The organism is Vibrio alfacsensis, from assembly GCF_019670485.1.
Lineage (GTDB): Bacteria > Pseudomonadota > Gammaproteobacteria > Enterobacterales > Vibrionaceae > Vibrio > Vibrio alfacsensis.
This window is the reverse complement of sequence record NZ_AP024165.1, coordinates 2,709,566-2,767,236: the sequence shown is the minus strand read 5'-3', so window position 1 is coordinate 2,767,236 and position 57,671 is coordinate 2,709,566. Positions and strand designations below refer to the sequence as shown.

Genomic DNA, 57,671 nt, shown 5'->3' with positions numbered 1-57,671 from the left:
TATTACTGAATTCATCATTGAGGATACTGAAGAGGCTCGTCTTAAAGCATCTAAGCCACTTGAAGTTATTGAGGGGCCATTGATGGATGGCATGAACGTTGTTGGTGACTTATTTGGTGAGGGTAAGATGTTCCTCCCTCAAGTTGTTAAATCCGCACGTGTCATGAAGCAGGCAGTCGGCCATTTAGAACCATTTATTAACAAAGAGAAGCAGGCTGGATCGTCGAATGGCAAAATTTTACTGGCGACGGTAAAAGGTGATGTACACGATATTGGTAAAAATATTGTTGGGGTAGTTTTACAGTGTAATAACTATGAAATCATCGATCTAGGAGTGATGGTTCCATGCGAAAAGATCCTCAAAGTTGCCAAAGAAGAAAACGTCGATATCATTGGTTTATCTGGCTTAATTACTCCGTCTCTTGATGAAATGGTTCATGTCGCAAAAGAGATGGAACGCCTTGATTTTGACCTCCCTTTACTGATTGGCGGTGCAACCACATCAAAAGCGCATACCGCTGTTAAGATTGAGCAAAACTATAAACACCCTGTGGTTTATGTAAACAACGCATCCCGAGCAGTTGGAGTGTGTACATCGCTGCTTTCAGATGAACTTCGCCCTAGTTTTGTTGAAAAGTTGGATGCGGACTATGATCGTGTTCGTGATCAACATAACCGTAAAAAGCCACGAACTAAGCCAGTAACTTTAGAAGAAGCACGAGCAAATAAAGTGGCCATAGATTGGTCCTCCTATACACCGCCAGCTCCTGTGAAACCGGGGATTCATATCTTCGATGATTTTGATATCTCGATGCTCCGCCGTTATATCGACTGGACACCTTTCTTCATGACGTGGTCGTTAGTAGGTAAGTACCCAACTATATTTGATCATGAAGAAGTAGGGGAAGAAGCACTGCGATTATACAAAGATGCCAATGAGTTACTGGATCGTGTGGAACGAGAGGGGTTACTTAAGGCGCGAGGGATGTGTGGTTTATTTCCTGCTGCAAGTGTGGGCGATGATATTGAAGTCTACACTGACGAATCACGTACTGAAGTTGCAAAAGTATTGCTTAATTTACGTCAACAAACTGAGAAACCGAAAGGCTTTAACTACTGTTTGTCTGATTACGTTGCCCCAAAAGAGTCAGGCAAGCAGGATTGGATTGGTGCTTTTGCTGTGACTGGTGGTATTGGTGAGCGAGAACTCGCTGATGAGTACAAGGCTCAAGGTGATGATTACAATGCAATCATGATTCAAGCGGTTGCTGATCGCCTTGCAGAAGCCTTTGCTGAATGTCTGCATGAGCGAGTACGTAAAGAAATCTGGGGTTACGCGGTGGATGAAGATCTATCAAATGAAGAACTGATCCGTGAAAAATACCAAGGTATTCGACCTGCGCCTGGTTATCCGGCTTGCCCTGAACACACGGAGAAAGGACCACTTTGGGAGCTCATGAATGTTGAAGAGAATATCGGAATGTCTCTAACATCGAGTTATGCAATGTATCCTGGTGCATCTGTATCAGGTTGGTACTTCTCGCATCCTGACTCTCGTTATTTTGCGATCGCTCAGATCCAAGAGGATCAACTACAGAGTTATGCTGATCGCAAAGGTTGGGAACGGATCGAAGCGGAGAAGTGGCTAGGTCCAAATATTAATGGTTAATCAAACCACCAATAATAAGGGCTGTCATGTGCAGCCCTTATTGTTTTTTTGCGAATAAAGTAAAAGCCGTTTTTACTGTTCAAATAGCTCTGTGTGTAGTTTCTGAATCGCTTGGCGTGATACTGATTCGTGGACGAGGAAACACAAGTTATGTGGACTAGCACCGTAGCAGATCATCCGTAGGTTGAAGTCTTCTAGCGTGCCAAATACTTGTTTTGCATAGCCTTTGCTTTCACTCATATTGTTTCCAATCAGAGCGACAAGACATAAGTCATGCTCCACCTCTACTTTGCACAACTCCTCAAGTTCTTCGCGCGCAGCTTGTGGCAATTGAGGAGCACCACCTGAGGTATCGGTTTGATCTAATGTTAATGACACACTGATTTCAGAAGTTGTGATCAAATCAACGGAGATTTTGTGCTTGGCGAGGATCTCAAAAACTTTTGCTAAGAAGCCATAGGCGTGGAACATGTTTGCACTACGTAATGTGACCATGGTTTGGTTGCAACGTAAAGCTAGAGCACGGAATAGCGGCGAACTTTCTACTTGATGACGAATCCATGTTCCGCCTTTTTCTGGTTCTTTAGAAGAGCCCACAAAGACAGGAATATCGTGACGAAGTGCTGGAACTAACGTCGATGGGTGAAGGATTTTAGCACCGAAATTTGCCATTTCAGACGCTTCGCTAAAGCTGATTTCTGGAATTGGTGCTGCTTTTGATGCAATGCGAGGATCGGTGGTATAAATTCCAGGCACATCTGTCCAGATCTCTAGACCAGAGGCTTTCACTCCCTCAGCGATGAGTGCTGCACTATAGTCACTACCACCTCGTCCTAGAGTGGTGGTGTTTCCATTTTCATCGGAGCCAATAAAGCCTTGAGTAATAACAACGTACTCTTTGCATAAGGGAATCAGCTTTTCTTGTGCAAGTTGCGAAATGTCCTTAAGGCTAGGCTCTGCTCGTCCAAAGTTTCCATCTGTTTTAAGTACGTCCCGGATATCAAATCGAGTTGCTTGAACGCCACGTTCACGCATGACCTGCGTAAGGATATGAGTCGACATCAGCTCGCCACAAGCGACAAGGTGATCGGTCAATTTGATGTTGGCTTGAATTGATGCGGCTTCGGCTAGGCTCGTTACCGTATCTAGAATTGCATAAACCTCACTTGCGGTTTTGGTGGCATCTTCTAATTGCGATAAGATTGATTCGTGAATATTGGCTAACTTTTGTAGTATTTCTGCACGATGTTCTTGATCTTGTACACCATTTGCTAGCTCTACTAAAAGATTTGTCACGCCTGAACATGCGCTACTGACAACAAGACGGGTATTTGGATTGTTTTCAATGATGGTAGCGCAACGGCTCATTGCCTCAAAGTTGGCTACACTGGTCCCACCGAATTTTGCTACGTTAAATGCGCTCACTGCGTTCTCCCACGACTTCCTAAAATAACAACAATAGTTGGTTGTCTAATACATCCAATGTTTAGTGAGGAAAGGAACAGAGCAAATAGAGAGGTAGTAAGAATGTCATTAAAAAATTTACCCTCAGAAGCTCTTCATCAGACGGTGCTGATGACAGTTGATGGGACTCAACCCAAGCCAACCGACAAGTCAAATCCTGCAACTTTGACTTACCTCGGCACTGCTCCCCCTGAGTGATGAGTATTGGAATTGCGGCTCCACAAATCACCTACCTGGGCAGTGCTCCTCTTCTGCATAAAGCTCAAACATTGAACGGTTTTGCTGTCACAATGTCAATCAATATCTCAACCAAAATGAAAGTTTTTATTAACGAATTTGTGACAGTGGTTTGACCTCTATACTTAGGGCTAATTGCTGTTAGACAAAAAATCTATTAGGGTGAAAAGTTCAATACCTGAGCAATCATTTTGAATAGAACTTTTATTTTGCTCAGGATGAATGACTGCAATCAAGGAGCTGACATGTCAATCCAAAGCTTTATTCCACCACATCGCATTTTGATGGGGCCTGGCCCATCAGATATTTCACCTCAAGTATTACAAGCGTTAAGTCGACCGACTGTTGGTCATCTAGATCCACTTTTTATCGCGATGATGGATGAATTAAAACAGTTACTAAAATATGCTTTCCAAACTGAAAATGAATTTACTATTGCGGTTTCTGCGCCAGGTAGCGCGGGAATGGAGGCTTGTTTTGTCAACTTAATCGAACGAGGCGACAAGGTGATTGTCTGTCGTAATGGCGTCTTTGGTGAACGTATGCGTGAAAACGTCGTGCGTGCTGGTGGTGAAGTCGTCGTCGTTGATGATGAATGGGGAGCTGCGGTCTCGGTGAATAAAGTTGAAGAGGCACTACAGCAACATCCAGATGCAAAGGTTTTGGCGTTTGTACACGCAGAAACGTCAACAGGTGCCGTGAGCGATGCACAAGCATTGGGTAAACTGGCGAAGCAATATGGATTGCTATCAATTGTTGATGCGGTGACATCACTGGGTGGCGTGCCACTTTTCGTTGATGAATGGCAATTAGATGCGGTGTATTCAGGAAGTCAAAAGTGTTTGTCATGTGTTCCTGGTTTATCACCTGTGACATTTTCTTCTGCTGCGATTGAGAAAATTCAATCGAGAACGACACCGGTGCAAAGTTGGTTCTTAGATCAAAGTTTAGTTTTGGGCTATTGGAGCGGTGATGGCAAACGCAGTTATCACCATACTGCGCCAGTCAATAGTTTATATGCATTACATGAAGCATTGCTGATTTTGAAAAATGAGGGTTTGGAAAATGCTTGGGCGCGTCATAGGCAGATGCATGAAAAACTAAAGGCAGGCTTGCAGAAACTCGGTTTTGAGTTTGTGGTGGAGGAGGCCGATCGCTTACCTCAACTTAACGCTATTTATGTACCTGAGGGTATTGATGAAGCTAAAGTTCGTAATCATCTATTGGAAACGTACAATTTAGAAATTGGTGCGGGCCTTGGCGCACTGGCTGGGAAAGCTTGGCGAATTGGTTTGATGGGGTATGGTGCACGAGCAGAAAATGTTGCTTTGTGTTTGCGTGCTTTAGAAGAATCGTTGAACGAATAAAATGATGGCGCACGGATAAAGAAAAGCGAAGGTTTCCCTTCGCTTTTTTGTGTTTATTTGCCAGCACCAGAGGTTTGTGAGGCAGAAACTGCTTGAGACGGTGGTTGGTAATTGACGTTACTAAAATCGATCTTAGGGAACAAGAATTGAGCTTCGGCACGGATTTGCTCTGCTTTACTTGAGTCATTCAAACCTTGATAAGCTAAGATCAGATTGTTGTAAAACGCTGGGCGTGGTTTATCTTTGATGATAGCCAAAGACCAATCGATATAAGGTTGAATTAAACTTGGGTCTTGCTTATAAAGTCCAATGTTCAAGAATGTGCTATAGACATCCCAATCGAAACGATCTTTCCAAACTACGGGGTTTGTCACACGATTCAATATCTCCGGATTGGTTGGGCGAGTTGTCTCAAATTTCATCAAGATATAGTTAGTATGTAATGCGCTGATCATATAAAAGCTAATGACAGCAGGAATGATGAGGCTGCATACACGAAGCAAACTCTTCGTCACTTTGCTAAATGGTGCTTGATGATAACGGGATACGCGCTGATCGACCCAGTACAGAAGAATGATAAAAATAATCCAGTGTACAAAGGAGTGATAAAACGGGTACTCCAACTGTGAATGTAAAATGATAGGGATAAAGAGCGCAAGTAATGCAAGACGAGTTCCTCGTTTCGCTTGTGAAATGCGATGAAGTACGATCGCCATGGCTAACATGATACCCAATATTGGCAATAAACCACCCTCAACTCCCCAATAGAGCAGTTCATTATGTGGATGGTCCATTGATGGCAATCCAGCTGGATAGTGTTCATTAAGCGCATGTTGGCGAGCGGTATATAGCATGTATTCAGACTCGAACTTACCATATCCATAACCCGTGAATGGTTTCTCTATCACCATGTCTAAGGCTTGTGGAAAGGTATAGGTTCTTGGTGATTCCATATTCACCTTCTCGCTCGCTAGCCCTCCGCCATCAGGAAAAGCCATATGCATAATGGTGACTGACAACAGAAGTCCTGTAGCTAAAGAAGCTACCCAACGCAGAAAGCGTCCTTTTGTCGCATAACGGTACATGTACGGAATGATCAGCAATACTGCAATGATAGAGGCAAGCCAACCAGTGCGAGAGGCGAGAGCGACAATTAGGGGAATGGTCAGAACTGGCACCGCATAAAGTAAGTAAACGTCACTTAGCTTGTGGGAATACTTGTAAGGTTGACGTGCGAGTAAATAACTTGCGATCACCAGTCCAGTGGCAAGAAAGCTCGCCATGACATTCGGCTGCTGGAATATACCATAAGGGCGATTAGCCTCTGTGTTATAGCCAAATACATTCCCAGGTTGCAGATATAAATATTGTACCAAACCAAAGGTAGCCTCAATGACCACTGCAAGGACAATAAACCACAGTAAGCGTTGACGGTGTTTATTACTAAAGTGAAATTGCTGCAGCACTACGAAAAATAGCATGCCACACCAAAGACCGATTAACTTGTTTGCCGCCAGTACCGTGTTGGCATTCGGATAGAAGATGGGGATCGTCATGATCACGCAACTGGCGAGTAAGGCGATGGTCAGCTTGGAATAGCGTAGAACTCGATTGGTCGCAAGTTGATAGCATCCAATACCTAACGCAAAGCTAAATGCGATCCAAGTACTTGCATTGAATGACAGGGCAAGGCCTGAGCCTCCAGGGTTTGGCATAAAAAAGTGCATCGCCAACAAAAATAATGCTGCCAATGCGATAAGAAACTTTCTATTGAGAGGAACGGTTACTTTGCTCTGTGAAAGTTTGGTTCCACTAACGTGTATAGTTGCCATAGATATTTTGTTGTTTTGAATGAAAAAAGACCAGCAATGGCTGGTCTTGTACTTTACCTGTTTTTTCTACTTCAACATAGGTTTAAGGAAGCGAGCAGTATGTGAACCTTTGATCTGAGACACATCTTCTGGTGTACCTTGAGCGATGATTTCACCACCACCTTGTCCACCTTCAGGTCCTAAGTCAATGACCCAGTCTGCTGTTTTAATCACATCAAGGTTGTGTTCAATGACAACGACCGTGTTGCCGTGATCGCGTAAACGATGCAATACGGTGAGTAACTGTTGAATATCATGGAAGTGCAGACCGGTCGTTGGCTCATCCAAGATATATAGGGTTTTACCGGTATCACGTTTAGAAAGCTCTCTTGCTAATTTTACACGCTGTGCCTCACCACCTGACAGTGTTGTTGCCGCTTGACCTAAGCGAATGTACGATAAGCCGACATCCATGAGCGTTTGCAACTTACGTGCAATCGCAGGTACAGGATCAAAGAAAGTGCGAGCGTCCTCAACGGTCATGCCTAATACTTCATCGATAGTCTTGCCTTTGTAGTGCACTTCTAGGGTTTCACGGTTGTAGCGTTTACCTTTACATACATCACAAGGAACATATACGTCGGGTAAGAAGTGCATTTCCACTTTGATTACACCATCCCCCTGACAGGCTTCACAACGACCACCGCGAACGTTAAAGCTAAAGCGGCCCGGTTTGTAACCGCGTGAACGAGACTCTTGTGTACCCGCAAACAGTTCACGAATTGGAGTAAAGATCCCAGTATAAGTCGCCGGATTTGAGCGTGGGGTTCGACCAATCGGGCTTTGGTCGATATCAATCACTTTATCAAAGTGCTCTAGGCCTTTGATGGATTTATAAGGTGATGGATGTGCTGTCGTTGCCCCATTGAGTTGGGTGTGCGCTATCTTAAAGAACGTATCGTTGATCAGTGTTGATTTTCCCGAGCCTGATACACCAGTAATACAGCTAAACAAGCCGACAGGGATAGATAGGTCAACATTCTTCAGGTTATTGCCTGTTGCCCCAAGCAATTCAACGGTTTTCTTTGGATCACGCGGTGTACGTTCTTTCGGTATGGCAATTTCTTTTGCACCGCTTAGGTACTGCCCTGTTAAAGAGTTCTGGTTCGCGATGATATCTTCCATCGTCCCCTCAGCAACCACGTTTCCGCCATGCACTCCCGCACCAGGGCCAATATCGATCACATGGTCAGCGCAGCGAATTGCATCCTCATCGTGCTCGACGACTAACACGGTATTACCTAAATCACGCAGATGAGTCAGTGTTTTTAGTAGACGTTCGTTGTCACGCTGGTGGAGGCCAATTGAGGGTTCATCGAGAACGTACATGACACCAACAAGTCCGGCACCGATTTGGCTAGCCAAACGAATTCGCTGAGCTTCGCCGCCTGATAGCGTTTCCGCACTGCGTGACAAGTTTAAGTAGTTCAAGCCAACGTTAACTAAAAACTGCAGGCGATCGTTGATCTCTTTCATCACTTTTTCAGCGATTTGCGCACGTTGCCCCTCTAGTTTCAGAGAGTGGAAGAAATCCAATGCATCGGCAATACTGAGTTCAACAATCTCTGGCAGCGTTGTCTCGGCAATAAAGACGTTACGCGCTTCAAGGCGTAAGCGAGTTCCACCACAACTTGAACAAGATTTGGTGGAGATATATTTGGCAAGCTCTTCACGTACTGAGTTTGATTCTGTATCGCGATAACGACGCTCAAGTGTATTCAGGATACCCTCGAAAGGATGACGCTTAACACGAATATCCCCGCGATCGTTGATGTATTTGAATTCGACTTCTGTACGACCAGAACCTTTCAAAATGATCTCTTGAGTTTTCTTTGGCAGAGAATTAAACGGTGCATGAAGATCGAATCCGTAATGATCTGCCAGTGAAGAAAGCATCTGGAAGTAGTAGTAGTTTTTCTGATCCCAGCCGCGAATCGCACCTTGTGCCAAACTTAAAGATTCATCTTGAATTACACGGCTTGGGTCGAAATACTGCTGCACACCTAGGCCATCACACGTGCCACAGGCTCCGGCAGGGTTGTTAAACGAGAACAAACGAGGCTCAAGTTCTTGCATGCTATAGCCACAAATAGGGCAAGCAAAGTTGGCAGAGAAGATCACTTCTTCACCGTCGCCATCCATCGGTGCGACAACAGCAATGCCACCAGAAAGTTCTAGTGTCGTTTCGAATGATTCAGCCAAGCGTTGTTGCAAATCTGGGCGCACTTTAAAACGGTCCACAACCACTTCAATGGTGTGCTTTTTGTGAAGTTCTAGAGTTGGTGGATCGGAAAGATCGCAGGTCTCACCATCAATACGGGCTCGGATAAAACCTTGAGCGGCAAGATTCTCTAGTGTTTTTACATGCTCACCTTTGCGTTCTTTCACGATCGGAGCAAGCAGCATCATTTTGCTGCCCTCGGGTAACTCGAGCACTTTATCAACCATTTGGCTGATGGTTTGCGCCGCTAAAGGTGTGTGGTGAGTTGGGCAACGAGGTTCACCTACGCGTGCATAAAGGAGACGCAAGTAATCGTATACTTCCGTAATGGTGCCTACGGTTGAACGTGGGTTGTGCGATGTCGATTTTTGTTCAATTGAAATTGCTGGTGATAAGCCCTCAATATGATCAACATCTGGTTTTTCCATTAGAGACAAAAACTGGCGAGCATACGCCGAAAGCGATTCCACATAACGCCTTTGGCCCTCTGCATATAAGGTGTCGAAAGCGAGAGAAGACTTACCTGAACCACTCAACCCGGTGATCACGGTGAGTTTGTCACGGGGAATCGTGAGGTTGATGTTTTTGAGGTTATGGGTGCGGGCACCACGAACTTCTATTTTATCCATCGTTTTTGCTCTATGTATAACCAAGTGAGGCAAGTATTACATAGTGTGAGAAATGTGCAAAGAGAATACTGGACAAAAAAACAGTAAACAAAAAGCCCGGCACAAGACCGAGCTTTTAACATGAAAGCGATGTCCCGTCCTGAAATATGTTCACATATTGAGGACGATACAGGTGCTATTACGCTTCGCGTTTTGTTGCGTGCTTACCCAATTCTGATTTTTTCTCATCTTTTAGGTATAGGTTTTCAAAGCAGTAGTTTGTTGCTTCGATGTAGCCTTCTACGCTACCACAGTCAAAACGTTGGCCTTTAAATTTATATGCGAGTACACAGCCTGCTTTTGCTTGTTTAAGCAGCGCATCTGTAATTTGGATTTCACCACCTTTACCTGGCTCAGTATTTTCGATCAGCTCAAAAATATCTGGGGTTAAGATGTAGCGACCAATGATAGCTAGGTTGCTTGGTGCAGTGCCAGGCTCAGGTTTTTCAACCATGTCGTCAACGCGGTAAATATCGTCTTTGATCATTTCACCAGAAATCACACCGTACTTGTGCGTCTCTTCTGCAGGCACTTCTTGAACGGCAACAATAGAGCAACGGAATTGCTTAAATAGCGTAACCATTTGAGCAAGAACGCCTTCCTCTTCATTCACGCAAAGGTCATCCGCTAGAACTACCGCGAATGGTTCATCACCAACCAACTCACGACCAGTCAAAATTGCATGACCTAGGCCTTTCATTTCGCGTTGACGAATGTAAGTGAAGTTTGCAGAGTCAATGATTTCACGAATGTCTACCAGTAGATCTTCTTTGTTGGTCCCACTGATTTGGTGCTCAAGTTCGTAGTTCTTATCGAAGTGATCCATGATCGAATGCTTACCACGACCAGTAACGATACACATGCCGTTCATACCAGCTTGAATCGCTTCTTCTACGCCATATTCAATCAGAGGTTTGTTTACCACTGGCATCATCTCTTTTGGCATAGACTTGGTCGCTGGTAGGAAGCGAGTACCGTAGCCTGCCGCAGGAAATAGACATTTTTTAATCATTGGGGGAATATCCTTTCTCATTTTTAGTCAAGAATTTGGGCGATACTTTAACACGATAGATGCATATGAATCATGAATAAAGTAAGAAAAACTGTGAAACCAGAGGCAGAATGACACATAGTCCAGATGTCACAACATTAGTTATACGGCATGGTTTGATTAAGACATTAGGTTTTGATCTGCCCAAGCTATTGCTTGAACTCGATTTTTTACCGAAAGCTTTTTAAAAATCTGATACAAGTGTGACTTGATGGTGAATTCACTGACGAAAAGATCTTCCGCCATTTGAATGTTTGAAGAGCCTGCTTGCAAACAGCGAAGCACTTGGAGCTCACGGATAGTTAAATCAACGGTTGCTGGCGCCGTATGTGTATTGATCACATTGCGATAGTAATGGAGCAGTTGGCTTGTGACATTTCTTGGTAACCAGTTTTGCCCATTGATAATACCCATGAGTCCCTCTCCAACTTGTTCTGTGGATTGGTACTGGTAGAAAATACCTTTTAGCTGTCCGAGTGTCAGCAAGTCATCAGTGGTGAGACGTTTTGGGACGTTGAACACGACGGTCTCAAAGTTCTTCCAAATCAGCGGTAGGTTCTTTATAGATTGAATCAGGTATTTGTGTTCAGCATAGTCAATCACTAATATCTTGTTGCGGTGTGTAGGATTCGCCTCCATCAAGGCATCCGTAGTAATGACCGGGATCTCGATATCCATGTATTTCTCTATCGCTTCTACTTTTCTTTCAGCATGTTTTTCTACGCTGACAAGAAACAGTTTTCTCGCGTAAGCTGATTTTTTCACGTGTTGAGTTCTCCCTATGCAATATCGCCCATACGTTGTCATTATTGATTGCTAAGGACCACATGCTTGATGAAGAAATGCGTTGAGATTCAAAGGTTCACGAAACGATGTTTGCAAAGCGAATCAAAAATGCAACACATTGAAGTTTCATTGGTGTATCTGCTGACAGTGTGCTGTCTAAGTAACACAATCGGATTGGACTTTAATCAAAACATTAAAGCGTGTTATTCTAATGCGCTAAAATTTTATATATATCCAGAGTGAGACGGAGCACATCATGGCCAGCCGTGGAATTAACAAAGTTATCTTAGTGGGAAATCTTGGCAATGACCCAGAAATTCGTTACATGCCTAATGGCGGTGCAGTAGCAAACATTACTATTGCTACCTCTGACTCATGGCGCGATAAAGCGACTGGTGAACAGCGCGAAAAAACGGAATGGCACCGTGTAGTGCTATTCGGTAAGCTAGCTGAAGTAGCAGGTGAATACCTACGTAAAGGCTCACAAGTTTACATTGAAGGTCAATTGCAAACACGTAAGTGGCAAAACCAACAAGGCCAAGATCAGTACACAACAGAAGTTGTAGTACAAGGTTTTAATGGCGTTATGCAAATGCTTGGTGGCCGTGCTCAAGGTGGCGCTCCAATGGGTGGTCAACAACAGCAGCAGCAACAAGGTAGTTGGGGTCAGCCACAACAACCTGCACAGCAGCAGTACAATGCACCACAACAGCAGCAACAGGCTCCGCAGCAACCACAGCAGCAATACAATGAGCCACCAATGGATTTCGATGACGACATTCCGTTCTAGATTGTTCTTATTATAAATCCCATGAGCCGCGTAATCACGCGGCTTTTTTATTGCCATTCGGGCTAACGATTCTGCGCTCCTGGTTTAGTACTAAAGTCTGGTATTTGTTAGTCTTAGCCTCTCACTATTGTACGAATCCGATTGTTTACTGAACACTTATCAAGTATAAGTAATTCAACAAGGTATATGATGAATAGAAAAGGAATTTGGTATTCATGAGGTATACCCCAACTCTAAAGTTAAGCACGCGTTTGGTGGCCTTTGTCACCATGATCGTTATTTGCGCGATGTTTATTTTGTTTGTCGGTGGCACCCTCTCTTTTAAACGGCTTGGACAAGAATATCTCACTCATTATTTGGAGGGGATTGTTGAAGTTGTTGATAAAGAGATGGAAGACCCTGACGCTGCGTACTCGATGCAGCGTTGGATGCCTAAGATGCTACAAGCAAGTAACATCGTTGAAATGACGCTATCGACCAATAATGCCGTTGTTTATCGTTTCAAAGACACCTCTCATAAGATAGATAAATCGATACTGATTGAGCAAGAGTTTCAACTCGCTCACAATCAAGACTACGTTATCTATTTCAAGGCACTTCCTCCTTATCTCGGTTATGGCTACTCGATGCAGGCTCTGTGGTCGATCACGCTAGCCGTCGTATTGATCATTTTTTGCTTAATGCGCGGTGTTGCTTGGTTAAAAGAGCAACTAGAGGGCTCCGAGATGCTTGAAGAGCGCGGTCGAATGATATTGGCTGGCCGGGTAGAGCAGTATGCAAAAGGGGACGAGAGGGAGTGGCCTTATACAGCGAGTGAAGCGCTCGATGTCTTGATTGAAGAGCTCCAAGATGCACGTCAAGAACGAAGTCGTTTTGATACATTTATTCGAACACAGACGTTCCTCGATAAGCTGACAGGTACGGCAAACCGTGTCTTATTTGATAGTAAATTGGAATCCGCCCTTTTGGAAAGTGGCGCTCGTGGCGCCGTGCTCTTAATACGAATTCAAGACTGGAAGCTCGTAGAAGAAGAGCAAGACAAGCAAACCTGTGATGAATTTATCGTCGAGGTGGGTAGCTTATTATCAAATTTAGTGCAGCGTTTTCCCGATGTCGTCTTCTCCCGATACTATGATGCGGACTTTGCTCTATTTCTTCCTCATCACTCCGGTAAAGACGTGGCAAACTTGGCTTCGCAATGCATTCGTCAGCTCGAAAAATTGCACCCACCATACCCATTAAATGAAGAAAACTGGTGTCACATCGGAATGACGATGTACAAAGAAGGTGAGCGCCATAGTCAAATTATCGATGAGGCGGAAACGGCGTTAAGGAGTGCTCAGCTACAAAATAGCAATAACTGGAGTCGCTTCAAAAAATGGAATCATGATGAAAATGTGCGCGGCAGTGTGAGATGGCGTACGCTATTTGATTCAGCACTCACCTCTGAAAATGTGATACTCTACGCACAATCTGCCTATTCAATAGGTGATATGAAGCATAAAAAATCATTGCATAATGAGTTAACCTGTCGAATCCTCGATCCAGAGAATGGCATGGTAAAAGCATCTCGCTTTATCTCAGCAGTGCGGCAAGTGGGCTATGAAGCACAGATGGATCGTGCGGTTTTGAATAAGTTCTTAAAAGACTTTAAAGATAACTTTGATAGCTCTAGACACTACGTCCTCAATCTCAATGTCGTACCATTTGGTCATCGAGAGTATTTTAAGTGGTTTCGAGATGAGCTTTTGCAATTGTCTCGAGAGCAGAGAAAATGCCTAACGTTTGAGTTTGTTGAAGCGCAATTTGTCCGATATTTCGATTTTATGCGACCTGTTGCAAAAATGCTGGCCGGTTTAGAGTGCCAGATCATGATTGGGCAGGCAGGGCGAACGATAGTCAGTACTCATTATTTAAAAGAAGTGGACATTCGTTACCTTAAGCTTCATCGAAGTTTGGTCGCAAAGATCGATCAAAGGCATGAAAATCAGTTGTTTGTCCGAAGTATGTTGGGCGCAGCTGCAAACAGTAAAACTAAAATAATAGCAGTGGGTATAGAGAATAAGCATGAGTTGAACACCTTGGTTGAACTCGGGGTGTTCGGTGGTCAGGGACGCTATTTTTCGGCAGAAGAACAGTTTCTTCCAGTACCAAGCATCACGCTAAGTTCTCATTCAGATTCCCAAGTTAAATTGGGAAGACGCAATCGCTGGCGGAAAAAATAAAGATAACGAACATGGATTTTAAAGCAGTATTCGATAAGCTGAAGCGCTCATCGATAGGTGGGCGTACGTGCTTTTTGGTTGTTCAACCAGATGCCATCTATTTATCAACACCGGCCTCTAGTAACAGGCCTTCACGATTTGAAATTTCTGACTCAAATTGGGAGCGAGCCTGTGAACAAGCGTTGAGTGTTGCAGCGAGTGGTTATGATGCTTTAAGTGTCGTACTCTCGCATAACTACTATCAGATGTATCAAATCGATAAACCGGCAATGCCTCGTAATGAGTGGTCATCTGCATTGCCGTTTTTGTTGAAAGAGCTGATTTCTGAACGTGCCATTGACATCATTGCTGATGCCGTTGAGTTGCCAAACTCAAGTAAGGTGCAAGCGTATGTTGTATCAAGAAAAATGGTGGACAAACTGGCGCTTCTTGCTAGCCGTGTCAACCTAACGCTGGATGCGATTATCCCAGAAGATGATGTATGGGGTGATACTGCTGGAGAACTTGGTCATTTTTTACTTCTACAGCGAAGTAAACGCGGTCATTTTAGAATCAGTGCTTTTGTTGATCATACCATCGCATTCCACCGTTCAATTCGCAGTGTGACACCACCATTAACAGGCGTCCCATCAAGCGAATTGCAAATGGACAGCCTTTCACTGGAATTGCAACGTTCGATCGATTACTTGTCCTCACAGTTACGTAATGTTCAGTTACACCAACTGAAAGTGTGCTGTGATGAAGAGGATGAGAATGAACTGGTTCAATCCCTGAACTACCGTTTGAGCACTAAAGTTTCTCCTTTGCTCGCTGAAGAGCATGAACTTTCAGGGCGAGTGTTAGCCGATAGCGCGGCTGCCAATACGGGTGTGCGTCGCGTTAATCTATATCCCGACTTCTTAAAACCGAAAAAAAACTTACTGACATTAAAGAATGTGGTCATTTCTTGGGTGGTTGCTGCCGCTTTGATCGTGTTGTCTTACGGCTATGTGACATGGCAGAGCTCAGGCGTCGAAGATGAGATTGCGATTGTAAAGAGCAAAGGCAATATCATGAAGTCGGAACTAGAACGTTACCAAGTGAGGCTTCGTAAACACCAACCCGATACCAATAAGTTAGCGGCAAAAGCCCGACTAGAACGAGAAGTGAAAGCCAAACGCGACTCGATGAAAGCGGTTGGAAAATATGACGATTCGCAACGAACAGGCTACTCCGGAGTGATGCAGTCGCTGGCGAAACTAGGCAGCAGCAATATCTCTTTGTCAGACATTCATATCGACAGTACTACGCTCGATCTTAAAGGTTTAGCGAAAACGCCGAGCGCAGTACCAAACTGGGTGAGTCAGTTTAAGAATGAAATTAGCCTAATTGGACGCACATTCGATGATGTGAGCATTGGTCGCAACGAGGATAATGTAGTGACGTTTGAGTTGAAGACTCGTGGAGGCAAAGCGCAATGAATGATATTTGGCTTTCTTTAGAAGAACGTTTCGAAGAAATGAGCGTTCGAGAAAAAATGCTGGTGGCGCTTTGTGGCTTGGTAACGGTTGTTATGTTGTTGTTTACGTTGGTATTAGAACCGAAATTAAATGAGGTAACCAGTAACGATAAGCAATTGAGCAACTTAAAGCTCACGAACCAAAAGACAGAAATTGATATTTTGCGCATTCAAGCGCAGTTGAAAAAAGATCCTAATGCGGAAATAGATCAACAAATCTCTGATCTGTTGGCGGAAAGTCATCACCTTTCTATGCAATTGTCAGAGATCATTGAGCACTTAATTACACCATCTCAAATGGCTCAATTACTCGAAAGTGTATTGGAAAAACAAAGCGGTATTCATTTGCTGTCATTGCAGACATTACCTGCTGAACCGATCACGGAAGATAAAGAAGCTTCTCAATACTCAGGCTACTACGTTCATCCGGTTCGAATGGAGCTGACGGGCGATTATTTTTCTATCGTCAATTACCTAAGCAAGTTAGAGGGTTTACCTTCGAGTTACTACTGGCGCAGCTTCAATTACAAAGTGGAAGAATATCCAAAAGCGAAGTTGGTACTGGAAGTTTACACATTAGGTTCAAGAGAGGAGTTTATCGGTGGTTAAGAAACTCATGATCTCAATTGCCCTCGTAGTGGTGTCTGGTTCTGTTTTTGCGAATCAAGATCCAACCGCGCCATTAGGGTGGAAACAACCGGCTGCTCAAGCGCAAGCTAAGCCTAAAGTGAAGCAGTATCGTGTACCGACGCTCAATAGCATCGTATGCAAACCAAATTCAGATTGTATCGCCATATTGAATAACCGCCTTGTTGAGCAAGGAGCCCAAGTTAATGGGTATCGAGTGTCGCGAATTACCAGTGAATTTGTAACCTTAAAGCGAGGCGACCGTCATTGGAAGCTTGAGCTTTTCCGTTTGAATGTAAAAAAATAATAACCAGAGCCTGATCAGATATGCGCAAATTAGTTGTAGGAATAACAATTGCTTCTTTAATGGGGTGTTCAATGGGCCACCGTGACCCAGTTGAAGTGAAGCAAGCTCTTAATGAATCTATTAATGAAGCAAACAGTCGAGCACTTGAAGAGATCCCATCTTCCGTCGAAGCCGATCTAATGCCAAACCTTGATACCAATGTCACTTCAGAGCAAGGAATGCTGAAGCGTTTTCGTATTCAAGCTAATGCGGTTGATGCGCGCAGTTTCTTTGCCTCTTTGGTGAAAGGTACAGAGTACAGCGTTGCTATTCACCCTGCGGTACAAGGCAACATCACGGTTAACCTTTCTGACGTAACCTTGGATGAAGTATTACGCGTCGTGCAAGACATGTATGGCTATGATGTTGTCCAAACGGGCAAAGTGATTCAGGTGTACCCAGCGGGTATGCGCACGGTCACCATCCCAGTTGATTACCTTCAATTCAAACGTTCAGGTCGCTCTTTGACAAGTATCGTAACTGGTTCGGTAACGTCGGCAGGTAAATCAAGCTCTGGTGGTAGCTCGGATGATTCTGACTCTTCAAGCTCGAATTCGGATGATAGCTCTACGACCTCGACTGGTGGCACACGTATTGAGACCATTACCGAAAGTGACTTTTGGCCTTTGCTGCAACAATCGGTGGCAGATCTCATTGGCTCAGGCAAAGGTCAAAGTGTGGTTGTGACCCCACAAGCTGGGGTGATCACAGTGCGAGCATTCCCTGATGAAATTCGTGAAGTTCGTGAGTTCTTAGGCGTTTCTCAAGAACGAATGCAGCGTCAAGTGATTCTTGAAGCGAAGATCTTAGAAGTGACCTTGAGTGATGGTTATCAGCAAGGTATCAATTGGTCGGATATGACGGCTTCGATTGGTAACTCTGGCAGTGTTGTTGTGGAGCGTGCAGCAAGCGCATTGCCGCCATTAGACGCGATCGGTTCTCTATTGGGTGGGCAAACCAATGTAACGATTTCTGATGGTAACTTTGAAGCGGTTTTGAGCTTTATGTCGACACAAGGTGACTTGAATGTCCTTTCAAGCCCTCGTATTACCGCGGCCAACAATCAAAAATCAGTGATCAAAGTCGGTACGGATGAATACTTCGTGACTGAACTTTCGAGCAATGCCGGTAATGGTGAAAACTCCAATGCGGTACCTGAAGTGGAATTGACGCCGTTTTTCTCTGGTATCTCTCTCGATGTAACCCCGCAAATTGATGATAAGGGAAATGTCTTCCTTCACGTCCATCCAGCGGTTATTGAGGTTCAAGAAGAAGTAAAACAATTGAACCTAGGTGGCGAATTCCAAAACATTCAACTTCCTTTGGCAAAAAGCTCTATCCGTGAATCAGACTCTGTCATTCGAGCAAAAGATGGTGACGTGGTTGTGATTGGTGGCTTGATGAAGCAGCAAAACCGCGAATTGGTTTCTAAGGTACCATTTCTTGGTGACGTACCAGCGCTAGGGCATCTGTTCCGCAATGTGAACAATGTGACGGAAAAAACCGAACTGGTGATTTTGCTTAAACCGACCGTTGTTGGTGTTAACTCATGGCAGAAAGAGCTAGAACGCTCACGTGATTTACTGCAAGAGTGGTTCCCTGACGCACAATAACGCGGACGGGAGTTGTATCATCATCTTGGTGTTTTAAACCGTATATGTATTTATCGCATTTTGGGTTCCGAGTTCAGCCTTTCTCATTGACCCCAAATACAGAGATGTTTTTGGGGTTGGTGCCGCACTATGAAGCCATTCAGACCATACTTGCTGCTGTGCAGATGGGAGAGGGCGTGATTAAAGTGACGGGGGAAGTCGGCACGGGTAAAACCATGGTGTGCCGTAAGCTTATTGAGCAAATTGAATCCCAAGTTGAGCTTGTCTACCTACCAAACCCTGTTCTTAGCGGCGAGCAATTACAGTTTGCCGTCGCAAGGGAGTTGGGTATTCAAGAAGACGATCCTTTACGTATTGTGTCGTTGATACAGGAACGTTTGATTGAGGTGCACAGTAGCGGGAAAAAAACAGTGCTGATTGTTGATGAAGCTCAAGCGCTATCAGAGCAAGCGTTAGAAACACTACGTCTGTTTGGCAATTTAGAAACAGAGCAGCATAAGTTGATTCAATTGGTGTTGTTTGGTCAACCTGAGCTCGATGAGCGTTTGGCAACACATGAACTCAGACAGTTTCGTCAACGCATTACCTTCAATTGCCATCTTCGTCCTCTCTCTTTGGATGAGGGGGTGGCTTATATCAACAACCGGTTGGATAAAGCGGGAAATGGCGCTCATATATTGACGATTGAGCAGAAAAAAGCGATTTGGCGTTCAGCAATGGGGATACCTCGGCTGATTAATCAAATCAGTCATAAAGCATTACTTTCTGCATTTAACGATCGCTGCACCCTTTTAAAAAATCATCACGTTTATGTGGCCATGCATGACACCTTTGATGCCCGTAAACCTAAGTTTAAGACCCCTGTATTTTGGGGATGGAGTCAGTCTTGAGTGCGATTAATAAAGCATTATCAGAACTTGCTGAAAAAGATGCACCATCTGCTTTAACTAAAGCAGAAGTACCAAGCGTCACAAAGACTAAACCTTGGCTGTGGCTAGTTGCTGGTTTTTCATTGAGCTTAGCCGTTGGTGGGTGGGCTGTATCACAGTCGCCATCCTACGCAAAGCAAGATGGGTTGTCTTTACCGAACCTAGCCGATAACACGCTAGATTCGTCATCTAAGCCTGTTCACCAAACGGCAGGAGTTACACATTCACCGACGAGTAAAGTCACCCCTGATCTTGATGAAGTGGTGTACACCAAACCACTAGAAAGAGCGCATCAAGTTTCTGAAACGGTGGTGGTTAAGCCTCAAGAGCAAGCTCAATCTCAGGTGAGAGCTCAACCTAAATCGCATACCCCGTCTCAAGCTGAGCGTGGTGTGCTGACAAACGATGTTCAAACACCTGCTGTTTCTGTACCGAACGCGGTGCAAAAGCCGGTGCTATTGGCACAAGTCAATTATGAGCCCAAATCATTGCCTGCCATGGTGCAGGAAAGCTCGATGCGAATAGAGCAAGTTGAGCTTTCTCACCAGCAACTTGCCGAAAAAGCGTTAATACGCGCAGATAAGGCCATGGATGCCAATGACATGAAAGGTGCGTTATCTGCGTTTAATGAAGCACTGCGTTATCAGCCAACGAATGTTGAAGCTCGCCAAAAACTGGCGGCGTTATATTTTGGTAAAGGCGACACGCGTGAAGCGTACGATATTCTACAAGCGGGTATTAATTTAGATGTGAATAACCAAGTGTTGCGTCTTGCGCTGTCTAAGTTGTTGGTGAAAGCCAATCAACCCGAAGCCGCACTGAGCCCACTTGTGCACCTCCCACCAATGCCAAGTCGCGATTATTTAGCAATGCGAGCGGCGTTAGCGCAGAAGCAAAAACAGAACGATATTGCGTTAGAAAGTTACCAGTTACTCACTCAACGAGAGCCTGAAAATGCACGCTGGTGGTTGGGGCTTGGGATTCAGCAAGAACGAGCAATCGAATTCAAATCGGCAATGGCTTCCTACCAGCAAGCGCTGGGTAAAGTCGGTATTTCAAATCAATCACAGGCGTTCATTCGCGATCGCTTAAAACTCTTACAACAACTGGAGAGTGCACAATGAAAATTCAGTTGAGAAAACGCTTAGGCGATCTCTTGGTCGAAGAAAATATTGTTTCGGAAGATCAAGTTCAGCAGGCCTTATCTGCTCAGAGAAATACAGGTCAGAAGCTTGGCGATGCGTTGATTGATCTCGGCTTTATTACCGAAAAGCAGATGCTGGAGTTTTTATCTCAGCAGTTAGGTTTGCCGCTGATTGATTTAAGCCGAGCGCCTGTTGATCCTGACGCGGTGCCACTGCTGCCTGAAGTGCATGCGCGTCGTCTGCGTGCGTTAGTTGTCGCTCAAAATGGCGATACCTTGCGAGTGGCGATGAGTGATCCTGCGGATCTGTTTACCCAAGAGTCGTTGATGAACTTGCTTGGGCAATATGATCTGGAATTTATCATTGCGCCGGAGCGTCAGCTAATCGAAAGCTTCGACCGTTATTACCGAAGAACGCAAGAAATCGCATCGTTTGCTGAGCAGTTGCAAGCAGAGCACCAAGATTCTGAACGGTTTGAATATGGCATCGATGAGGGTGACAGTGAAGATGTCACCGTTGTTAAGCTAGTCAACTCCATGTTTGAAGATGCGGTGCAAGTTGGCGCTTCCGATATTCATATTGAGCCGGACGATAAAGTGCTGCGTTTACGTCAACGTATTGATGGCGTACTGCAAGAAACCTTGCTTAACGAGGTGAATATTGCCTCTGCATTGGTGTTGCGCTTAAAGCTAATGGCGCATCTCGACATTTCTGAAAAACGTTTACCGCAAGATGGTCGCTTTAATATCAAAGTGCGTGGTCAGTCGATAGATATCCGTATGTCAACGCTGCCAACGCAATATGGCGAATCTGTGGTTATGCGTTTGCTAAACCAGTCGTCAGGGTTAAGACGGTTAGAAGATTCTGGTCTGCCGTCTGAGCTACTGGCGCGTTTGCGTCATCAACTTGCTCGCCCTCATGGCATGATCCTCGTTACAGGGCCAACAGGTTCGGGCAAAACCACAACGCTTTATGGTGCCTTGAGTGAGCTTAATGAGCCAGGCAAAAAGATCATCACAGCCGAAGATCCGGTTGAGTATCGCTTACCTCGCATTACCCAAGTACAGATCAACAGTAAGATTGATCTGACGTTTTCTCGCGTGTTGCGTACTTTCTTACGTCAGGACCCGGACATCATCCTTATCGGTGAGATGCGAGATCAAGAAACGGTTGAAATCGGCTTACGAGCCGCGCTGACAGGTCACTTAGTATTGAGCACATTGCACACGAACGATGCAATCGACAGTGCACTGCGCATGATTGATATGGGGGCGCCGGGTTACTTGGTCGCAAGTGCGGTGCGTGCGGTGGTTGCTCAGCGTCTAGTTCGCCGTGTGTGTCCAGACTGCAAAACCACAGATGTGCTTGATGCGCCTCGTCAGCACTGGCTAGCAGAGCGATTCCCAAATCAGGTGGGCACAACATTCCATCGAGGCCTTGGCTGCCAAAACTGTAATATGACGGGGTACCGAGGTCGAATCGGTGTATTCGAAATCTTAGAGCTTGAACAAGAAATGATGGATAAGTTGCGTGCTAACGATGCGGTTGGTTTTGCGCAAGTCGCTCGTCGTTCGCCAAACTATAAGCCACTGCTTGCCTCGGCAATGGAGCTCGCTCTGCAAGGTACCGTCAGCCTTGATGAAGTGATGGCACTGGGAGAGGGTGATGCCTCTGGTCAAGCTGAACCGATCTTAATATAGGTAAGTGAATGCCAACTTTTCGTTACCAAGGCCGCTCTCTAGACGGTAAAGCAACCAGTGGTAAAGTGGATGCTGTCAATGCAGAAGCCGCAGCAGAAGCATTGATGAACAAGGGGATTATCCCGCTCAACATTCGCTTAGAAAAAGAAGCCATGAAGAACAAAGTGAGCTTAGCTAAGCTCCTTGTTCCGGCGATCCCATTGGAAGCGATCATTCTATTCTCACGTCAATTGTTTAGCTTGACCAAAGCGGGCGTGCCGTTGCTTCGCTCTATGCGCGGACTTTTACAGAACTGTGAGAATAAGCAGCTAAAAGACGCGCTAGAAGACGTGGTATCTGAATTAAGTAATGGTCGAGGCTTATCTTCTGCGATGCAGCCACATACCAAAGTATTCAGCCCGTTATTTGTCTCAATGATCAACGTCGGTGAGAACACGGGTCGTCTCGATCAAGCGTTGCTGCAATTGGCCAACTATTACGAACAAGAGCTCGAAACGCGCAAACGCATCAAAGCGGCGATGCGCTACCCGACGTTTGTGATCGTGTTCATCACCATTGCGATGTTTATCCTGAATATCTTAGTGATCCCTGAGTTCGCTTCTATGTTCTCGCGTTTTGGTGTGGACTTGCCATTGCCAACCCGGATCTTGATTGGGACGTCAAACTTCTTTGTTCACTACTGGGGATTGTTGATTGCCGCGATTGTCGGAGCATTTTTTGTTTTTAAAGCTTGGGTCGCAACGGCAGACGGGCAAGAGGCGTTTGATAAATTTCGTTTACGCTTGCCAATTGTCGGGGGCATTGTAAACCGAGCGCAGTTATCGCGTTTTGCACGCACGTTCTCATTGATGCTCAAATCTGGTGTGCCACTTAACCAGTCATTAGCGTTGGCGGGGGAAGCGCTTGGCAACAAGTTTCTTGAAAACCGCATTTTAGAAATGAAAGCCTCGATTGAAGCGGGCAGCACCATCTCTGTCACGGCGATCAACAGTAAAATCTTTACGCCGTTGGTCATTCAAATGATCGCGGTGGGGGAAGAAACCGGTCGTATTGATGAGCTCTTGCTTGAGGTGTCGGATTTTTATGACCGCGAGGTGGATTACGATCTCAAAACCCTGACCGCTAGAATAGAACCATTACTTTTGGTCATTGTTGCCGGTATGGTAATGGTGTTGGCTCTGGGTATATTCTTGCCGATGTGGGGCATGTTGGACATCATCAAAGGCGGTTAAAACATGGTTGAAAACCCAAGGAGGGCAACGGCCATTCTCGGTGGTTTGGTGGTGATGATCGTGCTGATGGCTTTTGTGCAGAATCTAAAGCCTATCGAACAAGAGGCGAGTTTATCTGGCAGCAAAATGGCGAAAGCTTGGATGCGCGCCAGTATTCAGCGTTATCAGCAAGCTTGGCTTGTCAGTGGGGAGCCTAACGTCTTGATGATGGACGGCTTTACGCTGCACATGACCGATGAGGGGTTGGTGTCGCCATTTACATCCGGTGGGGAGCTGGATTGTGACTATTGGTTGGCGGTGCATTACCCACAACGCAAGATTATGGCGAGCGAGTTGTTGAAAATTCGTGGCGTAGTTAAAAGTAATAATTATATGTGTGATTATACTTACGCAAATGGTTATAAAGTTGTAGTTATATCGAGTGGTAACCAGTTGAAATTGAGTGTCGAAAACTCGGCGGAGTGAATTATTTGACACCTTAGTACTACAAATGGTTCATAAAGTCGGTATAATGCAAACATTTCCATAAGAAAAAAGTTGTAACATGACGTAAATGTGTCACGTTGGCTTTTATTATGGCTTCAAATAACAGGGTCATGTGACCAAAATTTTGCAGTCACTCTGCATGCTTACATAGAGAGAAAAAACAATGAAAAGACAAGGTGGTTTTACCCTTATCGAATTGGTAGTGGTTATTGTGATCCTAGGCATTCTAGCGGTGACGGCTGCTCCACGTTTCTTAGGTTTACAAGATGATGCGCGTAATTCTACGCTCGAAGGTCTTTCTGGTGCAATTCAAAGTGCATCTAGTATTGTTTATGGTAAAGCTGCAATTAAAGGGATTGAATCAACTAGTGGTGCGGTAAGTACTGGTGTTGGTACGGCATCTATCAATACCATTTTCGGTTACCCAGAAGCAACAAGTGGTGCTATTGCAGGTATTATTACAGGTATTACTGAGGGTGATTTCGTTTATAAAAATGGTGGCGGTACGGCAGCCGGCGATACAATTAAGTTTGGTCTAGAAAACTACAATGAAAAGTGTGTGAGTTACACTGCGGCTGAAGAGAATAAAGTAGCAAAAACAGAAGTAACGGACTGCACTACTAACTAAACAGAAAATTTTCTAAAGGCCAGCCAGTCTGGCCTTTTCTTTCCCAATTCTGGTTAATCTCGGAATACTTAATATGCGTAAATCCTCCGGTTTGAGCTCTGTTGAGTTCGTTGTTGTTTTAATTCTCCTCGGTGTGGTTGGCTATGTGGTATTACCAAGATTTATCAGCTTTGAAGCAGAAACCTATGAAGCGAAGTGGGAGCAAACCAAGCAAACCGCAGAGCATGTTTCTGAATCGTTGAGCAACAAGAAAACCTACGATCGCATCGAGAAAGAGCTAGATGAAGCCAAAGGTGACAATAACTAGCCACAACGCGAGACGTATACCGCTCACACTTCATGTAAAAATGTGATAACTCTATCATTACTCTAATAATTTCATCTTATACTTAATTTGCTTGTTCTGGACCTAAGGTTGGGTTATGAAAAATCGCAGCTCTGCATTTGGGTTTACGCTGATGGAGTTGATCTTAGTGATCGTTCTGCTCTCTATTCTTTCGCTTTATGCAGCGAGCCGTTTTGTGGGCACTGCCAGCATCTCCGCTTATGCACTTCAAGAACAAGCCATTTCCGTGATCCGCCAAGTGCAAGTCAATCGCATGCAATCGAATGTTGATGATGAAGACACCAACTTTATTCTCGAAGTTTCTAGCTCCTGTATTGGCTCTAAAGCCGCATGTGACATGAACAAGACTCAGCGTGAATCTCGCAGTGATTATGTGGCTGACCCACAAGCGGTATTTGAATTAAGTGGTGGTACTTCGCCGATAAAATTTAATTTATTAGGTAACCCTTTAGGTTCTGCTTCTGCCGGAGTCTCTATCCTGATCCGAGATAAAAATGGCGGTAGCCGCTGCCGTGTAGATATCAACAGTCAAGGGTATGTGTCAGAGGGGGAGTGCTCATGACGTGTCTAAACATGAAGCGCTTAATCCTGAAACGCTTAAGCAATAAAAGGCTGAAGAACCAAGGCGGCATGACCTTGATTGAAATGGTGATCGCCATTGTTTTGATGGGCATTGCCATGATTGCCTATACCTCCTTTCTTGTTCCGCAGTTGCGCGATTCTGCAACGCCTCACTATCAAACTCGCGCTGCTGCCTTAGCGCAAAGTTTTATGTCGCAAATATTGGCGCGGGGTTTTGATGAAAACAGCGACTTTGATGGTGGCGTGATTCGCTGTGGAGAGGGGCCAACTGGTGCGAGACAACAGAGTTGTACTGAGCCTGATGATTTAGGTGAAGACAGCGGAGAAAATCGACCAAGTGATTTTAATGACGTTGATGATTACATCGGCTGTTGGAGTACGCCTACAACGGTCAATAAGTGTCAGGGAAAAGAGCGCGGTAACATCAGTGATATTTTGGGTGAAGACAGTGGTGACAGTTACAAGAACTTTAGGGTTGAGGTGAAAGTCGCTTATTACGATATTACGACAAACAACTCTGCACCTACCAAGTCTACGAGTATCACGCCTTACAAAAAGGTGACGATAACCATTTACTCGAGCAATACTCAGCCACTATCGCTTACCGCTTTTAGAGGAAACTACTGATGAAAATGCGGGGTTTTACTTTAATAGAGATGATTGCCACGATTGTGATTGGTAGCATCATGATGCTTGGTATCGCGGGGTATGTGAAGCTGGGGATGAAAGGTTATGCGGATTCTATCGACCGCCAGCGAATTCAAACTCAAGCGCAGTTTGTATTAGAAAAAATGTCGCGTGAGATTCGCCATGCGGTACCAAATAGCTTCCATGTACCAGAAGATGTACGAGAGGATGTAAGTTGCTTGGAGTTTGTGCCGATTGAGTATTCAGGGTTTTACACACTAACAAATAACGATTTGGAATTTTTATTGGGTAATGACGCCACGTTAAACCGAATGCCCGCTGACGCTTGGATGGTTATTAACCCAAGTCGTTACGAAGATCTACAACCTTCCTCTTCACAAAGTTTAGATGTTGGTGGTCTGGTCAAAACCGGTGATGTCTTTGTTGTCAGTGGAGCTGCCAGTACGATTGGGAGCTCTTCTATTTCGAGCCGTCATTACGTTTATTTAAATGGCTCGCAGATCGAGTATTGCTTTGATGGCAACAGAGTGATGCGCAATGGTGTGCCTGTGGCGGATAGTGTGGATACTACTTCGACAGGACCTGACGGTAAAAAGCTTAGTGCAATGCATTATTCCGAACCAACGCTCCAACGCGGCGGCTTAGTTCATATCAATTTGGAATTTGTTCAAGACGGTGAGCGCAGTGTTTACCAACAAGACGTGCAGGTACTCAATGTTCCATAGAAGAAAGCCACAAGGCAATGTCTTAATCATCGTGTTGTTTGTCATTATCGTGATGGGCTTTTTGGCAGCTTCATTAATGCGCGTAAATTGGTCCAACCAAAGCACACTCACACGTGAATTTTTAGGAACTAAAGCGTGGTTTATCGCCCAATCTGCCAATGAGTGGGCGCTTACTCAGCTTTATCCATTAGGTGATATAGAGCCTAATGTCGCTGATTTATGCTCCGATACTGTGAGCGGCGCTACGCCTAATATGGCGGTAGGCACAGGTTGCGAGTTAAAAACGATGACATGTTCAAAAATAGGTACCTTTAATAAAGATGCTTCAGATGCGGTATCTCTCTTTAAGGTGCAAGCCAGAGCAACTTGTGGCTCCGGGGTGACAAAAGTTCAGCGCCAACAAGAGATTTGGGTTAGGGAGTATTATCAATAATGAAAAAGTTATTCAAAGTCATAGTTCTAATGCTGTTCATGAATATGTCTAGCTTGGTGTATGCGAAAAAGCCATCGCCTGGAACATGTGAAATTCATGGTAATACAAAGTTTTCAGTTGGTTTTACTGTTATAGGAAGTAATGCGTTTCAAGCTGTGTATTTTGAGCACAACGGAAATCATCCCGAGGAGGTGGCTTGGTATACACAACGTAAGAAAGGTGACACTTCTAATGAGATATACCACTTTAATGAACAGGACCTTACAAATGGTCAAGTCTATGAAATACAGATTTTTCATGATGCTAAGAACAACAGTTTATCCAAATATTATCGGCGTATTCAGGGGCAGTCAGATTGGCAACTCATTGCTTCGATGAACAAGGATATGAAAAACGGCAAATTGAGCATTCATACAGAGGGAGCTGGTATTTCTGACGTATCTTGTGACTCGGATGCGACCGAACCACCAATTATTGAACCAGAAGATCCTATTAACAGCTCTCCTGACTTCGAATTTGGCACAGTAGATCGTGATACTTGTAGCATGAAACAAGGTAAGTATACCTGTACGATTAATTTCGAAAACTCATATGATGCGAGTAAGCCTAAACCGTTAGTGTTTGTAATGCCGACAATTGATGCGAGTTTATCGAAAAAATCACCGCGAACGACGGAGTATCCGTCGAGCATTTCCGTTGTCAATACCAGTTATTCCTCAGCCACTATCGTTCAGGAGTTTGCTCCGCATCAAAAAGCAGATTCAAACGTTACTTTTTTGGGTAAGAATAATATTGCCGTTCAAAAAGAGTTGGCTAACGTTGATTACTTCATTATCGAGCCTGGTGTTCTAGAGTTGAATAATGGCTCAAAAATTGTCGCAGGCACAATTGATACCAATGTTGCCGCGTCAGCAAAATCGAATGAAAGAAATAATGGGGTAACCATCGATTTTTCTGACTTTGGTTTAAGCAGTTTTGATAAAAAACCGGGTGTATTAGTTCAGTCTCAGACGAGAAACAATGATCGACCGTCAGATTGGTTTACTGCTCTTGCTCGGGATGTTACGGAAGATAAAGCTAAAATCTCGCTCGAGACCTCAGAGGTTTACAGCAACTTGCGTAAAAAGGAAACGCTCGCTTTTGTGGCAGGTCAAGGCTCTGGCTATATTAATGGCCGTAAGTTTTGGTTAGGAGATGGTACAACCAAATACACATTGAATACGAAAGATCCTGTCATTGATCCTGTGATTGATGGATGTGCTGTATATACCCCTTTCCCTGACACGACTAATTTTGATGCGCCTCCTATTTTGGTTGCAAACAAAAACTCACGTCGTGGCCCAAATGGTGGTTGGTTGCGCCGTTGTGAAGTTACTAAGGACTCTGCCGCTTTTATTATCGAAGAAGACATGCAGAAAGATAGAGAGAGGGGCCATAAGGATGAAGACGTGGGCTGGTTTATGTTTGAGAAAGCTAATCCAAACCCAATCTGTGATGCTTTTAGTAATGCTCCGGTACAAACTTGGAAGCGTGAAAGGCCAGAAGATGGACCTAATGGCACCTTGTTCCTATCAAATCAATCGAAAATATTAGGGGCTCCAATACTGACAGTTGATGGAGACCGAATACGTGTTGTTGGTTTCCGTCCAGGTAGTATTTCTGGCCAAAATAGAACGAATGCATGTGATGGCTTTGAGTGTCATGGTGATGATGGCTTGTTAGTAGGCAAAGAAGCTCTAGAAGACTTTCCGGTTACAACTACCTGGAGTAATGCAACCATTGGTGCGAATCAAAAGGTCACATATCAAAATGGGAAGCGTGTTAAAAACCTAAATGTTGATGGAGAGTTGACATTAGAAGCCGGTCAGTATTGGTTTGATACGGTTAAGATTAATACAGGTGGTAAGCTTTTAGTTAAAGAAGGTACTGAAGTTACGATAAATACTAAAGCGGTCGCATTAGCGAATAAATCGTTCATGGGAATGGATGTTAACCTCAACCCGTTGAGTACAATTAACGGAAATATGCGTGTGAACGTTTACGACCTTCCTATTAGCACCACAACCCTCTATGATAGAGTTGATATTGCCAATCATTCTGAGTTTGTGGGATTGATATACAGTGAAAAGAAAGTTTATTTAAGTAACCATAGTACTGTTTATGGTGCTGTGACTGCCGTTGATATAGACATGAACAATCATACTACGGTACACGCAGCAACATCGTGTTTACCCTCTTTAGATGATTACGAATTCAACATGTCACCAAAAACACAGTTTGCTTTGATGTGTGGAGATGACAAGCCTGAATTTACAATTGAGACTAAGAATAAAGGTGAGCCAGAAAGTACCTGGATTGATGTTGAGATGCTCCCTGTCAACATGGCTAGTAACTTTACGGTTACCGTTGCAAATAATACCGGTACAGGTTCTTATCCTCGTTTTAGAACCAGTGTGAATGACGATAATAGAGGACAGTTAGACCTTGTTGTCACAGTAAAGAACACTGCACAAGTCGATTTGAATCAAACATTCTCACTTAAAGCTACAATGGTTGAGGATGACAATCAGACTCAAACAACAACATTTAAGTATGTGCCATTTAAATTTGCAGTCGATGACATAAGTGTTGTTGCTGGAAAAAGCTATAAGCTTGATACCAAAGTTCTCGCTTGTCATGGTGATGAGCAAACGGTGGTGAAAAGCTATACAGGCTTGCCAGTTGTCACTCTAGATTTAGAGGCTCCGTCCAGTGGGCGTAATGATGATAATTTGTTGACCTATGCTCCTGAGTTTTTGAGCTTAGAAAAAGGTGTGTCAAATGATGACTTCAAATTGATGGAATCTGGGCAATACACAATCAAGCTTGAAGATGCGAACTTTACTTGTGACCCTCAATATTCGGATAAGTGTCCAATATCTTCAGGCGGAGATGTAGAGAGCCAAGCGAAAACATCGGTTCTAAATGGTTCATTTACCGTTCAATCGCGACCTTGGAAAATTGCAGCATGCGATATTGTTGCAAAGAACGACGGAAAATTGAACCCAGAAACCCAAGACACTGATAGCGGCTTTATTCCATCTGGAGAGAGCTTTAGTGTGACATACAAACCAGTTGTGCATAGCGACTCGAAAGGTCAGGCAAGTGATCTTTGTAACTATCCAGTGACTCAAAACTTCTTCTCAGATGACTCTCTCTCAGGTGAAAGTGCTAAAGCACAATTTGATACTGAATTCTCTGTTGCTTATCCATCCTCAACAGACAGCGATATCTCGAATCTAGGAGATAAACAGCAATTAGAATTTAACAAAGATAATGCTAAGTCAGGTCTGACGGTGGAATATGCTTGGAATGAAGTAGGCTCATTGGACTTGAAAACATCAGGAACGTACTTCCAAAAATCGTTGACGGACAATCACGTCACTATCGGTCGTTTTTATCCTAAATATTTCCAAGTGACAGGTAGCAACTGGACTTACCCTGACGCTCAAAGCTTCGCTTATATGGGGCAGCCTTTTGATGGTGTTTCTTATTCGGTTGAGGCCTTGAACTCGAATGAAGATTCACTCAAAAACTATGCGTTGTTCGAGTCTGCGAATCAAGCCATGTTTAATATTGATGAGTTAGATGCATTGGCTGGGAGATTTGATGCTCCTAGCTCAGAGGGAAGCTGGGGATTATCTGATAATACGAAGAGTCTCGGATCTTTCACTATAGGTGGTAATTCGCTTTGTGGTGCTGATTCTTCGAATCGCTCGGTTGGTAGTGCATGCTTTATTAAAGATTTTACCAAGATAAACGATGCAAAAGGTTATGCCGATGGTCCTTATAATCAGGGAGCGGATGTGACGAAAATTGGCTTGGTATTTGCGGGTAATAGTCAGGATCCGGTTTCTTTCTTGAATGTAGATAAAGCTAACGACTCGCGTTTAATTATACAGCCTAAGATTCGCTTTGGTCGCGTTAACTTATCTGATGCTGGCGAGAAGCAAGGCAAAGACACGGTGATACATATTCCACTTCGTATTGAATACTGGGATGGTAAACGTTTCACTCTCAACTTAGATGACAGCCAAACGGATGTTGCAGGTCTCAAATCTCCGAAACCTGAGTATGAAGACAAAACGATTTGGTCTGATAAGAAAAATCAGAGTGGAGAGTATGAAGCTGTCGATGTGGCACTGAGTGCTGGCGGTAAAGTGATCGCGGGTCGTTCTCGCTCAATTGAAGCTAGAGAATCTGAATCTAACCGTCAACAAAGTCGTGTTTGGCTAAACCTTGATCCGAGTGGAAATGATCTACCTTGGCTCAAATACAAGTGGAACAAAGTAGAAAGTGAGGAAGAAATCGGAGAAGAAAACCCATCATCGGTGATCACGTTTGGTATTCATCGTGGCAATGATCGCGTGATTTATCGTGGTGAACCAGGTTTAACCGCACAGTAACAAACGCCGGTTTCTTGCGTTAAGTAAGGAAACTGCAAGAAATTGAGGCTTTCTGCTCATGTTTGTGTACCAATGCCTTGCTGTGACAGCGAGGCATTGGTACATTTAGGACAATTTTTGTCTTCTAAATTTTTGCAGGATGAGCGAAGAATATGTTTAAAAAACTTCGTGGCATGTTTTCTAACGACCTATCTATCGATTTAGGTACTGCCAACACTCTAATTTACGTAAAAGGCCAAGGTATTGTCCTTGATGAGCCTTCAGTCGTTGCTATTCGTCAAGACCGTGCAGGTTCTGCAAAAAGCGTTGCTGCTGTAGGCCATGCAGCAAAACAGATGCTTGGTCGTACGCCGGGTAACATCTCAGCTATCCGTCCAATGAAAGACGGTGTTATCGCTGATTTCTACGTAACTGAAAAAATGCTTCAGCACTTCATCAAGCAAGTGCACGATAACAGCATCCTTAAACCAAGCCCTCGCGTACTGGTTTGTGTTCCTTGTGGTTCTACTCAAGTTGAGCGTCGTGCTATTCGTGAATCAGCACTGGGTGCGGGTGCACGTGAAGTTTACCTAATTGACGAGCCAATGGCGGCGGCAATCGGTGCTGGTCTACGCGTCTCTGAACCTACAGGTTCAATGGTGGTTGATATCGGTGGTGGTACAACTGAAGTGGCAGTTATCTCACTAAACGGTGTGGTTTACTCGTCTTCTGTACGTATCGGTGGTGACCGTTTTGATGAATCAGTGATCAACTACGTTCGTCGTAACTACGGTAGCTTGATTGGTGAAGCGACTGCTGAAAAGATCAAACATGAGATCGGTTCTGCATACCCAGGTGATGAAGTTCGTGAAATCGAAGTTCGTGGTCGTAACCTTGCTGAGGGTGTGCCGCGTAGCTTTAGCCTAAACTCAAATGAAATCCTAGAAGCGCTGCAAGAGCCGCTATCTGGTATCGTATCTGCAGTGATGGTTGCACTAGAACAGTGTCCGCCAGAGCTCGCTTCTGATATCTCTGAAAACGGCATGGTATTAACTGGTGGTGGTGCACTACTAAAAGATCTAGACCGTCTTCTAATGGAAGAAACGGGCATTCCAGTGGTTATCGCTGAAGATCCACTAACGTGTGTGGCTCGTGGTGGTGGTAAAGCTCTAGAAATGATCGACATGCACGGTGGCGATCTATTCTCTGAAGAATAAAGTGTTCGGTGAAGCTCAGTGCGGGCTTCACCATCATTTCTGCTCTCTCTGTAATTTCAATCTGCTCCATACCTAGAATCTTGTGATTTCTCAGGTTGCCAAGTAAGGCTCAATATCATGGTAGCAATCAGGTCAAAAACAAGATGAAACCGATTTTTGGCAGAGGCCCATCTCTGCAATTGCGTCTGTTTTTTGCTGTCATCGTGTCGGCGAGCTTGATGCTGGCTGATAACCGTCTAGATACGTTCTCTAACGTTCGATACCTACTTAATAGTATGGTCGCTCCAATACAATACGCGGCAAATCTACCTCGTAGCATGTTCGATGGAATGTTCGAGAGTTTAAATACTCGTCAGTCGCTGATAGATGGCAACCGCAGTTTGAAGCGTGAAGTGCTTCGTCTGAAGAGCGAACTGATTTTGCTCGATCAATATAAAGAAGAAAACCAGCGTTTACGTAAATTGCTTGGATCCTCATTTGTCCGCGATGAGAAGAAAGTCGTGACAGAAGTAATGGCGGTAGATACGTCTCCATATCGCCACCAAGTTGTCATCGACAAAGGACAAATTGACGGGGTGTACGTCGGTCAACCCGTTATTAATGAAAAAGGTATCGTAGGTCAGGTCACTTTTGTTGCGGCACATAATGCTCGCGTGCTCCTGCTGACCGATGCAAAGAATGCGATTCCTGTACAAGTAATCCGCAATGATATTCGCGTGATTGCTTCTGGTAATGGTGAGGTCGATGAGATCCAATTGGAACACATCCCAACCAGTACGGATATTCAAGTTGGCGATCTATTAGTTACGTCAGGTCTTGGCGGGATTTATCCTGAAGGGTATCCGGTTGCGAATGTGACGTCAGTTGCTCACGATCCACGTCAGGAGTTTGCTGCAATCAAGGCTGAGCCAGTCGTGGAGTTTGACCGTTTGAGGTATTTGCTGTTGATCTGGCCGAATGAAGATCGTCAGCACAAAGTATTGCAATCCAGTGTGGAAGAAAGTGCTAAGCAAGAGGTGACAAATGGCCAATAGTGTAGTGCGTAGCCGAGTGGTCATTGGTGTCAGCTTTTTTGTTGCTCTTGTACTTCAAACAATCCCTTGGCCGGGCGTATTAGATCTTCTTCGTCCATCATGGCTATTTTTGGTCACATGTTACTGGGTGCTTGCATTGCCCCATCGTGTGAACGTAGGTACTGCATTAGTGCTCGGGCTACTCTGGGATATTTTGATTGGCTCGACCTTAGGGATCAGAGGCATGATGATGTCGATCGTTGTCTACTTGGTGGCACTGAACTTCCTGGTGATCCGTAACATGGCACTGTGGCAACAATCTATCTTGATTGCCTTTTTTACCGTGGTATTGGAGCTTCTTATATTCTGTGGGGAATATTTGAACCAGGATGTAGTATTTAATCCATTATCTCTGTGGACTGCAGTAATAAACTGTATACTTTGGCCATGGATGTTTTTACTTATGCGACGTGTACGTCGCGCTTGGCACGTAAGGTAGCGTTGTGAAAAAGGGCTTATCCCTCGTTCTCGCATCGGGTTCTCCGAGAAGAAAAGAGCTGCTTGCTCAACTAGGTTATGATTTTGACGTTGTGCTTCCTGACATTGAAGAAGCTAAGCAAGATCACGAGCAAGCACAAGACTATGTTCTGCGTCTTTCTCTGGAAAAAGCTCAGGCAGGCTTAGCGATGGCTAAGCCTGATTCTGTTGTATTGGGCTCAGATACTGTCGTGGTATGTGAAAACCAAGTATTAGAAAAACCAAAAAGTTTTGAAGATTCAAAACGTATGCTCAACAACTTATCAGGTCGTCAACATCAAGTAATGACCGCAGTGAGCGTCGTATCAAAAGAACAACAACACTCAGTGGTCGTGATCACTGACGTGTGGTTCAAAACACTGACCGAAGAAGAAATCGAACAATATTGGCAGTCAGGAGAACCATGCGATAAAGCTGGAAGTTATGGAATTCAAGGGCTCGGGGGGCGTTTCGTCACCCGAATAGAAGGCAGTTACCATGCCGTAGTAGGCTTACCTTTGTTCGAAACCGATCAGCTAATTCAAGAATTTTTATAATTGTTTTGAGGTGTGCACATGAGTGCAGAATTGCTGCTTAACGTGACCCCGAGTGAAACTCGCGTGGCCATGATTGAAGGTGGAGTACTACAAGAAGTTCATATTGAACGTGAAGCCCGTCGAGGCATTGTGGGCAATATTTATAAAGGCAAAGTCAGTCGCGTATTGCCAGGTATGCAAGCGGCGTTTGTTGATATTGGCCTAGATAAAGCGGCGTTTTTGCATGCGTCAGATATCGTTCCACATACCGAGTGTGTCGCAGAGAACGAAAAGCAGCAATTTCAGGTTCGTGATATTTCTGAATTGGTTCGCCAAGGCCAAGACATTGTTGTGCAAGTCGTTAAAGATCCTCTCGGTACGAAAGGTGCCCGTCTAACCACTGATATTACATTGCCATCGCGCTACTTGGTGTTTATGCCAGGGGCGAGTCATGTTGGTGTTTCTCAGCGTATTGAAAGTGAGCGTGAGCGTGAGCGTCTTAAGAAAGTGGTTAACCATTACTGCGACGAGCACGGTGGTTTTATCATTCGCACGGCTGCGGAAGGCGCTGACGAGAAAGAACTTTCACAAGATGCGGCATTTTTGAAACGTCTATGGCAAAAAGTCATGGAACGTCGTTCAAAATATAAAACGCGTTCGACACTTTATGGTGAGCTTGGTTTAGCGCAGCGTATATTGCGTGATTTTGTTGGCACTGAGCTGGACAAAATCATGGTCGATTCTCGTCTGGAGTATGAAAACCTTAAAGAGTTTACTTCTGAATATGTGCCAGAGCTGACAGACAAGCTTGAGCTGTATGAGGGCGATAAACCTATTTTTGATATGTACGATACAGAGAACGAAATCCAACGTTCCTTGGAGCGTAAGGTCGAGCTCAAATCGGGCGGTTACCTAATCATCGATCAGACCGAAGCGATGACGACCGTTGATATCAATACTGGGGCGTTTGTTGGCCGTCGTAACCTTGAGGAGACGATCTTCAATACTAACGTTGAAGCGACACAGGCGATTGCACGACAACTTCGTTTGCGCAACCTTGGCGGGATAATCATCATTGATTTTATCGACATGGCGTCAGAAGAACATCGCAAGCGTGTATTAGTTTCGCTTGAGGCGGCTTTATCTAAAGATCGCGTGAAAACCAACATCAACGGCTTTACCCAATTGGGCCTCGTTGAAATGACACGTAAACGCACGCGAGAAAGCATTGAACATATTCTCTGTTCGAGTTGTCCAACATGCGAAGGGCGTGGCAGCGTGAAGACAGTCGAAACCGTCTGCTACGAAATCTTACGTGAAATCACTCGAGTAAACCGTGCTTATGATGCCGACAAGTTTGTCGTTTACGCATCCCCATTTGTTGCTGAAACTTTGTTGGGCGACGAATCACATGCACTGGCTGAACTTGAAGTATTTATTGGTAAACAAGTTCGTATTCAAGCTGAGCCTCTGTATATTCAGGAGCAGTTTGACGTCGTAATGATGTAATTGGAAAATTTGTGAATTCTGGTTTTAACCGTTTCGGGCGTTACTGCGCGTGGCTATTGGTTTCGGTATTGGTTTTTCTTGCCATCATCGTGACAACCTTGCGCGTTGCTCTCCCACAACTTAACCACTTCCAAGATGAAATTCAAACCTGGGTCAAGCAAGGCTCAGGTTTTGACTTTTCTATTACCAGCGTTGCTGGCTCTTGGCGTAATAGCCACCCATCTATTGCTCTACAAGGTTTAGAAGCCAATCTACCCAATAACCCGGAAGCGCGTTTTGCCGTTGATGAAATTCACATCGAGTTCGATTTAATTCAATCTTTGTTGCAGTTTAAACCGGTTATTGCTGATTTAACGATTGGTGATTTGGCGTTAGATATCCGCTCTCTGGATTTGTTACCTCGCGGGGAATCCTCTCCTCAAGCTTCAAGTAGTGCACGAAGCGAAAGTAAGCTAATTGATCAGCTTGACTCGCTACTGTTACGTCAGTTTGAGGATTTTACGATCACGGATTCCCGTGTTTGGTATAAATCGGTTTCGGGGGAAACTCGCCGTTTAGATATCGCCCAGTTGCGATGGAGTAACCGTGGTAAACACCACTTAGCAGAGGGCACAGTCAGCATCGCTGATGCGAGTCTCAATGCGTTGTTGGTAAGCGCTAACTTTAGAGACTACGGGTCATTATTGGATATTTCTGGCGAATTTTATGTTAGCGCTCAAGATGTATCCGTCACCCCTTGGTTGACGACTTATGTACAAGATGCATCTGGAATTGAATCGGGACGTGTCAGTTTAAATACATGGCTCACCTTGGAGCATAGTCAGCCTCACTACGCTTACGTTGAGCTAAAACCCTCAGAGCTTGTGTGGAATGAAAATGGCCAGCATGAGTTATTGTTGGAATCGGGCATTTTTAAGCTATCGCCAGATAAGCAGGGCTGGAAAGTAAATGGTCACTCACTCAAAATTCGCACGGATGATCGCCCATGGCCAGAATTAGACATCGCATTTGATTGGCAGCCAGACGGTTGGTTACTTAACCTGTCTCAACTGGATATTGAAGCGCTAACACCGCTTGTCAAATTGGCGCCAAAGTCTGAGCCCATCAGTGATTTGCTTAATAAGCTTGCGGCCAAAGGGCGAGTGGAAGACATCCGTTTATCCATGAATGGTGGTTTAGACACGCTGAAATATTCGGCTGAGCTTGATCAGCTCGGTCTAACGCAATGGGAATTGCTGCCGGGCTTTAATCATGTACAAGGCTCGGTGTTTGGCGATCTCAAGCAAGCCAAAGCAAAGGTCACCGTCATTGATGATGTTTTCCCATATGGTGATGTGTTTCAAGCGCCACTGAATGTAAAGCAAGCGGAAGTCGATATTATTTGGCAGCAAGACGAAAGCGGTTGGCGTTTATGGTCAGACAAAGTCACGGCTGCTACGCCTGATCTGCAAGTGCTTGGTGCATTTCGTTTGGATTTCCCCAAAGATCAAAGCCCATTTCTGTCATTTTATGCCGAAGCTGATCTTTACAATGCTGGTGAAACATGGCGCTACCTACCAACGCCAGCGTTAGGACAAGATCTTACCGATTACCTTTCGACTGCAATTCAAGGCGGGAAAGTTAACACTGCGAAACTGCTTTGGTATGGCGAATTAGGTGATTTTCCGTATAAAGAACATAACGGAATGTTCCAAGCTTGGGTGGGTTTGAAGAACGCGAAGTTTAGTTTTGATACCGCGTGGCCGACGATTACTGATCTTCAACTTGATTTATTGTTCGAAAACGATGCGATGTATTTGGATTCTAAATCAGCAACGTTGAACGGTGTGAAAGCGAAACGCATTACAGGGCGCATTCCTGAACTGGCAGAGAATGGTCACATCGAAATAGAAGCCAAGGCGAGTGCGCCAGGTAATGAAGTTCGTGACTACATGATGGCGACGCCATTGGTGGACTCTGTTGGTGCGGCATTGACGGCTTTACAAGTCAGCGGGCCGGTGTATTCAGAGTTTCAGCTCAATATTCCTTTCGATACCGATAAAGACTCAAGAGCATGGGGTTATGCGGATCTAAAGGAGAATCGTGTCGATATTGAAGCGCCGCCGATGACATTAGAAAAGGCTACCGGACGTATAGAGTTTGATAACGATGTCGTGACAACATCGGGTTTGTCTGCGGTTTTGCTAAATCAGCCTATTTCTTTGGATTTTCGTGGTGAAAATGCAGAGCAAGGCTATAACGTGGCAATCAATACTCTGGGTGATTGGTCGGTTGACCCGCTTAAACCTTATTTAGGTGAGCGTTGGTTAAGCTTAGTCTCGGGGCATGCTCCATGGCAAATGGATATTGATTTACAGCTCAATGATGTCGGTTTTACGTATCAACTTGGTGTGCTTGCACAGTTAAATCAACTGATAAGCCAATACCCATACCCGTTGAATAAACAACGAGGGGAAGCGGGTCAAGCAAGATTACAGGCATCAGGTAATCAAGAAAGTATCTCTGCACGTTTGCAAATCCCGAATGCGAAGTATCAAGCAGAAATTGATATCACGGGAGATGTGCCTGTTTTGACGGCAACAAATCTCGTTGTCGGCGAGGGTGGGTTTAAGATCAGCCCGATAGTGGGTCACGATGCCTCGATTCAGTTGGACTCATTAAGCCTTGATAATTGGGCGGGGTTAGGTCACGTGCCCGTCAGTGATGCGCCGTCCGTGTTGGCAAATATGAAAACGCCGACAATCCCATTACCAACTCGTGTGGGCATGGATGTAAAAACACTTCAAGTCGCGGGCATTGATTTTCATGATGTGGATTTAACCGCTCGTAAAAAGCATTTGAGTTGGCTCTTGGATGTCAACAGTCAAGAGTTGAAAGGCAATGCCACGTACCTTAAGCCTTATGATTTGTCGGTCTCATTGGAACACTTGCATTTATACATTCCGGGGTTTGATGAAATTACCGATGAAAGAAACTCTTTGTTTGCCAGTGAGGATCAAGCGGCGCCCTTGATCTCCGATTTGGATCGAAAGCTACACCAAGAGATACCAAATTTAACGTTGAATATCGATGACTTTTGGCTCCAAGGTTATAAGGTCGGTAAGGTCAATGTTGACCTTTCACGGCAAGACAACCGCTTGGCGTGGAACAATGTCACGTTTAGCAGTGGTCAGAGTAAGGTGGAAATGAATGGTTGGTGGGAGCTAAATAAAGATCGCAGTCATTCGAATCTGACTATCAAATTACAAGGCGAGAACAACAGTGACCTGATGGAACGCTTTGGTATTACTTCAGGTATTCAGCGTGCGCCATTTGAGATTAGTGCAAATCTTGATTGGGATGGCGCTCCGTGGTCGATGAAGACTCAAAGTTTGCAAGGTGACGTCTCTACCGAATTTGGTAAAGGCGTGATCACCGAAGTTAGTGGTGCCGCACGCTTATTGGGGTTGTTTAGTTTAGATTCCATTATCCGCAAGATGCAGCTCGACTTTACGGATGTGTTTGACAAAGGTATGGCGTTTAATTCAATCACTGGTACGGGCAAAATTCAGGATGGCATTTTTGTTACTAATGATATCGTGATGGATGCGTTGGCGGGTGAAATGCAAATCCGAGGCATGGCTGATATTAATCGTCGCCTTGTGGACGCAGAAGTGAAGTTTACGCCAGATATTACCTCGGGCTTACCAATGTTGACCGCTTTTGCGGTAGCACCTCAAACGGCATTATATGTGCTGGCAATATCAACAGTGATTTCACCCGTTGTCGAAGTCTTTACTCAGGTAAACTATGAAGTGAAAGGACCGCTGGATTCACCAACGGTAAAAGAGATGTCACGTAGCAAGGGCGAGTACAAATTGCCAGAAAAACTGCGTAAACAAGCGAAGTAATCATTCGTCTTTACTTATGGATGAGCGTAAAGGAGCTAAGTAGATGGAACGAATTGGCATCATTCAAATGACATCCGGTCCGGATATCGATGAGAATCTGGACTTTATCGCTCAGCAGTGCGAACTGGCAGCTAAACAAGGCGTTAAGCTGGTTGTGACGCCAGAAAACGCCACGCAGTTTGCCCATCGTAACGCGTATCACGAGAACGCGGAAAGATTGGGTGACGGTCCGATTCAGCAACGTTTGTCTGGTATTGCAAAACAAAACCAGCTGACTCTGGTATTGGGCAGTATGCCGATCCGTACAGAACAAGGCGTCACAACGACAACATTAGTATTCTCACCGCAAGGCGAATGCATTGCTCATTACGATAAACTGCATATGTTTGATGTGGATGTCGCCGATGGGCATGGCAGCTATCGAGAGTCCGATACGTTTAAGGCTGGCAACCAAATCGTGACGGCAGAGACCAATATTGGTACGGTAGGCTTAAGTATTTGCTATGACGTGCGCTTTCCTGAGCTATTTAAAGCGCTACGCTTAGCAGGTGCCCAAATTATTGTTGTGCCAGCCGCTTTTACTGCGGTGACAGGTAAAGCGCATTGGGAAGTCTTGTTAAGAGCGCGTGCCATTGAAACTCAGTGTTGGGTTCTTGCATGCGGGCAAACGGGGACCCATCCATGTGGTCGCCAAACGTGGGGACACTCCATGGTGATTGACCCTTGGGGCTGTATTCATCAACAACTCGATGATCAAGTAGGATTGCTGGTGGCTGAGATAGATTTGTCACACAGCCAGCAAGTAAGGCAGAATATGCCGCTGACTCAACACAGTCGCTTTCAAAATGCATTGAAACGGAAATAAAAGAGCTAACTATGAGCATAAACCAAATAGAACAGGCACTCCTTGCCCCAAACGGTCTGACAGAGCAAGACATCGCTGACACACTAGCGAGCATTGCGACGCGCCAGATCGATTACGCGGACATTTACTTTCAGTCCAGCTGGCATGAGTCTCTGGTTCTAGAAGACAGCATCATTAAAGATGGCTCTTTCAACATTGATTGTGGTGTTGGTGTTCGTGCCGTCACTGGCGAGAAAACCGGTTTCGCTTATTCAGACCAAATTCAACTAGACGGTTTGAAGCAAAGTGCGATTGCAGCGCGTGGTATTGCGCAGCAAGGCCAAAATGGCAAAGTGCACGCATTCAAACGTTCTGACAACCAAGCTTACTACGATGCAGTAAACCCACTAGCAAGCTGGGAAAAGCAACAAAAAACCGAACTGTTGTTGTCTCTAGATGCGTACATCCGTACCAAAGAGCCAATGATCAAAGAAGTGTCGATCAGCATCAGTGGTGTACATGAGCAAATGCTTGTAGCGGCAACAGACGGCACTTACGCGGGAGACACTCGTCCTCTTGTTCGTTTGTCAATCAGTGTGTTAGCTGAAAAAGGCGATCGTCGAGAGCGTGGCAGTGCTGGTGGCGGTGGCCGTTTTGGTTATGACTTCTTCTTGTCTGAAAGCAATGGTGTAAAACAGGCGTTCTATTTCGCTGATGAAGCGATTCGCATGGCGCTGGTTAACTTAGAAGCAGAAGCCGCTCCTGCGGGTATGATGCCTGTTGTACTCGGTTCAGGTTGGCCTGGCGTATTGTTACATGAAGCCGTAGGCCACGGTTTGGAAGGTGACTTCAACCGTAAAGAGTCTTCCGTGTTCTCTGGCAAAATGGGTGAGCAAGTAACGTCACCGCTTTGTACTATTGTGGATGATGGCACGCTGAAAGATCTGCGCGGTTCATTGAACGTGGACGATGAAGGTGTCAATGGTCAATACAATACGCTTATCGAAAATGGTGTGTTAAAAGGCTACATGCAAGACAAGCTAAACGCACGTCTAATGGGTGTGAACCCAACAGGTAACGGTCGCCGTGAGTCTTACGCACATTTACCTATGCCACGTATGACTAATACATACATGCTGCCGGGTGAGCACTCACCAGAAGAGATCATCTCTACAGTTAAGAAAGGTCTGTACGCACCAAACTTTGGTGGCGGTCAGGTGGATATCACTTCTGGTAAGTTCGTGTTCTCTGCATCGGAAGCGTACTTGATTGAAGATGGTAAAATTACTCGCCCAGTGAAAGGTGCAACGCTTATCGGTTCGGGTATCGAAGCGATGCAGCAAGTATCGATGGTGGGTAACGACCTAAGCATCGACAGAGGTGTTGGTGTGTGTGGCAAAGCGGGTCAAAGTGTACCGGTTGGCGTAGGTCAGCCTACATTAAAACTTGATTCCATTACCGTTGGTGGTACTGAGTAAGTTATATTCACTCCAAATTAAAAAGAGCGCTTATTGAGCGCTCTTTTGGTTTTCAGTGATTGGTTTTAGATGACTAGTCTCAGGCAAAGAACTTTAGATGACTAGATAGGTCACTACAAATTCTCTTCGGCAAACTCTGCCAATCGGCTGCGCACCACGCCATTTAGGTGAATATTGGCGCTGCCTTCAAAGTTTTTGAAACGCTCGACCATATAAGTCAAACCAGACGTCACGGGTGTGAGGTAATGAGAATCTATTTGAGCTAAGTTACCTGAACACACAATCTTCGTGCCTTCCCCACAGCGGGTGATGATGGTCTTGATTTGTGAAGCGGTTAAGTTCTGGCATTCATCGAGCAACACAAACGCATTTTGAATAGAGCGACCACGCATAAAGTTAATCGACTTAAACTGAATGTTGGCTTTGTCACAGATGTACTTCATTGAGCCCTCAGTGCAGTGGTCGTGCTTGTGCAACGCTTCTAAAGTATCAGTGACAGCGGCTAGCCATGGCATCATCTTTTCTTCTTCAGAGCCTGGTAAAAAGCCAATCGACTCACCAATGTCTGGTGTGTTTCGCGTTACTATGATCTTGTCAAACATGCCTTTTTCAATGGTTTGTTCCAATGCGGCCGCCATGGCCAGTAGTGTTTTACCACTGCCTGCTGCACCAGTCAGAATCACCAAATCAATATCTGGGTCGAGTAAGGCATCCATCGCCATGCCTTGATAGATATTCTTCGGGGTAATGTCCCAAGCTCGACGGTGCATCATGCGTTCACGGCTGAGGTCGAGCAATGTCACTTTGTCATCAACAATAGTTTCTACTCGGCCAACAAAATCGCTGTCTTCATCAATGATATATTGGTTAATAAACGTTGGATCAAACGGCTCTTTGTTGAGTTTGTGGAATGTTTTTCCTCCTAGAGCATAGCTTTCAACATCATCGACGTGACTCCAAAAGTCCCCCTCACGTTGCTGGAAGCCTTTTGTGAGGTACTGGATATCATCAATGAGCTGGTCAGTACGATAGTCTTCGACAAAACGAACGCCAGCCCCTTTGGCTCGAAGGCGCATATTAATGTCTTTCGTCACGAGCACGACTTCACGAGGTGCTCGTTTGTTTTGCAGATAAAGCACTGCATTGAGTATGCGGTTGTCACCGGCTTTGTCGGCGAAAGCTTTGACGGTTTCCTGCAATTCAAAATCCGCCAAAATAGAAATCGTGCCTTGGCTTGGGCTGTCTTTAGATACGGGAATGCCCTCTGAAATTTCATCGGGTGTCGCGTCTTTGAATAAATCTTCCATAGCGCGAATCGCAACGCGTGCATCTCGCGCGACGTCGCGCTTACTGTCTTTAATTCGGTCGAGTTCTTCTAGCACGGTCATAGGAATGACGACATCGTGCTCTTGAAAAGAAAAAATGGCGAAAGGTTCATGGAGGAGGATGTTGGTATCGAGTACAAATAGTTTCCGATCGGTATCGCCCATAGCGTCTCCTTGCCGCAGCGCGGCTTTGCTTAAAGAAAACTAGGAATACAGCTCTGTCCTAGCTTTATTTACTTGCAATAGAGGTCGTCCGGCAATGTCGGTTAGTGCGCAACCGAGTAGCAAGACAACTTACTGCAAACCCGTGTTGATCCTAATCGTGTACCAATATGCCTACATATACACATGGCGATGTAAGCATCCTTATTAGAAGTATACGTAATATTTGCTTGTTGCAACTCAATAATTGTCATGAGTTTTTTACAATTTGATTGCATTCGTAATTCAGGAAAAAAAGTTGGTTCGCTTGTTCGTTTAGGCGTGACCTGTATCACAGCTTCAAGTAAGATTACCGACCTTTTCTGTGCTTCTGATGAGCCTGAATTATCATGCGAGGCTGGCGATTGTTTGCTCAGCTTGGTGTGGCGTAAAGAGTAGAATGGAGGTAGCAGAAGTTGCAATCAGATCTACACTATTATCCATGCCTAACGAGCATAAGTAGGCCAACAGAAACACTCACCAAGAAACAAATAACGAGGTAGTCAATTCATGACATTTGCTTTGGGTCAGCGCTGGATTAGCGATACGGAAGGCGATTTAGGTTTAGGTACCGTAGTAGCAATGGATGCTCGTACTGTGACATTGATGTTTGCAGCATCAGAGGAAAACCGAGTTTACGCACGTAACGATGCGCCAGTTACCCGAGTAACGTTCAACGTCGGTGATGTCATCGATTGCCAAGAAGGTTGGTCATTAAAAGTTGAAGAAGTACTAGAAGATGAGGGTTTATACACCTACTTCGGTACTCGTGAAGACACTCAGGAAACCGCAGTCGTACTGCGTGAAATATTCCTTAGTAACCAGATCCGTTTTAATAAACCGCAAGACAAATTGTACGCGGGTCAGATTGACCGCATGGACAACTTTGTATTGCGCTACCGTGCACTGAAAAACCAATTTGAACAGCATAAGAGCCCAATGCGTGGCTTGTGCGGTATGCGTGCAGGTTTGATCCCTCATCAGTTATATATCGCACACGAAGTTGGCCGCCGACATGCACCACGCGTACTGTTAGCAGACGAAGTAGGTCTTGGTAAAACTATCGAAGCGGGCATGATCATTCACCAGCAAGTGCTGGCTGGCCGAGCTGAGCGTATTCTTATCGTTGTGCCTGAGACATTACAACACCAGTGGTTAGTTGAAATGATGCGTCGTTTCAACCTGCACTTCTCTATCTTTGATGAAGAGCGTTGTATTGAAGCATTCGCAGACGCAGAAAATCCATTTGATACTCAGCAATATGTGCTGTGTTCTCTTGATTTCCTACGTAAGAGCCGTAAGCGCTTTGAGCAGGCATTAGAGGGTGAATGGGATCTGTTGGTTGTCGATGAAGCGCACCACCTAGAGTGGAGCCAAGATAAACCGAGTCGTGAATATCAAGTCGTCGAGGGATTAGCGGAGCGTACAGCTGGTGTGCTACTGCTGACTGCAACGCCAGAGCAACTTGGCCGTGAGAGTCACTTTGCTCGTTTGCGCCTACTTGATCCTGACCGTTTCTACGATTATGAAGCGTTTGTTGAAGAAGAAGAGCAATACGCACCTGTTGCGGATGCAATTACGTCGTTATTCTCAGGCCATAAACTGGCCGATGACGCTAAAAACCAGATCACAGAACTTCTCTCTGAACAGGACGTTGAACCGCTATTTCGTATTATCGAAAGTGACAGTGATGAAGAAGCAAAAGCATCAGCGCGTCAGGAGTTGATTGACAATCTAATGGATCGTCACGGTACTGGGCGTGTATTGTTCCGTAATACACGTGCTGCTGTTAAAGGCTTCCCTGTTCGTAATGTGCATTTGATGCCAATGGATATTCCGCCGCAATACACCACATCCATGCGTGTTGCGGGCATGATTGGCGGTAAGATGTCGCCTGAAGCGCGTGCAATGAAGAACTTGTATCCAGAGGAAATCTTCCAAGAGTTTGAAGGTGATGATTCAAGCTGGTGGCAATTTGACTCTCGCGTTAACTGGCTACTTGAAAAAGTAAAAGAAAAACGCAGTGACAAAGTTCTGGTCATCGCCTCTCGCGCAAGCACTGCATTGCAACTAGAGCAAGCTTTACGTGAGCGTGAGGGTATCCGCGCAACGGTATTCCACGAGGGAATGTCGATTCTGGAGCGTGATAAAGCCGCGGCTTATTTTGCTCAGGAAGAGGGGGGTGCACAGGTTCTAATCTGTAGCGAAATCGGCTCTGAAGGTCGTAACTTCCAGTTTGCTAATCAGCTAGTGATGTTCGATCTGCCATTCAACCCTGATTTGCTAGAGCAACGCATTGGTCGTCTTGATCGTATTGGTCAGAAACGCGATATCGATATTCATGTTCCATACCTAAAAGGCACTTCACAATCGATTCTGGCTCGTTGGTTTGATGAAGGTTTGAATGCGTTTGCAGAAACCTGTCCAACAGGTCGCGCGGTTTATGACAAGTATTCAGATGCTCTCATTGAGATGCTTGCTTCGGGCGATACAGCAAACCTTGATGAAGTGATTGAGGAATCGGCTAAGTTAAATAAAGCGCTGAAATCTCAGTTAGAGCAAGGCCGCGACCGCTTATTAGAAATGCACTCTAATGGCGGTGAAAAAGCGCAGCAAATCGTTGAGAAAATCGCATCAACAGACGGCGATACTAACCTAGTGACGTTTGCGCTGTCTCTATTTGATACCATTGGTCTGAACCAAGACGATAAAGGTGAAAATGCCTTGGTTGTGACGCCATCTGAACACATGATGGTGCCGAGCTACCCTGGTCTTCCATACGAGGGCGCAACCATTACGTTTGATCGTGATACCGCGTTGTCTCGTGAAGACATGCACTTCATCAGTTGGGAACACCCAATGATTCAAGGTGGTATTGATTTGCTGATGAGCGAAGGTGTGGGTACCTCTGCGGTTTCTCTGCTGAAGAACAAAGCACTACCAGTGGGTACTATTCTACTTGAATTGGTATACGCGGTGGATGCACAAGCGCCAAAACGCAGTGGTATTGCGCGTTTTCTACCAAAAACGCCGATTCGCTTAATGATGGATGGCCGAGGTAATGATCTCTCTGCTCAAGTAGAGTTTGAGAGCTTTAACCGTCAACTGAGCCCAGTAAATCGTCACCTTGCGAGCAAGCTAGTGACTTCTGTTCAGAAAGAAGTTCATCGTTTAATAGAAGCCGGTGATACATTGGTTGAACCACAGGTTGAAGCGGTTCGTAAGCAAGCTCATCAAGAGATGCAGCAAAGCTTGAATTCAGAACTTGAACGTTTACAAGCACTAAAAGCGGTAAACCCGAATATTCGTGACGAAGAGATTGATGCGATTGAAGCACAAATTAAAGAGTTGACGGGTTATATTAACCAAGCTCAAGTTCAACTCGATTCGCTACGTTTGATCGTGGTAAGTCACAACTAATTGGTTTTTATCTAGAAAAACGATAATCAAAACGGCTCCTTTACGGGAGTCGTTTTAGTATTAAAATACCCCTCCTTTTCTTTCTATATTTTGAGAGCACACAGATGGCAATGCTTGAGTACACCCCTCCGACAGATCCTTGGACCGATATTGTGTTTGAGGATGATCATATCTTGGCTGTGAACAAGCCATCAGGTTTGCTGTCTGTTCCTGGGCGTCTTGCTGAGCATCACGATAGTATGTGGAGTCGTCTACAAGAAGAATACCCAGAGATCCAGGTGGTACACCGTTTGGATATGTCGACGTCGGGGTTGATGGTGTTAGCGAAAAATAAGCGTGCTGAAAGTGCCTTGAAGAAACAGTTCCAATATCGTCTGACGCATAAGATCTATTATGCACGAGTATGGGGGCATATAGAGCAGCAAGAGGGAGAGATCGATCTGCCCCTGATCTGTGATTGGCCGAATCGACCTCTACAGAAAGTGTGTTTTGAAGATGGTAAGCCATCCAAGACATTATTTCAGGTCGCTAAGCGAGAAGAGCATCAAGATGGCTCTAAGACCACAATCGTACGTCTGTTACCTATTACAGGACGTTCCCATCAATTGCGTGTACACATGCAAGCTCTAGGGCACCCTATTGTGGGAGATGAGTTTTACGCGACTGAAGATGCGAAAGCATTCTCGGCTCGATTGGAGCTGCACGCAGCAGAGCTGAGTTTTTATCACCCTAAGAGTCAATGGCTACGCAGTATTTTTGTACCTTGTGATTTCTATCCGGAAGCGAAAGAGATGATCTTTGACTATTTCGACCCTGAGCGTAAATTACCAGACTATAAAACACTGCCTCATTCATAACATTTCCATTCGGCAGTGAATAAACAAGGAGCCGTTATGTCACTGCCTAAAGTGGTCTTTCTTGACCGAGCAACCATCCCCGAGCATATCCAGTTACCTCGCCTCAATTTCGCTCATCATTGGGTTGAGTATGATTTAACCTCGGCAGACCAAGTGGTAGAACGTTTGGTTGAGGCCGATATTGTCATCAGCAACAAAGTTGTCCTCGACCAAATGGTTTTGGCTCAATTGCCTAACTTAAAAATGATTGCAGTCGCGGCAACGGGTTTCAATAACGTCGATATTAATTATTGCGTCCAGAATAATATTGCGGTGGCAAACGTTCGTGGCTATGCCACCCGCTCTGTACCTGAGCATGTTATTGCCATGTTATTTGCATTACGTCGTAATTTATTTGGCTATCACCAAGATATTGCGGCTGGGGAATGGCAAAGAAATAAACAGTTCTGCTTTTTTACTCATCCAATAGGTGATATTGCTGGTAGTACGTTAGGTGTGATTGGAAGCGGAGCATTAGGGCAAGCAACCGCACATTTAGCCAAAGCGGTGGGCATGAACGTACTGTTTTCCGAACGGAAAGGCGTAAGTGAATGTCGAGAGGGTTACATTCCCTTTGAAGATTTGCTCAAGCGTTGTGATGCCATTTCTTTGCACTGTCCGTTAAATGAACATACGCACAATTTAATTGGTGAAGTGGAACTGAAGTTGATGAAGCCAACTTCCATCTTGATCAATACAGGGCGTGGTGGCTTGGTCGATGAGCAAGCATTAGTGGATGCACTAAGGCGAGGAGAAATCTCGGCTGCAGGTATTGATGTTTTTACGCAGGAACCAGCAGATAGTAATAATCCTTTGGTGGCGAATATGGATTTACCCAATTTGTTGCTTACCCCTCATGTGGCCTGGGGAAGCGATTCTTCTCTTCAGCGTTTAGCTGACATATTAATTGAAAACATCAATGCATTTCAGTGTGGTGAGAGCATCAATAGACTCTCCTGACAGCGCGAACAAAAAAGCAGATCATGAGATCTGCTTTGTATTTGATACTTCTTGCCGTTTTTAAAGGTAAGCGAATTACTGCTCTTCTTCGTTCAGCGCTTTTAGAATTTGGAAAATCTCACGGTAAGACTTCGCAGGCTTGCCCGCTTTCTTTTCTTTCGCAGCTTGACGAGCAAGCTGACGAAGGCGTTGACGATCGGCGGTTGGGTAAAGCTCCATCACGTCATCAATGGCTTTATCACCGTCTTCAACGACGCGATCACGCAGTACTTCTAATTTGTGGAGTACGGCGGTTGCTTGTGAGTGCTTGTTGCGAACTTTGTCCAGTGCCGCTTGGATTGGCTCTGGATCTTCATAGCGCATCAATTTCCCGATACGTTGCAGTTGGCGACGACGCGCTTCGTTTTTAAAGCGCTGTGCATCTGCAACGGCTTCTCTTAGGTCTTCGCTCAATGGAAACTTTTCTAAAGTCGATGGTTTAAGACCTACGAGCTCTTCACCAAGCTTTTGCAGCTCTTCCATGTCGCGTTTCATCTCGGATTTACTTACCCAGATGATCTCTTCTTCTGGTTCCCATGGCGCTTTTTGATTCTTACGTGCCATTTCAGTTGCCTGTGTTCTGATTAATATTATGACTATTTTAACAAGAATCGTGGGGAGAAAGCGAAATTCTTGTTATTCTATTGTACATCGAATACATGATGTGAAAGACAATGGATATTAAACAGCAGGTTACCGAGCAACGAATCGAGCTAGAACAAGCCGTTGCAAGAGCATTAGAGATTGCTGGAGCAAAATCTGATGCGGCTGAAGTCGCAATTACCAAGAGCACTGGTTTGAGTGTTTCCACTCGTATGGGCGAGGTGGAAAACGTTGAGTTCAACAGTGATGGTGCACTTGGTATCACCGTTTACCGTGGGCAACGTAAAGGCAGTGCTTCCACATCAGACTTGAGCGAAGCCGCAATTAAGCAAACCGTTTTAGCGGCATTAGACATTGCTCAATACACATCAGAAGACCCATTTGCGGGCCCTGCACCTAAAGAGTTCATGGTCAAAGAAATTCCAGACCTAGATCTTTTCCATCCTGATGCACCTAACCCTGACTATGCAGCAGAAGTTGCTATTGCTGCCGAGAAAGAAGCATTAGGTTACAGTGATGCCATTAAGCAAAGTGATGGTGCGAGCTATGACAGCCATTATGGTGTGAAAGTTTATGGTAATAGCCACGGTTTATTAGCAAGTTATGCTTCAAGCCGCCATAGCACCAGTTGTTGTGTTATTGGTGTTGGTAAGAATGGCGAAATGGAGCGCGATTACAGCTATACCGTTGCTCGCCATCGTGATGACTTGTGGACTCCTGAGATGGTTGGCCGTCAAGCCGCAGAAAAAACCATTAGCCGATTAGATGCTCAAAAACTTAAGACGGGCAAGTATCCTATTATGTTTGCCGCTGACGTTGCGACGGGCTTGATTGGCCACCTTGTGATGGCAATCAGTGGTGGTAACTTATACCGTAAATCGTCTTTCTTGTTGGATCACCTTGGCAAGCAAGTGTTGCCAGAATGGTTCAATATTTCTGAGCGTCCGCATGTTTTACGTGGCTTGGCTTCAAGCCCATTTGATAGTGAGGGTGTTTACACACAAGACCGTGAAATCATCACAGATGGTGTTTTGGCGACTTACTTGCTAACTAGCTACGCTGCTCGCAAGATGAAGATGGAGCCAACGGGTCACGCTGGTGGTATTCATAACTGGTATGTGACATCTACGGGTCAAAACTTTGAGCAAATGCTGAAAGAGCTGGGCACTGGTCTACTGGTAACAGAAACCATGGGTCAAGGCGTGAACGTTGTGACGGGCGACTACTCTCGTGGCGCTGCAGGTTTCTGGGTTGAGAATGGCGTAATCCAGTACCCAGTCTCGGAAATCACGATCGCTGGTAACCTAAAAGAAATGTTCACAAAAATTGTGGCTGTCGGCAGTGATGTGGAGACCCGCTCACAAATCCAGACGGGTTCTATCTTGCTTGATACGATGAAAGTCGCAGGCGAATAGTTTCACTAAAAGTGAGTGATAGAGGATTCAAAAAGCCTGATGTGTTTATCATCAGGCTTTTTTATGGCTTGCGATCCGTCCTAAATAAGCTTGTAAGGCTTATGCGTCTTAGATGGCTAAAGTAGCAAGCCCTAAGAATACCGATAAACCTATCACGTCGGTGACAGTTGTCAGTGCCATGCCGCCCGCGAGTGCTGGGTCGATATTCATCTTCTTAAGCAGTATTGGAATACTTACCCCTGCAATACCGGCTACTAATAGGTTGGTCAACATAGCGGCAGAAATAATACCGCCAAGCATCCAGTTTCCTTTCCAAACGACGACAATACCACCGATGATCAGTGCCCACATAATACCGTTGAGCAAGCCGATCGCCGCCTCTTTCATCAAAAGTTCTCGTTTGTTGGCATCACCGATGTGACCGAGCGCTAAGCCACGGATCACAAGTGCAACGGTTTGGTTACCTGCAACCCCGCCCATGGAGGGTACGATGGTCATGAGAACCGCAATGGCTGCCATTTGATCGAGTGTTGCTTCGAACATATTGGAAACAGAAGCCGCAGCCAGTGCTGCAAGAACGTTTGCTCCTAACCAGACACTGCGTTTACGAGCAGATTTAAATACTGGCGCGAACGTATCTTCATCATCATCCATACCCGCCATGCTCATCATAGAGTGTTCTGCATCTTCACGGATAACGTCAACAACGTCATCGATGGTGATACGGCCAACCAGGTGCTGATTTTCATCGACGACTGGCGCAGATACCCAGTTACGACGTTCAAATAGGCTTGCAACGTCAGAGTCACTGGTATCGACGGTAATGGCATCATCGGCATCCTCCATCACGTCAATGACTTTGACATCAGGTTGTGTGGTGATAAGAGTGGTAATCGGTAATTCACCAATGAGCTTGTTTTCATCATCAATGACGTAAAGAGCATCGGTTGCTTCTGGCAATTCACCTTTCATGCGCAAATAACGCAAGACAACGTCCACATCTACATCACCACGGATGGTAATAACGTCAGTGTTCATCAATCCGCCTGCGGTATCCTCAGAGTAGGATAGGGCGGTTTCGACGCGCAGGCGATCGTCAGAGTCCATTTGCGATAGGACTTCACGCGATAGTGTATCTGGTAAGCTCCGTAGTACGTAAGCCACGTCATCGGTATCCATGCCCTCTGTCGCTTCAGCAAGTGCTTCTGGCGCCATTTTGGATACAAGACTGTCTTTAACGTCTTCGTTTAGCTCGTCAAGGATTTCACCGTAGTCCTCTGGGTCAGTTAACTGCCAAAGTACTTCACGGCTTTTACGTGGGGAGGCCTCTAAAAGATGAGCGATGTCCTCAGGTTCCATGTCCTGCAATTGACGGCGAACATGGACGAAGCGACCGTTTTCCAGTGCTTCAGTGACTTCTTGGAGGGCTTGGTGAGCTTGGTCGAATTCTATTTGCTCTGCCATTGATTCCTCCTAATTCCTGAAATTTACAATGCTTTGAATAATATCTTAATTCTAGGCACCTTTTAATAACAACTTGTGAAAGTCGAAGAAATTATTTGTTGAAGAGAAGCAGGGGATAGGAAGTGGTGTGGGATATCACACTAAAGATAAGCAAAAAGCGAGTGGATCACTCGCCTTCATCAAACTTGTCTTCGATTAAATGGCAAACCGCATCGAGTGCTTGTTGTGAATCATCACCACAAGCGTGGATGGTAACGTATTGCCCTTGAGCAGACTCAAGCATGAGCAATCCCATCACGCTATCTGCGGTTGCGGTTTTGTCTTCTTCGTTATCAATCGTGATGATTGCGTTATAGCTTTGCGCCAGTTCGACCAATTTGATTGCTGCTCGAGCATGTAGCCCCAAACGGTTTTGGATCAACACTTTACGACTTAGTTCCACCGTTATTCCTTAACGTTTTTTTCCAATGAAGTGTGGCGAATTTGGACTTGATGACCTTTAGCTGCAAAGTATTCGCCAATTTTTTGCGTCAGATACACTGAGCGATGTTTTCCACCGGTACAACCAATGGCGACGGTGAGGTAACTGCGATTGTTTGTCTCAAGTAGCGGTAACCAGGTCTCAATGAAATTCTCTATCTGTTGTTTTAGTTCGAGAACTGATTGGTGCTGCTCTAAGAAAGCGCCAATAGGAGCATCTAATCCGGTTAGTGGTCGCAATGCCGGTTCCCAGTGTGGGTTGGGCAAAAAACGCACATCAAAAACGTAGTCGGCATCAGATGGCAAACCGTATTTAAAGCCAAATGATTCAAATACCATGACGAGATCTTTTCGCTCTCGTCCCAATACTCGCATACGGACGGTTTCACTCAAATCATGCAGCGATTGCCCACTGCTATTGAGGACCAAGTCAGCATGAGCCTTGAGCGGCGTCAGAATATTGTGCTCAAGTTCGATCGCTTGCTCTAAAGATAGAGAACTCTGGCCGAGTGAAAGAGGGTGGATTCTGCGAGTTTCACTGTAGCGTTTAAGCAGCGTTTCTTTATTGGCATCTAAGAAAAGCACCGTGACATCCAGCTCTGATTTTAGCTTCTCTAGTGTGCTGGTAAGTTCTTTGAGCTTTTTGGGGATATTGCGAATGTCGATGCTAACCGCAACATTTTGCTTACTGTCAGCGACGGATTGAACAAACGCATCCAGTAGGTTCACTGGTAGATTGTCGACGCAGTAATACCCCAAGTCTTCAAGCACGCGCAGGGCAACACTCTTTCCTGCACCGGAGTGCCCACTAACAACGATTAATCGCATGGTGATCGCCTCGATTACTGATGAATCATAATGTCGTAAAGTTCTTCATCGCTCTGAGCATTACGTAGCATCTTCAGTACTTGCTTGTTACTCAGACGTTCAGCCATTGAGGATAGTGTTTTGAGGTGCTCCTTGCACTGATCTTCTGGTACGAGGAGTGCAAAAAGAAGGTCGACAGGTCGGTTATCGATAGCATCAAACTCAATCGCCTCATCACATTGAAGTAAAACGGCGATGGCTTTGTCGCTAGATGACATTCTTGCATGTGGGATAGCGATACCGTTGCCGATACCAGTACTACCCATTTTTTCTCTGCTGAGCATACACTCAAACAGTTCTGTTGAATCTTGGCCTGTGGTATCAGCAACGATTTTGCTGATCATTTCGAGGGCTCGTTTTTTACTTGTACAATGGACTGCACTTTTCGTGCAGTCCAGTGACAGTATTTCGCTAAGTTGCATGATTAATGACTGTTTAGTTTTTCTTTGTGCTTATTAAGTTGACGAACTAATTTATCCACCAGCGAGTCAATCGCTGCGTACATGCTTTCATCCGTTGATGAAGCGTGGATTTCGCCCTGATTTATATGGAGCGTAGCTTCCGCGATTTGGTCGAGTTTTTCAACTTTTAATACGACATGAGCTTGATTGATATGGTCGAAGAACCTTTCGAGCTTCTGAAACTTATTTTGAACATAGTCTTGCATTGAATCGGTAAGATCAACGTGATGGCCCTGAATATTGATTTGCATAGACTTTCCTTTTCAGTTGGTGCCTTAAAGTAGGCGTTTACGCTGACTTGATGGGGCGATACCCAAGGACTCGCGATATTTCGCAATGGTTCGCCTTGCGACCTGAATCCCTTGGTCAGCCAGAAGATCAGCAATCTTACTGTCACTCAATGGCTTTGCTGTATTTTCAGCGGCAACCAGTTTTTTAATGAGTGCGCGGATTGCTGTGGACGAACATTCTCCACCATTGTCTGTACTGACATGACTAGAGAAGAAGTACTTCAATTCAAAAATGCCACGCGGTGTGTGCATGAATTTCTGCGTTGTCACACGAGAGATCGTTGATTCATGCATATCCACATCCAATGCTACGTCATTGAGGACCATTGGCTTCATGGCTTCTTCACCATAGTCGAAGAAATCTTGTTGATGTTCAACAATACATCTTGCAACTTTGAGAAGGGTCTCGTTTCTGCTTTCTAGGCTCTTAATTAACCATTTTGCCTCTTGCAAATTGCTACGGATGTACTGGCTATCCGCACTATTGCCTTTCCCAAGCTGGGCATATTGTTGATTTACTTTGAGTTTTGGAATGCTGTCAGGGTTAATGGATACGGTCCATTTACCATGGTCTTTAAATACAGAAACATCAGGGATGACGTATTCAGTATCATCAGGAGTAATGCGACTGCCCGGTCGAGGATCAAGTTGCTGGATGAGCTTCAATACTTCGCGTAAGTCGGCTTCTTTTAATTTGGTTTCTTTGATCACCAACTTGTAGTCACGATTTCCCAGATGATCGATATGGTCTCTCAGCACCATTCTTGCCTCTGCAAGCCATGGGGTATCTTCTGGGAAAGTCACTAATTGAAGTAGTAAACACTCTTGCAGGTTACGAGAGGCCACACCAAGAGGATCAAACTGTTGGATGCGTTTGCGAACCGCTTCGACTTCATCCAATTCTATGTCTTCGTTGTCGAAGCTTTCATGGATTTCTTCAGGAGTGAGCGTCAAATAGCCATAATCGTCAACCGCATCAATGATCGCGATAGCGATGGTTCGGTCGTTTTCGCTAAACGGCGTTAAATCCAATTGCCACATTAGGTAGTCGTGCAGCGACTCAGTGGTTTCACCTTGGTACACTGGCATATCGTCATCAAGTGCTATACCAGTACTACCGGTATTGGCGCTATACACGTCATCCCAAGTGGTATCGATTTCTAGCTCAGAGCTAATTTCTGACTTTTCAATCACATCTGAGCTGTCCGGAAGGTCTGGTTCCGAGGTGTCGTTTGCACTGTTGTCAGCGGCTTCTGAAGCTGACTTATCTTCACCGTTGACTTGAGCTTCTTCGTGGCCTTCTTCAACTTCTAAAAGCGGGTTGGAATCTAATGCTTCTTGGATCTCTTGTTGAAGGTCTAGCGTCGACAATTGTAACAAGCGAATCGCTTGTTGCAGTTGCGGCGTCATGGCTAACTGTTGACCTAGCTTGAGTTGTAATGAAGGTTTCATTCAGTGTTACTTACCTTGTAATGCTCAGAATCTTACCGTTCCTAATGTAATCATAGACGGAATTGTTCACCGAGATAAACTTGTTTCACCTGTTCATTATTGAGAACGTCTTCTGGGCTTCCAGAAGCAATAAGGTGCCCTTGGCTTACGATGTAAGCTTTTTCACATACGTCGAGAGTTTCACGAACGTTGTGGTCGGTGATCAATACACCAAGACCGCGGTCACGTAGATGTTCGATGATTTTTTTGATGTCATTTACCGAAATCGGGTCAACACCAGCGAAAGGTTCGTCTAATAAAATAAACTGTGGGTTTGCAGCGAGTGCACGTGCAATTTCAACTCGTCGACGTTCACCACCTGATAGTGCCATACCTGCACTGGTTCTTATGTGCTGTATGTGGAATTCTTCCAATAAATCTTCCAGCTTATCTTGACGTTCTTCGCGGGTAAGCTCTTGGCGTGTCTCTAACACCGCCATGATGTTGTCCTCGACAGACAGCTTACGGAAGATAGAAGCTTCTTGAGGCAAATAGCCGATACCTAATCGAGAACGACTGTGCATTGGGAGAATACTGATGTCCTGATCGTCGATAGTAATCGTGCCCTCATCACGAGGGACAAGGCCGACAATCATGTAAAATGATGTTGTTTTACCTGCCCCGTTCGGCCCGAGAAGTCCAACAATTTGGCCTGATTCCACTTCTAGGCTTACATCAGTGACTACCTTGCGTTTTTTGTAACTTTTCGCCAGGTTCTTTGCGCTCAGTACCGCCATATTAGTTCTCGATTTGATTAGGTTGCAAAATCGTGGTTACACGCTCAGTTTTTGAGCTGTCAGCAACAAGCTTCTGCTTACCAATTTGATAACGAATTGATGAGCCACGGATCGTATTACCATCTTGTGCGAGCTGCGCTTGACCTTTCATCGTCAGTTCATCCGTCGCGATACGATAATCCAACTCTGTTGCTTGACCGCTGAGTGTTTTGCCGTCATCCATCAATTGAGAAAAAGTTGCGGGTTTGCCGAACGCTTGAATCTGTTTGATCGATTCGGTCTTTGGATCGCGAGTCACGATGATTCTG

The 57,671-nt window shown here is 45.0% G+C and carries 47 protein-coding genes and 1 riboswitch (2 of these 48 running past the window's edge); of the genes, 32 read left to right on the top strand and 15 right to left on the bottom strand.

What is annotated here, in order from left to right:
• Nucleotides 1-1,669, top strand: the 3' portion of a protein-coding gene (gene metH, locus VA249_RS12740) for a methionine synthase (RefSeq protein WP_221068202.1). It extends 2,012 nt beyond the left edge of the window; 1,669 of the gene's 3,681 nt are visible here — the last part of the coding sequence; its start codon lies beyond the left edge, outside the window; it ends in the stop codon at nt 1,667-1,669.
• A gap of 72 nt (nt 1,670-1,741) precedes the next feature.
• Here metH and lysC read toward each other — a convergent pair whose 3' ends face one another.
• On the bottom strand, nt 1,742-3,094 hold the full coding sequence (lysC, locus tag VA249_RS12735) for a lysine-sensitive aspartokinase 3 (RefSeq protein ID WP_221068201.1): 1,353 nt from the start codon (nt 3,092-3,094) through the stop codon (nt 1,742-1,744).
• 119 nt (nt 3,095-3,213) lie between these two features.
• A riboswitch (Lysine riboswitch) is annotated at nt 3,214-3,392 on the bottom strand.
• A gap of 223 nt (nt 3,393-3,615) precedes the next feature.
• Here lysC and VA249_RS12730 point away from each other — a divergent pair.
• Nucleotides 3,616-4,737, top strand: a complete 1,122-nt coding sequence (locus VA249_RS12730) for a pyridoxal-phosphate-dependent aminotransferase family protein (RefSeq protein WP_221068200.1) — start codon at nt 3,616-3,618, stop codon at nt 4,735-4,737.
• Between the two features lie 53 nt (nt 4,738-4,790).
• Here VA249_RS12730 and VA249_RS12725 read toward each other — a convergent pair whose 3' ends face one another.
• The 4 genes from VA249_RS12725 to VA249_RS12710 all read right to left on the bottom strand — a co-directional run bounded on the left by VA249_RS12725 (nt 4,791) and on the right by VA249_RS12710 (nt 11,313).
• Nucleotides 4,791-6,569 carry a PglL family O-oligosaccharyltransferase gene (locus VA249_RS12725; protein WP_221068199.1) on the bottom strand — a complete coding sequence of 593 codons (1,779 nt, stop codon included), beginning with the start codon at nt 6,567-6,569 and terminating at the stop codon, nt 4,791-4,793.
• A gap of 66 nt (nt 6,570-6,635) precedes the next feature.
• Nucleotides 6,636-9,458 carry an excinuclease ABC subunit UvrA gene (gene uvrA, locus VA249_RS12720; RefSeq protein ID WP_221068198.1) on the bottom strand — a complete coding sequence of 941 codons (2,823 nt, stop codon included), beginning with the start codon at nt 9,456-9,458 and terminating at the stop codon, nt 6,636-6,638.
• Nucleotides 9,459-9,636: 178 nt separating this feature from the next.
• Nucleotides 9,637-10,509 carry a UTP--glucose-1-phosphate uridylyltransferase GalU gene (galU, locus tag VA249_RS12715; RefSeq protein ID WP_211915879.1) on the bottom strand — a complete coding sequence of 291 codons (873 nt, stop codon included), beginning with the start codon at nt 10,507-10,509 and terminating at the stop codon, nt 9,637-9,639.
• Nucleotides 10,510-10,668: 159 nt separating this feature from the next.
• Nucleotides 10,669-11,313, bottom strand: a complete 645-nt coding sequence (locus tag VA249_RS12710; RefSeq protein ID WP_128810046.1) for a LuxR C-terminal-related transcriptional regulator — start codon at nt 11,311-11,313, stop codon at nt 10,669-10,671.
• A 277-nt stretch (nt 11,314-11,590) separates the two neighbouring features.
• Between VA249_RS12710 and VA249_RS12705 the strand changes: the two genes are divergently transcribed.
• The 26 genes from VA249_RS12705 to tldD all read left to right on the top strand — a co-directional run bounded on the left by VA249_RS12705 (nt 11,591) and on the right by tldD (nt 42,714).
• Complete coding sequence (locus VA249_RS12705) at nt 11,591-12,124, top strand: single-stranded DNA-binding protein (RefSeq protein ID WP_128810047.1); 534 nt, start codon at nt 11,591-11,593, stop codon at nt 12,122-12,124.
• A gap of 215 nt (nt 12,125-12,339) precedes the next feature.
• Nucleotides 12,340-14,349, top strand: coding sequence for an RNase E specificity factor CsrD (gene csrD / locus VA249_RS12700; RefSeq protein WP_221068197.1), 2,010 nt, complete (start codon nt 12,340-12,342; stop codon nt 14,347-14,349).
• Between the two features lie 11 nt (nt 14,350-14,360).
• Complete coding sequence (locus VA249_RS12695) at nt 14,361-15,809, top strand: MSHA biogenesis protein MshI (protein ID WP_221068196.1); 1,449 nt, start codon at nt 14,361-14,363, stop codon at nt 15,807-15,809.
• The gene (gene gspM, locus VA249_RS12690; protein ID WP_221068195.1) at nt 15,806-16,456 is read left to right on the top strand and encodes a type II secretion system protein GspM; all 651 of its coding nucleotides are present in this window, start codon (nt 15,806-15,808) and stop codon (nt 16,454-16,456) included. The genes VA249_RS12695 and gspM overlap by 4 nt, the downstream gene beginning before the upstream one ends.
• A complete protein-coding gene (locus tag VA249_RS12685; protein WP_221068194.1) occupies nt 16,449-16,781 on the top strand; it encodes an MSHA biogenesis protein MshK in 333 nt (110 codons plus the stop codon). Before gspM ends, VA249_RS12685 begins: the two co-directional genes overlap by 8 nt.
• Before the next feature lie 20 nt (nt 16,782-16,801).
• On the top strand, nt 16,802-18,433 hold the full coding sequence (gene mshL / locus VA249_RS12680; protein WP_221068193.1) for a pilus (MSHA type) biogenesis protein MshL: 1,632 nt from the start codon (nt 16,802-16,804) through the stop codon (nt 18,431-18,433).
• 44 nt (nt 18,434-18,477) lie between these two features.
• Nucleotides 18,478-19,323 carry an ExeA family protein gene (locus VA249_RS12675; protein WP_221068192.1) on the top strand — a complete coding sequence of 282 codons (846 nt, stop codon included), beginning with the start codon at nt 18,478-18,480 and terminating at the stop codon, nt 19,321-19,323.
• Nucleotides 19,308-20,486, top strand: a complete 1,179-nt coding sequence (locus VA249_RS12670; RefSeq protein WP_221068191.1) for a tetratricopeptide repeat protein — start codon at nt 19,308-19,310, stop codon at nt 20,484-20,486. Before VA249_RS12675 ends, VA249_RS12670 begins: the two co-directional genes overlap by 16 nt.
• Complete coding sequence (locus tag VA249_RS12665; protein WP_221068190.1) at nt 20,483-22,207, top strand: MSHA fimbrial ATPase MshE; 1,725 nt, start codon at nt 20,483-20,485, stop codon at nt 22,205-22,207. The genes VA249_RS12670 and VA249_RS12665 overlap by 4 nt, the downstream gene beginning before the upstream one ends.
• A gap of 8 nt (nt 22,208-22,215) precedes the next feature.
• The gene (locus VA249_RS12660) at nt 22,216-23,439 is read left to right on the top strand and encodes a type II secretion system F family protein (protein ID WP_221068189.1); all 1,224 of its coding nucleotides are present in this window, start codon (nt 22,216-22,218) and stop codon (nt 23,437-23,439) included.
• A gap of 3 nt (nt 23,440-23,442) precedes the next feature.
• Nucleotides 23,443-23,904, top strand: a complete 462-nt coding sequence (locus tag VA249_RS12655) for an MSHA biogenesis protein MshF (protein ID WP_221068188.1) — start codon at nt 23,443-23,445, stop codon at nt 23,902-23,904.
• 184 nt (nt 23,905-24,088) lie between these two features.
• Nucleotides 24,089-24,553: a type II secretion system protein gene (locus tag VA249_RS12650; protein WP_221068187.1), complete on the top strand. Its 465-nt coding sequence runs from the start codon at nt 24,089-24,091 to the stop codon at nt 24,551-24,553.
• A 73-nt stretch (nt 24,554-24,626) separates the two neighbouring features.
• A complete protein-coding gene (locus VA249_RS12645; protein WP_221068186.1) occupies nt 24,627-24,860 on the top strand; it encodes an MSHA biogenesis protein MshA in 234 nt (77 codons plus the stop codon).
• Nucleotides 24,861-24,975: 115 nt separating this feature from the next.
• Complete coding sequence (locus tag VA249_RS12640; protein WP_221068185.1) at nt 24,976-25,461, top strand: type II secretion system protein; 486 nt, start codon at nt 24,976-24,978, stop codon at nt 25,459-25,461.
• A 50-nt stretch (nt 25,462-25,511) separates the two neighbouring features.
• The gene (locus VA249_RS12635; RefSeq protein ID WP_221069950.1) at nt 25,512-26,108 is read left to right on the top strand and encodes a prepilin-type N-terminal cleavage/methylation domain-containing protein; all 597 of its coding nucleotides are present in this window, start codon (nt 25,512-25,514) and stop codon (nt 26,106-26,108) included.
• Nucleotides 26,108-26,854: a PilW family protein gene (locus VA249_RS12630; RefSeq protein WP_221068184.1), complete on the top strand. Its 747-nt coding sequence runs from the start codon at nt 26,108-26,110 to the stop codon at nt 26,852-26,854. Before VA249_RS12635 ends, VA249_RS12630 begins: the two co-directional genes overlap by 1 nt.
• Nucleotides 26,844-27,287, top strand: a complete 444-nt coding sequence (locus VA249_RS12625; protein WP_221068183.1) for an MSHA biogenesis protein MshP — start codon at nt 26,844-26,846, stop codon at nt 27,285-27,287. Before VA249_RS12630 ends, VA249_RS12625 begins: the two co-directional genes overlap by 11 nt.
• The gene (locus VA249_RS12620) at nt 27,287-31,732 is read left to right on the top strand and encodes a DUF6701 domain-containing protein (protein ID WP_221068182.1); all 4,446 of its coding nucleotides are present in this window, start codon (nt 27,287-27,289) and stop codon (nt 31,730-31,732) included. Before VA249_RS12625 ends, VA249_RS12620 begins: the two co-directional genes overlap by 1 nt.
• Nucleotides 31,733-31,884: 152 nt before the next feature.
• Nucleotides 31,885-32,928 (top strand): rod shape-determining protein, encoded by a 1,044-nt coding sequence (locus VA249_RS12615; protein WP_099080126.1) that lies wholly within the window; start codon nt 31,885-31,887, stop codon nt 32,926-32,928.
• Between the two features lie 143 nt (nt 32,929-33,071).
• Complete coding sequence (gene mreC, locus VA249_RS12610; RefSeq protein WP_128810065.1) at nt 33,072-33,962, top strand: rod shape-determining protein MreC; 891 nt, start codon at nt 33,072-33,074, stop codon at nt 33,960-33,962.
• Nucleotides 33,952-34,440, top strand: a complete 489-nt coding sequence (mreD, locus tag VA249_RS12605; RefSeq protein WP_128810066.1) for a rod shape-determining protein MreD — start codon at nt 33,952-33,954, stop codon at nt 34,438-34,440. The genes mreC and mreD overlap by 11 nt, the downstream gene beginning before the upstream one ends.
• 4 nt (nt 34,441-34,444) lie before the next feature.
• Nucleotides 34,445-35,014 carry a Maf family protein gene (locus VA249_RS12600; RefSeq protein WP_128810067.1) on the top strand — a complete coding sequence of 190 codons (570 nt, stop codon included), beginning with the start codon at nt 34,445-34,447 and terminating at the stop codon, nt 35,012-35,014.
• Between the two features lie 18 nt (nt 35,015-35,032).
• Entirely contained in the window at nt 35,033-36,502 is a 1,470-nt protein-coding gene (rng, locus tag VA249_RS12595) for a ribonuclease G (protein ID WP_128810068.1), read from the top strand.
• Nucleotides 36,503-36,513: 11 nt separating this feature from the next.
• Nucleotides 36,514-40,392 carry a YhdP family protein gene (locus VA249_RS12590; RefSeq protein WP_221068181.1) on the top strand — a complete coding sequence of 1,293 codons (3,879 nt, stop codon included), beginning with the start codon at nt 36,514-36,516 and terminating at the stop codon, nt 40,390-40,392.
• A 43-nt stretch (nt 40,393-40,435) separates the two neighbouring features.
• Nucleotides 40,436-41,257 carry a carbon-nitrogen hydrolase family protein gene (locus VA249_RS12585; RefSeq protein ID WP_221068180.1) on the top strand — a complete coding sequence of 274 codons (822 nt, stop codon included), beginning with the start codon at nt 40,436-40,438 and terminating at the stop codon, nt 41,255-41,257.
• An 11-nt stretch (nt 41,258-41,268) separates the two neighbouring features.
• Nucleotides 41,269-42,714, top strand: a complete 1,446-nt coding sequence (gene tldD, locus VA249_RS12580; protein WP_221068179.1) for a metalloprotease TldD — start codon at nt 41,269-41,271, stop codon at nt 42,712-42,714.
• Nucleotides 42,715-42,827: 113 nt separating this feature from the next.
• Here the strand turns inward: tldD and VA249_RS12575 are convergent, their stop codons facing one another.
• Nucleotides 42,828-44,204 carry a PhoH family protein gene (locus tag VA249_RS12575; protein ID WP_128810071.1) on the bottom strand — a complete coding sequence of 459 codons (1,377 nt, stop codon included), beginning with the start codon at nt 44,202-44,204 and terminating at the stop codon, nt 42,828-42,830.
• Nucleotides 44,205-44,750: 546 nt separating this feature from the next.
• Between VA249_RS12575 and rapA the strand changes: the two genes are divergently transcribed.
• The 3 genes from rapA to VA249_RS12560 all read left to right on the top strand — a co-directional run bounded on the left by rapA (nt 44,751) and on the right by VA249_RS12560 (nt 49,516).
• A complete protein-coding gene (gene rapA, locus VA249_RS12570; protein WP_221068178.1) occupies nt 44,751-47,660 on the top strand; it encodes an RNA polymerase-associated protein RapA in 2,910 nt (969 codons plus the stop codon).
• Nucleotides 47,661-47,764: 104 nt separating this feature from the next.
• The gene (gene rluA / locus VA249_RS12565; protein ID WP_221068177.1) at nt 47,765-48,517 is read left to right on the top strand and encodes a bifunctional tRNA pseudouridine(32) synthase/23S rRNA pseudouridine(746) synthase RluA; all 753 of its coding nucleotides are present in this window, start codon (nt 47,765-47,767) and stop codon (nt 48,515-48,517) included.
• Nucleotides 48,518-48,553: 36 nt separating this feature from the next.
• Nucleotides 48,554-49,516, top strand: a complete 963-nt coding sequence (locus VA249_RS12560; RefSeq protein ID WP_221068176.1) for a D-2-hydroxyacid dehydrogenase — start codon at nt 48,554-48,556, stop codon at nt 49,514-49,516.
• A gap of 75 nt (nt 49,517-49,591) precedes the next feature.
• On the opposite strand, the gene yjgA is transcribed toward VA249_RS12560, so the two are convergent.
• Nucleotides 49,592-50,119, bottom strand: coding sequence for a ribosome biogenesis factor YjgA (yjgA, locus tag VA249_RS12555; RefSeq protein ID WP_211915903.1), 528 nt, complete (start codon nt 50,117-50,119; stop codon nt 49,592-49,594).
• Nucleotides 50,120-50,229: 110 nt separating this feature from the next.
• Here yjgA and pmbA point away from each other — a divergent pair, with 110 nt between their 5' ends.
• Nucleotides 50,230-51,573, top strand: a complete 1,344-nt coding sequence (gene pmbA, locus VA249_RS12550; protein ID WP_221068175.1) for a metalloprotease PmbA — start codon at nt 50,230-50,232, stop codon at nt 51,571-51,573.
• A gap of 108 nt (nt 51,574-51,681) precedes the next feature.
• On the opposite strand, the gene mgtE is transcribed toward pmbA, so the two are convergent.
• The 8 genes from mgtE to lptA all read right to left on the bottom strand — a co-directional run.
• Complete coding sequence (gene mgtE / locus VA249_RS12545; protein WP_128810077.1) at nt 51,682-53,037, bottom strand: magnesium transporter; 1,356 nt, start codon at nt 53,035-53,037, stop codon at nt 51,682-51,684.
• A 166-nt stretch (nt 53,038-53,203) separates the two neighbouring features.
• Nucleotides 53,204-53,479: an HPr family phosphocarrier protein gene (locus VA249_RS12540; RefSeq protein ID WP_128810078.1), complete on the bottom strand. Its 276-nt coding sequence runs from the start codon at nt 53,477-53,479 to the stop codon at nt 53,204-53,206.
• A gap of 2 nt (nt 53,480-53,481) precedes the next feature.
• Complete coding sequence (gene rapZ, locus VA249_RS12535) at nt 53,482-54,345, bottom strand: RNase adapter RapZ (protein ID WP_128810079.1); 864 nt, start codon at nt 54,343-54,345, stop codon at nt 53,482-53,484.
• 14 nt (nt 54,346-54,359) lie between these two features.
• Complete coding sequence (gene ptsN, locus VA249_RS12530) at nt 54,360-54,806, bottom strand: PTS IIA-like nitrogen regulatory protein PtsN (protein ID WP_128810080.1); 447 nt, start codon at nt 54,804-54,806, stop codon at nt 54,360-54,362.
• 2 nt (nt 54,807-54,808) lie between these two features.
• Entirely contained in the window at nt 54,809-55,096 is a 288-nt protein-coding gene (gene hpf, locus VA249_RS12525) for a ribosome hibernation promoting factor (protein ID WP_128810081.1), read from the bottom strand.
• A 24-nt stretch (nt 55,097-55,120) separates the two neighbouring features.
• Nucleotides 55,121-56,587 carry an RNA polymerase factor sigma-54 gene (locus VA249_RS12520; protein WP_221068174.1) on the bottom strand — a complete coding sequence of 489 codons (1,467 nt, stop codon included), beginning with the start codon at nt 56,585-56,587 and terminating at the stop codon, nt 55,121-55,123.
• Between the two features lie 50 nt (nt 56,588-56,637).
• Nucleotides 56,638-57,363 (bottom strand): LPS export ABC transporter ATP-binding protein, encoded by a 726-nt coding sequence (lptB, locus tag VA249_RS12515; protein WP_128810083.1) that lies wholly within the window; start codon nt 57,361-57,363, stop codon nt 56,638-56,640.
• A 1-nt stretch (nt 57,364) separates the two neighbouring features.
• Nucleotides 57,365-57,671 carry the 3' portion of a lipopolysaccharide transport periplasmic protein LptA gene (gene lptA / locus VA249_RS12510; protein ID WP_221068173.1) on the bottom strand. The gene runs 188 nt beyond the window's last position, so the window shows 307 of its 495 coding nt (coding positions 189-495); the start codon falls outside the window, past its right edge; it ends in the stop codon at nt 57,365-57,367.

Coding starts and splice junctions, on each gene's coding strand:
- mreC (WP_128810065.1), top strand. CDS start 33,072: ATGAAACCGATTTTTGGCAGAGGCCCATCTCTGCAATTGCGTCTGTTT.
- uvrA (WP_221068198.1), bottom strand. CDS start 9,458: ATGGATAAAATAGAAGTTCGTGGTGCCCGCACCCATAACCTCAAAAAC.
- tldD (WP_221068179.1), top strand. CDS start 41,269: ATGAGCATAAACCAAATAGAACAGGCACTCCTTGCCCCAAACGGTCTG.
- rng (WP_128810068.1), top strand. CDS start 35,033: ATGAGTGCAGAATTGCTGCTTAACGTGACCCCGAGTGAAACTCGCGTG.
- VA249_RS12665 (WP_221068190.1), top strand. CDS start 20,483: ATGAAAATTCAGTTGAGAAAACGCTTAGGCGATCTCTTGGTCGAAGAA.
- lptB (WP_128810083.1), bottom strand. CDS start 57,363: ATGGCGGTACTGAGCGCAAAGAACCTGGCGAAAAGTTACAAAAAACGC.
- rluA (WP_221068177.1), top strand. CDS start 47,765: ATGGCAATGCTTGAGTACACCCCTCCGACAGATCCTTGGACCGATATT.
- VA249_RS12625 (WP_221068183.1), top strand. CDS start 26,844: ATGTTCCATAGAAGAAAGCCACAAGGCAATGTCTTAATCATCGTGTTG.
- rapZ (WP_128810079.1), bottom strand. CDS start 54,345: ATGCGATTAATCGTTGTTAGTGGGCACTCCGGTGCAGGAAAGAGTGTT.
- VA249_RS12615 (WP_099080126.1), top strand. CDS start 31,885: ATGTTTAAAAAACTTCGTGGCATGTTTTCTAACGACCTATCTATCGAT.
- csrD (WP_221068197.1), top strand. CDS start 12,340: ATGAGGTATACCCCAACTCTAAAGTTAAGCACGCGTTTGGTGGCCTTT.
- VA249_RS12725 (WP_221068199.1), bottom strand. CDS start 6,569: ATGGCAACTATACACGTTAGTGGAACCAAACTTTCACAGAGCAAAGTA.
- ptsN (WP_128810080.1), bottom strand. CDS start 54,806: ATGCAACTTAGCGAAATACTGTCACTGGACTGCACGAAAAGTGCAGTC.
- VA249_RS12640 (WP_221068185.1), top strand. CDS start 24,976: ATGAAAAATCGCAGCTCTGCATTTGGGTTTACGCTGATGGAGTTGATC.
- VA249_RS12650 (WP_221068187.1), top strand. CDS start 24,089: ATGAAAAGACAAGGTGGTTTTACCCTTATCGAATTGGTAGTGGTTATT.
- mshL (WP_221068193.1), top strand. CDS start 16,802: ATGCGCAAATTAGTTGTAGGAATAACAATTGCTTCTTTAATGGGGTGT.
- VA249_RS12705 (WP_128810047.1), top strand. CDS start 11,591: ATGGCCAGCCGTGGAATTAACAAAGTTATCTTAGTGGGAAATCTTGGC.
- VA249_RS12655 (WP_221068188.1), top strand. CDS start 23,443: ATGGTTGAAAACCCAAGGAGGGCAACGGCCATTCTCGGTGGTTTGGTG.
- mreD (WP_128810066.1), top strand. CDS start 33,952: ATGGCCAATAGTGTAGTGCGTAGCCGAGTGGTCATTGGTGTCAGCTTT.
- VA249_RS12670 (WP_221068191.1), top strand. CDS start 19,308: ATGGAGTCAGTCTTGAGTGCGATTAATAAAGCATTATCAGAACTTGCT.
- VA249_RS12630 (WP_221068184.1), top strand. CDS start 26,108: ATGAAAATGCGGGGTTTTACTTTAATAGAGATGATTGCCACGATTGTG.
- pmbA (WP_221068175.1), top strand. CDS start 50,230: ATGGATATTAAACAGCAGGTTACCGAGCAACGAATCGAGCTAGAACAA.
- mgtE (WP_128810077.1), bottom strand. CDS start 53,037: ATGGCAGAGCAAATAGAATTCGACCAAGCTCACCAAGCCCTCCAAGAA.
- yjgA (WP_211915903.1), bottom strand. CDS start 50,119: ATGGCACGTAAGAATCAAAAAGCGCCATGGGAACCAGAAGAAGAGATC.
- VA249_RS12620 (WP_221068182.1), top strand. CDS start 27,287: ATGAAAAAGTTATTCAAAGTCATAGTTCTAATGCTGTTCATGAATATG.
- rapA (WP_221068178.1), top strand. CDS start 44,751: ATGACATTTGCTTTGGGTCAGCGCTGGATTAGCGATACGGAAGGCGAT.
- galU (WP_211915879.1), bottom strand. CDS start 10,509: ATGATTAAAAAATGTCTATTTCCTGCGGCAGGCTACGGTACTCGCTTC.
- VA249_RS12695 (WP_221068196.1), top strand. CDS start 14,361: ATGGATTTTAAAGCAGTATTCGATAAGCTGAAGCGCTCATCGATAGGT.
- VA249_RS12560 (WP_221068176.1), top strand. CDS start 48,554: ATGTCACTGCCTAAAGTGGTCTTTCTTGACCGAGCAACCATCCCCGAG.
- hpf (WP_128810081.1), bottom strand. CDS start 55,096: ATGCAAATCAATATTCAGGGCCATCACGTTGATCTTACCGATTCAATG.
- VA249_RS12575 (WP_128810071.1), bottom strand. CDS start 44,204: ATGGGCGATACCGATCGGAAACTATTTGTACTCGATACCAACATCCTC.
- gspM (WP_221068195.1), top strand. CDS start 15,806: ATGAATGATATTTGGCTTTCTTTAGAAGAACGTTTCGAAGAAATGAGC.
- VA249_RS12645 (WP_221068186.1), top strand. CDS start 24,627: ATGCGTAAATCCTCCGGTTTGAGCTCTGTTGAGTTCGTTGTTGTTTTA.
- VA249_RS12520 (WP_221068174.1), bottom strand. CDS start 56,587: ATGAAACCTTCATTACAACTCAAGCTAGGTCAACAGTTAGCCATGACG.
- VA249_RS12675 (WP_221068192.1), top strand. CDS start 18,478: ATGTATTTATCGCATTTTGGGTTCCGAGTTCAGCCTTTCTCATTGACC.
- VA249_RS12730 (WP_221068200.1), top strand. CDS start 3,616: ATGTCAATCCAAAGCTTTATTCCACCACATCGCATTTTGATGGGGCCT.
- VA249_RS12660 (WP_221068189.1), top strand. CDS start 22,216: ATGCCAACTTTTCGTTACCAAGGCCGCTCTCTAGACGGTAAAGCAACC.
- VA249_RS12585 (WP_221068180.1), top strand. CDS start 40,436: ATGGAACGAATTGGCATCATTCAAATGACATCCGGTCCGGATATCGAT.